The sequence below is a fragment of the Nonomuraea terrae genome (genome assembly GCF_044465245.1).
Lineage (GTDB): Bacteria > Actinomycetota > Actinomycetes > Streptosporangiales > Streptosporangiaceae > Nonomuraea > Nonomuraea terrae.
In genome coordinates, this window is the sequence record NZ_JBITLL010000006.1 from 897,134 (window position 1) to 952,946 (window position 55,813).

54 protein-coding genes (2 of these 54 cut by a window edge) are annotated in these 55,813 nt (G+C 70.3%); 23 read left to right on the forward strand and 31 right to left on the reverse strand.

The genetic code is table 11. The features are described 5' to 3' along the window. Together ACIBP6_RS33600 and ACIBP6_RS33605 are read right to left on the reverse strand one after the other, a co-directional pair. Nucleotides 1-397, reverse strand: partial view of an SDR family NAD(P)-dependent oxidoreductase gene (locus ACIBP6_RS33600; protein ID WP_397057839.1) — the beginning only. 530 nt of this gene lie to the left of the window's left edge; 397 of the gene's 927 nt are visible here — the first part of the coding sequence; it begins with the start codon at nucleotides 395-397; the stop codon falls past the left edge of the window. A 445-nt stretch (nucleotides 398-842) separates the two neighbouring features. Then, on the reverse strand, nucleotides 843-1,745 hold the full coding sequence (locus ACIBP6_RS33605; protein WP_397057840.1) for a LysR family transcriptional regulator: 903 nt from the start codon (nucleotides 1,743-1,745) through the stop codon (nucleotides 843-845). A gap of 99 nt (nucleotides 1,746-1,844) precedes the next feature. Between ACIBP6_RS33605 and ACIBP6_RS33610 the strand changes: the two genes are divergently transcribed. Both ACIBP6_RS33610 and ACIBP6_RS33615 read left to right on the forward strand, forming a co-directional pair. After that, nucleotides 1,845-2,684, forward strand: a complete 840-nt coding sequence (locus ACIBP6_RS33610) for an oxidoreductase (RefSeq protein ID WP_397057841.1) — start codon at nucleotides 1,845-1,847, stop codon at nucleotides 2,682-2,684. Between the two features lie 158 nt (nucleotides 2,685-2,842). After that, nucleotides 2,843-3,844 (forward strand): SDR family NAD(P)-dependent oxidoreductase, encoded by a 1,002-nt coding sequence (locus tag ACIBP6_RS33615; protein WP_397057842.1) that lies wholly within the window; start codon nucleotides 2,843-2,845, stop codon nucleotides 3,842-3,844. Nucleotides 3,845-3,991: 147 nt separating this feature from the next. On the opposite strand, the gene ACIBP6_RS33620 is transcribed toward ACIBP6_RS33615, so the two are convergent. Next, nucleotides 3,992-4,366: an STAS domain-containing protein gene (locus tag ACIBP6_RS33620; protein ID WP_397057843.1), complete on the reverse strand. Its 375-nt coding sequence runs from the start codon at nucleotides 4,364-4,366 to the stop codon at nucleotides 3,992-3,994. Nucleotides 4,367-4,844: 478 nt separating this feature from the next. On the opposite strand from ACIBP6_RS33620, the gene ACIBP6_RS33625 reads away from it, so the two are divergent. Beyond that, entirely contained in the window at nucleotides 4,845-5,762 is a 918-nt protein-coding gene (locus ACIBP6_RS33625) for an AraC family transcriptional regulator (protein WP_397057844.1), read from the forward strand. A gap of 280 nt (nucleotides 5,763-6,042) precedes the next feature. Here ACIBP6_RS33625 and hemE read toward each other — a convergent pair whose 3' ends face one another. From hemE to ACIBP6_RS33640, 3 genes are all read right to left on the reverse strand, one after another. Continuing rightward, entirely contained in the window at nucleotides 6,043-7,167 is a 1,125-nt protein-coding gene (gene hemE / locus ACIBP6_RS33630) for a uroporphyrinogen decarboxylase (RefSeq protein WP_397057845.1), read from the reverse strand. 263 nt (nucleotides 7,168-7,430) lie between these two features. Continuing rightward, nucleotides 7,431-8,651 (reverse strand): riboflavin synthase, encoded by a 1,221-nt coding sequence (locus tag ACIBP6_RS33635; RefSeq protein WP_397057846.1) that lies wholly within the window; start codon nucleotides 8,649-8,651, stop codon nucleotides 7,431-7,433. 338 nt (nucleotides 8,652-8,989) lie between these two features. Then, nucleotides 8,990-9,853 (reverse strand): LLM class flavin-dependent oxidoreductase, encoded by an 864-nt coding sequence (locus tag ACIBP6_RS33640; protein ID WP_397057847.1) that lies wholly within the window; start codon nucleotides 9,851-9,853, stop codon nucleotides 8,990-8,992. A 342-nt stretch (nucleotides 9,854-10,195) separates the two neighbouring features. Between ACIBP6_RS33640 and ACIBP6_RS33645 the strand changes: the two genes are divergently transcribed. Beyond that, nucleotides 10,196-11,188, forward strand: coding sequence for a serine hydrolase (locus tag ACIBP6_RS33645; protein WP_397057848.1), 993 nt, complete (start codon nucleotides 10,196-10,198; stop codon nucleotides 11,186-11,188). A gap of 85 nt (nucleotides 11,189-11,273) precedes the next feature. Here the strand turns inward: ACIBP6_RS33645 and ACIBP6_RS33650 are convergent, their stop codons facing one another. The 4 genes from ACIBP6_RS33650 to ACIBP6_RS33665 all read right to left on the reverse strand — a co-directional run bounded on the left by ACIBP6_RS33650 (nucleotide 11,274) and on the right by ACIBP6_RS33665 (nucleotide 14,829). Continuing rightward, a complete protein-coding gene (locus tag ACIBP6_RS33650) occupies nucleotides 11,274-12,239 on the reverse strand; it encodes a hypothetical protein (protein ID WP_397057849.1) in 966 nt (321 codons plus the stop codon). A 230-nt stretch (nucleotides 12,240-12,469) separates the two neighbouring features. Further along, nucleotides 12,470-13,207, reverse strand: coding sequence for a UMP kinase (pyrH, locus tag ACIBP6_RS33655; protein WP_397057850.1), 738 nt, complete (start codon nucleotides 13,205-13,207; stop codon nucleotides 12,470-12,472). 98 nt (nucleotides 13,208-13,305) lie between these two features. Continuing rightward, nucleotides 13,306-13,431, reverse strand: coding sequence for a hypothetical protein (locus ACIBP6_RS33660; protein ID WP_397057851.1), 126 nt, complete (start codon nucleotides 13,429-13,431; stop codon nucleotides 13,306-13,308). 177 nt (nucleotides 13,432-13,608) lie between these two features. Next, nucleotides 13,609-14,829, reverse strand: a complete 1,221-nt coding sequence (locus tag ACIBP6_RS33665; RefSeq protein WP_397057852.1) for an acetamidase/formamidase family protein — start codon at nucleotides 14,827-14,829, stop codon at nucleotides 13,609-13,611. Nucleotides 14,830-15,241: 412 nt separating this feature from the next. Between ACIBP6_RS33665 and ACIBP6_RS33670 the strand changes: the two genes are divergently transcribed. Genes ACIBP6_RS33670 through ACIBP6_RS33685 form a run of 4 tightly spaced genes read left to right on the forward strand, consistent with a single transcriptional unit; the run spans nucleotide 15,242 to nucleotide 18,871 of the window. Beyond that, nucleotides 15,242-16,156, forward strand: coding sequence for an ABC transporter ATP-binding protein (locus ACIBP6_RS33670; protein WP_397057853.1), 915 nt, complete (start codon nucleotides 15,242-15,244; stop codon nucleotides 16,154-16,156). Between the two features lie 30 nt (nucleotides 16,157-16,186). Further along, entirely contained in the window at nucleotides 16,187-16,936 is a 750-nt protein-coding gene (locus tag ACIBP6_RS33675; RefSeq protein WP_397057854.1) for an ABC transporter permease, read from the forward strand. A 22-nt stretch (nucleotides 16,937-16,958) separates the two neighbouring features. Then, nucleotides 16,959-18,227, forward strand: a complete 1,269-nt coding sequence (locus ACIBP6_RS33680) for a sensor histidine kinase (protein WP_397057855.1) — start codon at nucleotides 16,959-16,961, stop codon at nucleotides 18,225-18,227. Then, nucleotides 18,224-18,871, forward strand: a complete 648-nt coding sequence (locus tag ACIBP6_RS33685; protein ID WP_397057856.1) for a response regulator — start codon at nucleotides 18,224-18,226, stop codon at nucleotides 18,869-18,871. The genes ACIBP6_RS33680 and ACIBP6_RS33685 overlap by 4 nt, the downstream gene beginning before the upstream one ends. A 10-nt stretch (nucleotides 18,872-18,881) precedes the next feature. On the opposite strand, the gene ACIBP6_RS33690 is transcribed toward ACIBP6_RS33685, so the two are convergent. From ACIBP6_RS33690 to ACIBP6_RS33715, 6 genes are all read right to left on the reverse strand, one after another. Next, nucleotides 18,882-19,148, reverse strand: a complete 267-nt coding sequence (locus ACIBP6_RS33690) for a hypothetical protein (RefSeq protein WP_397057857.1) — start codon at nucleotides 19,146-19,148, stop codon at nucleotides 18,882-18,884. Next, nucleotides 19,085-19,810 carry a sigma-70 family RNA polymerase sigma factor gene (locus tag ACIBP6_RS33695; protein ID WP_397057858.1) on the reverse strand — a complete coding sequence of 242 codons (726 nt, stop codon included), beginning with the start codon at nucleotides 19,808-19,810 and terminating at the stop codon, nucleotides 19,085-19,087. Before ACIBP6_RS33695 ends, ACIBP6_RS33690 begins: the two co-directional genes overlap by 64 nt. Beyond that, on the reverse strand, nucleotides 19,807-20,742 hold the full coding sequence (locus ACIBP6_RS33700) for an NAD-dependent epimerase/dehydratase family protein (protein WP_397057859.1): 936 nt from the start codon (nucleotides 20,740-20,742) through the stop codon (nucleotides 19,807-19,809). The genes ACIBP6_RS33695 and ACIBP6_RS33700 overlap by 4 nt, the downstream gene beginning before the upstream one ends. 73 nt (nucleotides 20,743-20,815) lie before the next feature. After that, nucleotides 20,816-21,172: a hypothetical protein gene (locus tag ACIBP6_RS33705; RefSeq protein ID WP_397057860.1), complete on the reverse strand. Its 357-nt coding sequence runs from the start codon at nucleotides 21,170-21,172 to the stop codon at nucleotides 20,816-20,818. Between the two features lie 175 nt (nucleotides 21,173-21,347). Further along, nucleotides 21,348-21,602 (reverse strand): DUF3817 domain-containing protein, encoded by a 255-nt coding sequence (locus tag ACIBP6_RS33710; protein WP_397057861.1) that lies wholly within the window; start codon nucleotides 21,600-21,602, stop codon nucleotides 21,348-21,350. Next, nucleotides 21,602-22,060 carry a hypothetical protein gene (locus ACIBP6_RS33715; RefSeq protein WP_397057862.1) on the reverse strand — a complete coding sequence of 153 codons (459 nt, stop codon included), beginning with the start codon at nucleotides 22,058-22,060 and terminating at the stop codon, nucleotides 21,602-21,604. Before ACIBP6_RS33715 ends, ACIBP6_RS33710 begins: the two co-directional genes overlap by 1 nt. Before the next feature lie 194 nt (nucleotides 22,061-22,254). Between ACIBP6_RS33715 and ACIBP6_RS33720 the strand changes: the two genes are divergently transcribed. Together ACIBP6_RS33720 and ACIBP6_RS33725 are read left to right on the forward strand one after the other, a co-directional pair. Further along, nucleotides 22,255-23,874, forward strand: a complete 1,620-nt coding sequence (locus tag ACIBP6_RS33720) for an alpha/beta fold hydrolase (protein WP_397057863.1) — start codon at nucleotides 22,255-22,257, stop codon at nucleotides 23,872-23,874. 76 nt (nucleotides 23,875-23,950) lie between these two features. Further along, on the forward strand, nucleotides 23,951-25,447 hold the full coding sequence (locus tag ACIBP6_RS33725; protein WP_397057864.1) for a hypothetical protein: 1,497 nt from the start codon (nucleotides 23,951-23,953) through the stop codon (nucleotides 25,445-25,447). Here ACIBP6_RS33725 and ACIBP6_RS33730 read toward each other — a convergent pair whose 3' ends face one another. Together ACIBP6_RS33730 and ACIBP6_RS33735 are read right to left on the reverse strand one after the other, a co-directional pair. Further along, entirely contained in the window at nucleotides 25,448-26,551 is a 1,104-nt protein-coding gene (locus ACIBP6_RS33730; RefSeq protein WP_397057865.1) for a winged helix DNA-binding domain-containing protein, read from the reverse strand. A 1-nt stretch (nucleotide 26,552) separates the two neighbouring features. Then, on the reverse strand, nucleotides 26,553-27,689 hold the full coding sequence (locus tag ACIBP6_RS33735; protein WP_397057866.1) for an epoxide hydrolase family protein: 1,137 nt from the start codon (nucleotides 27,687-27,689) through the stop codon (nucleotides 26,553-26,555). Nucleotides 27,690-27,752: 63 nt separating this feature from the next. Here ACIBP6_RS33735 and ACIBP6_RS33740 point away from each other — a divergent pair, with 63 nt between their 5' ends. Continuing rightward, a complete protein-coding gene (locus ACIBP6_RS33740; protein WP_397057867.1) occupies nucleotides 27,753-28,715 on the forward strand; it encodes a helix-turn-helix transcriptional regulator in 963 nt (320 codons plus the stop codon). Between the two features lie 38 nt (nucleotides 28,716-28,753). Here ACIBP6_RS33740 and ACIBP6_RS33745 read toward each other — a convergent pair whose 3' ends face one another. Then, entirely contained in the window at nucleotides 28,754-28,885 is a 132-nt protein-coding gene (locus ACIBP6_RS33745) for an MFS transporter small subunit (RefSeq protein ID WP_397057868.1), read from the reverse strand. Beyond that, nucleotides 28,885-30,231 carry an L-lactate MFS transporter gene (locus ACIBP6_RS33750; protein ID WP_449595586.1) on the reverse strand — a complete coding sequence of 449 codons (1,347 nt, stop codon included), beginning with the start codon at nucleotides 30,229-30,231 and terminating at the stop codon, nucleotides 28,885-28,887. Before ACIBP6_RS33750 ends, ACIBP6_RS33745 begins: the two co-directional genes overlap by 1 nt. 240 nt (nucleotides 30,232-30,471) lie before the next feature. Here ACIBP6_RS33750 and ACIBP6_RS33755 point away from each other — a divergent pair, with 240 nt between their 5' ends. Next, on the forward strand, nucleotides 30,472-32,760 hold the full coding sequence (locus ACIBP6_RS33755) for an FdhF/YdeP family oxidoreductase (RefSeq protein WP_397057870.1): 2,289 nt from the start codon (nucleotides 30,472-30,474) through the stop codon (nucleotides 32,758-32,760). Between the two features lie 61 nt (nucleotides 32,761-32,821). Next, the gene (locus ACIBP6_RS33760) at nucleotides 32,822-33,964 is read left to right on the forward strand and encodes an SMI1/KNR4 family protein (RefSeq protein ID WP_397057871.1); all 1,143 of its coding nucleotides are present in this window, start codon (nucleotides 32,822-32,824) and stop codon (nucleotides 33,962-33,964) included. A 1-nt stretch (nucleotide 33,965) separates the two neighbouring features. Here the strand turns inward: ACIBP6_RS33760 and ACIBP6_RS33765 are convergent, their stop codons facing one another. Continuing rightward, nucleotides 33,966-35,450, reverse strand: a complete 1,485-nt coding sequence (locus ACIBP6_RS33765) for a flavin-containing monooxygenase (protein ID WP_397057872.1) — start codon at nucleotides 35,448-35,450, stop codon at nucleotides 33,966-33,968. Further along, entirely contained in the window at nucleotides 35,434-36,939 is a 1,506-nt protein-coding gene (locus tag ACIBP6_RS33770; RefSeq protein WP_397057873.1) for a class I adenylate-forming enzyme family protein, read from the reverse strand. Before ACIBP6_RS33770 ends, ACIBP6_RS33765 begins: the two co-directional genes overlap by 17 nt. 179 nt (nucleotides 36,940-37,118) lie before the next feature. Here ACIBP6_RS33770 and ACIBP6_RS33775 point away from each other — a divergent pair, with 179 nt between their 5' ends. From ACIBP6_RS33775 to ACIBP6_RS33785, 3 genes are all read left to right on the forward strand, one after another. After that, nucleotides 37,119-37,715: a TetR/AcrR family transcriptional regulator gene (locus ACIBP6_RS33775; protein WP_397057874.1), complete on the forward strand. Its 597-nt coding sequence runs from the start codon at nucleotides 37,119-37,121 to the stop codon at nucleotides 37,713-37,715. A 291-nt stretch (nucleotides 37,716-38,006) separates the two neighbouring features. After that, nucleotides 38,007-38,675 (forward strand): DUF4232 domain-containing protein, encoded by a 669-nt coding sequence (locus tag ACIBP6_RS33780; protein ID WP_397057875.1) that lies wholly within the window; start codon nucleotides 38,007-38,009, stop codon nucleotides 38,673-38,675. A gap of 68 nt (nucleotides 38,676-38,743) precedes the next feature. Further along, nucleotides 38,744-39,034 carry a YiaA/YiaB family inner membrane protein gene (locus ACIBP6_RS33785; RefSeq protein WP_132608293.1) on the forward strand — a complete coding sequence of 97 codons (291 nt, stop codon included), beginning with the start codon at nucleotides 38,744-38,746 and terminating at the stop codon, nucleotides 39,032-39,034. 5 nt (nucleotides 39,035-39,039) lie between these two features. Here ACIBP6_RS33785 and ACIBP6_RS33790 read toward each other — a convergent pair whose 3' ends face one another. Genes ACIBP6_RS33790 through ACIBP6_RS33800 form a run of 3 tightly spaced genes read right to left on the reverse strand, consistent with a single transcriptional unit; the run spans nucleotide 39,040 to nucleotide 41,497 of the window. Further along, nucleotides 39,040-39,690, reverse strand: coding sequence for a response regulator (locus ACIBP6_RS33790; RefSeq protein ID WP_397057876.1), 651 nt, complete (start codon nucleotides 39,688-39,690; stop codon nucleotides 39,040-39,042). Nucleotides 39,691-39,695: 5 nt separating this feature from the next. Continuing rightward, nucleotides 39,696-40,799, reverse strand: coding sequence for a MacS family sensor histidine kinase (macS, locus tag ACIBP6_RS33795; protein WP_397057877.1), 1,104 nt, complete (start codon nucleotides 40,797-40,799; stop codon nucleotides 39,696-39,698). Between the two features lie 23 nt (nucleotides 40,800-40,822). Further along, nucleotides 40,823-41,497, reverse strand: coding sequence for a hypothetical protein (locus ACIBP6_RS33800; protein ID WP_397057878.1), 675 nt, complete (start codon nucleotides 41,495-41,497; stop codon nucleotides 40,823-40,825). A gap of 205 nt (nucleotides 41,498-41,702) precedes the next feature. On the opposite strand from ACIBP6_RS33800, the gene ACIBP6_RS33805 reads away from it, so the two are divergent. The 4 genes from ACIBP6_RS33805 to ACIBP6_RS33820 all read left to right on the forward strand — a co-directional run bounded on the left by ACIBP6_RS33805 (nucleotide 41,703) and on the right by ACIBP6_RS33820 (nucleotide 46,311). After that, nucleotides 41,703-42,911: a HupE/UreJ family protein gene (locus tag ACIBP6_RS33805; protein ID WP_397057879.1), complete on the forward strand. Its 1,209-nt coding sequence runs from the start codon at nucleotides 41,703-41,705 to the stop codon at nucleotides 42,909-42,911. 126 nt (nucleotides 42,912-43,037) lie between these two features. Then, nucleotides 43,038-44,666, forward strand: a complete 1,629-nt coding sequence (locus ACIBP6_RS33810) for a fibronectin type III domain-containing protein (RefSeq protein WP_397057880.1) — start codon at nucleotides 43,038-43,040, stop codon at nucleotides 44,664-44,666. A 117-nt stretch (nucleotides 44,667-44,783) separates the two neighbouring features. Beyond that, on the forward strand, nucleotides 44,784-45,716 hold the full coding sequence (locus tag ACIBP6_RS33815; protein WP_397057881.1) for a WxL protein peptidoglycan domain-containing protein: 933 nt from the start codon (nucleotides 44,784-44,786) through the stop codon (nucleotides 45,714-45,716). A 43-nt stretch (nucleotides 45,717-45,759) separates the two neighbouring features. Further along, a complete protein-coding gene (locus ACIBP6_RS33820; RefSeq protein ID WP_397057882.1) occupies nucleotides 45,760-46,311 on the forward strand; it encodes a histidine phosphatase family protein in 552 nt (183 codons plus the stop codon). 171 nt (nucleotides 46,312-46,482) lie between these two features. Here the strand turns inward: ACIBP6_RS33820 and ACIBP6_RS33825 are convergent, their stop codons facing one another. The 4 genes from ACIBP6_RS33825 to ACIBP6_RS33840 form a co-directional block, all read right to left on the reverse strand. Continuing rightward, nucleotides 46,483-47,352 (reverse strand): carbohydrate ABC transporter permease, encoded by an 870-nt coding sequence (locus tag ACIBP6_RS33825; protein WP_397057883.1) that lies wholly within the window; start codon nucleotides 47,350-47,352, stop codon nucleotides 46,483-46,485. Beyond that, complete coding sequence (locus ACIBP6_RS33830; RefSeq protein WP_397057884.1) at nucleotides 47,349-48,299, reverse strand: carbohydrate ABC transporter permease; 951 nt, start codon at nucleotides 48,297-48,299, stop codon at nucleotides 47,349-47,351. The genes ACIBP6_RS33825 and ACIBP6_RS33830 overlap by 4 nt, the downstream gene beginning before the upstream one ends. Nucleotides 48,300-48,306: 7 nt before the next feature. Next, on the reverse strand, nucleotides 48,307-49,560 hold the full coding sequence (locus tag ACIBP6_RS33835) for an extracellular solute-binding protein (RefSeq protein ID WP_397057885.1): 1,254 nt from the start codon (nucleotides 49,558-49,560) through the stop codon (nucleotides 48,307-48,309). 100 nt (nucleotides 49,561-49,660) lie between these two features. After that, nucleotides 49,661-50,704, reverse strand: a complete 1,044-nt coding sequence (locus tag ACIBP6_RS33840) for an alpha/beta hydrolase family protein (RefSeq protein WP_397057886.1) — start codon at nucleotides 50,702-50,704, stop codon at nucleotides 49,661-49,663. A gap of 83 nt (nucleotides 50,705-50,787) precedes the next feature. Between ACIBP6_RS33840 and ACIBP6_RS33845 the strand changes: the two genes are divergently transcribed. Further along, nucleotides 50,788-51,288 (forward strand): AAA family ATPase, encoded by a 501-nt coding sequence (locus ACIBP6_RS33845; protein ID WP_397057887.1) that lies wholly within the window; start codon nucleotides 50,788-50,790, stop codon nucleotides 51,286-51,288. 35 nt (nucleotides 51,289-51,323) lie between these two features. Here the strand turns inward: ACIBP6_RS33845 and ACIBP6_RS33850 are convergent, their stop codons facing one another. After that, a complete protein-coding gene (locus tag ACIBP6_RS33850) occupies nucleotides 51,324-51,653 on the reverse strand; it encodes a hypothetical protein (protein ID WP_397057888.1) in 330 nt (109 codons plus the stop codon). A 195-nt stretch (nucleotides 51,654-51,848) separates the two neighbouring features. Here ACIBP6_RS33850 and ACIBP6_RS33855 point away from each other — a divergent pair, with 195 nt between their 5' ends. Together ACIBP6_RS33855 and ACIBP6_RS33860 are read left to right on the forward strand one after the other, a co-directional pair. Beyond that, nucleotides 51,849-52,109, forward strand: a complete 261-nt coding sequence (locus ACIBP6_RS33855; RefSeq protein ID WP_397057889.1) for a hypothetical protein — start codon at nucleotides 51,849-51,851, stop codon at nucleotides 52,107-52,109. A gap of 226 nt (nucleotides 52,110-52,335) precedes the next feature. Further along, a complete protein-coding gene (locus ACIBP6_RS33860; RefSeq protein WP_397057890.1) occupies nucleotides 52,336-53,325 on the forward strand; it encodes a helix-turn-helix domain-containing protein in 990 nt (329 codons plus the stop codon). On the opposite strand, the gene ACIBP6_RS33865 is transcribed toward ACIBP6_RS33860, so the two are convergent. After that, nucleotides 53,326-55,813, reverse strand: partial view of a S8 family serine peptidase gene (locus ACIBP6_RS33865; protein ID WP_397057891.1) — the 3' portion only. Its footprint extends 1,130 nt past the window's final position; the window shows 2,488 of its 3,618 coding nt (coding positions 1,131-3,618); its start codon lies off the right edge, out of view; it ends in the stop codon at nucleotides 53,326-53,328.

Consider the following 55,813-nt stretch of genomic DNA (forward strand, 5'->3'; position numbering starts at 1 on the left):
GGTGGTTGACGGCGAACTGTGTCTCCAGGCCCTGGGCATTGTGCGTCTCGGGCGGGAAGCACACGCCGGCGTTGTTGACCAGGATGTGCAGGGGGCCGCTCCAGGCCGCGACCAACGCGCCCACCGATCCGAGGTCGGACAGGTCCAGGCGCGCGACGCGGACCGTCGCGTTGCCGGTGCTCGCCGCGATGTCCCGGGCGACCTGATCGCCGGCACCGGTATCGCGCACAGCCAAGGTCACCTCCGCTCCGGCTGAGGCCAGTGCCCGGGCGATTTCGATGCCGATCCCCGAGGACGCTCCGGTGACGATGGCTCGCTGCCCGGACAGGTCTCGGCCGGCGACAACGTCGGCAGCGGTGCTGTCAGCGTTGAACGGTGTGGTGATGAGCACGGTCATGAAAAAGTTCCTTGTCGGATGGCGCCGAGTCGCAGAAAGCCGCTATCGGCGGCACAGTGGGGCGGGGCCGCATCCACCTGCGCAGTCGCGGTAGTGCGAGCCCTGTGGCAGCTCGTGGGCGGGCGGCCAGGGCGGCACCCGGGGTCGAGCGTGTTCGATGCCCGTCCGCTGCGGCCGGGTAGTCGCTACGGAGCAGCCGCGCTCGTCCCGTTGTCGGGGTCGGTGATGCGGAAGGCGAACGTGGCCCGGCCGCCGCCGGCAGCGCATCTCGTCAGCACAGTGGTTGACAAGGGCAATTGTGTCGGGGCACGGCTTGCTCCGTCCAACATGAGTTGCCTGCAACGGTCACAGCCCGATCCTGTGAGCTATTGCCGCGCTCGGAGCACCTCACCCTTTGCGCCTGTCGCCGGCTCCGCCCCTGGTTCGGGCAGGTGCGGCGTGGGGGTCAGCCGAACTCGGTGAGGTCGGTGGAAGCGGCCAGTTCGGTGACCACGTCCAGCAGACCGCGCAACGCGGGTGAGGTGTCGCCGGACAACCAGACCATCGCGGTGGGCACGAACTCACCGGTCAGCGGTACGAACACCACACCGGTGCGCCGGAGACTGCTCGCGGACCTGGCGAGCCGGGTTATCCCGACACCGGCCGCCACAAGGCCGAGAAGCCCTTGCACGCTCGTGTCCCGCTGGACCACGTCAGGGGTGAATCCCGCCGTACGGAAGGAATGGTCGAACGCCTGGTGCCAAGGCTCCCATGAGCTCCGCGGGGTCAGCACCCACCGTTCGCCGGCCAGCTCACCCAGCGTCAGCTCGGATCGTCCGGCGAGCGGATGCTCCTCGGGCAGGACGGCGCATACCGGCTCGCTGATCAGCGTCCTGGTCTCCAGACCGGCCACCAGCGGAGGCCGGGTGAACGCGACGTCGTAGCGGCCTTTGAGTACGCCTTCGACCAGAGGTGCGATCGTTGTCTCCTCCGTCGTCAGCCTGATTCCCGGCAGTCGTTGCCGGACGGCACGAACCACCGGGGGAAGCAGGTAGTTCGTGGTGGTGGCGAGGAAGGCGAGGCGGAGGCTGCCGACCTCGCCACGCACGGCTCGTGCCACGACGTCGATGGCTTCGTCGGCTCGCTTCAGCACCGCACGGGCCTCGGGGAGGAACAGCACACCGACAGCGGTCAGGCTGGTGCCGCGGGTGTCGCGGTCGAACAGCTTCGCACCGAGCATGCGTTCCAGCAGGGCGATCTGCTGGGACAGGGACTGCTGGCTGATCATGAGTCGCTCGGCAGCACGTGTGTAACTGGATTCCTCGGCGACGGCGACGAAATACCTCAGCTGCCGAAGATCAGGGGTCACAAGAAAATCCTACAACCGCGACAGGTAGTAGGTGTTGGACGGCTTTGGCGTTCCCAACCACCATTGACCTCGGCAAACACCACGTTGAAGGGCATGGGGATGACGAACGAAACGCAGGGCCGCGTCTGGTTGATCACGGGCTGCTCGACCGGGTTCGGCCGGGAGGTCGCGCTGGCCGCGCTGGCCGCCGGCGACCGGGTCATGGCCACCGCACGCCGCCCGGAGACGCTCGCCGACCTTGCGGAGATCGGCGGCGACCGGGTCAGCACGGCGGCACTGGACGTCACGGACCCGGCATCCGTCCAGGCCGCGGCACAGGCGACGCTGGCTGTGTTCGGTCGCATCGACGTCCTGGTGAACAACGCCGGGTTCACCATGATCGGGGCCGTCGAGGAAACCTCGATGGAGCAGCTGCGCTCGCTGATGGAGGTCAATTTCTTCGGTGCCGCGGAGGTCACCAAGGCGATCGTCCCCCTGATGCGCGAGCAGGGCAGCGGGACGATCGTGCAGATGAGCTCGCTGGGCGGCCGGATGACCTACCCGGGGCTGGCCGGCTACGACGCCGCGAAGCACGCGCTCGAGGCTTTCAGCGAGGCGCTGTCGAGTGAACTGGCACCCCTGGGCGTTCGGGTACTGCTGGTGGAGCCGGGCATGTTCCGCACCAAGATCACCGACAACATGGTTCTGGCCCCCGAGAACCCGGCCTACCAGGCGACCTCGGGGGGTCTCCGGCAGATGGTCGCGGCTACCGCGGGCAAAGAACCAGGTGACCCCGCGAAGGCCGCCGCTGCCATCATCAAGGTGCTCGACGCCGAGAACCCGCCGCTCCGCCTCGTACTCGGCGGCGACGCGGTCGATGCGCTGCGGGCCCACCACGAGTCCCTGCTGGCCGACATGGTCACGTGGGAGACGCTCAGCCGCTCGACAGCGATGTCGTGACGTCTGCACCGTCTCTCCGTGACCGGGGCCGTGTGGTGGCGTGAACGCGACCATGACGGCGACCCGCGCCGAACAGAAACGTGACGAGCGCGCATGCATCGCCCGAGAGGCGCGAGGCAGACGCGGTCCGCAGCAGCTTTTTCAAGGAGAAATCTGACATGCCCAGTCCACAACAACCGATCGGCTCGGGTTTCGACGCCGCGTCCACCGCTGCCGACGTCATCAAGGGGATGGACCTCTCGGGCAGAACCGCAATCGTCACCGGCGGCCACTCCGGCCTCGGTCTGGAGACCACCCGTGCCCTGCGCTCTGCCGGCGCCACCGTCGTCGTTCCGGTACGCTCCCCAGGCCGGGCCCGCGACATGCTCGCGGGGATCGACGGCGTCGAGATCGACCAGTTGGACCTGATGGATCCGGCCTCGATCGACGCGTTCGCCGATAGGTTCCTCGCCACCGGGCGGCCGCTGCACATCCTGGTCAACAACGCGGGGATCCAGAACGTACCGCTGACCCGGGACGCCCGAGGGTACGAGGCGCAGTTCGCCACGAACCACCTGGGACACTTCCAACTCACCACGCGGCTTTGGCCCGCCCTGCGCCGGGCCAAGGGCGCGCGGGTGGTCACGGTCTCGGCCTGGGCACACCACCTCTCGCCCGTGGTCTTCGACGACCCGAACTTCGAACGACGCGAGTACGACGGCTGGCTGGGCTACGGCCAGTCGAAGACGGCCAACATCCTGTTCGCGGTCGGGCTGGACCAGCGCGGCGAGGCCGACGACATCCGCGGCTTCTCCCTGCACCCGGGCCTCATCATCGGCACCAACCTCAGCCCGTGGACCACGCCGGAGTATCTGCGAGCGAATGGCCTCGTCGACGAGCACGGCAACCGCGTCATCGACCCGCAGTCGGGCCGCAAGACCGCCGAGCAGGGGGCGTCGACCACCCTCTGGTGCGCCACCGCGCCGCAACTCGACGGCATGGGCGGCGTCTACTGCGAGAACAACGAGATCTCCCCGCTGCTCACGTCACACGACGAGAGCATCGACGTGATGACGGGTCGGGTGGAGACACCCGTCGGGGTGATGTCCTACGCCGTCGACCCGCAACTCGCCGACCGCCTGTGGAACCTGAGCGAACAGTTGACCGGCAGCAAGGTGTAATGCCCCAGTGGGCCTGGGCCTCTGATCTCCCTCACGGCTGTTCAGGGCTCCGGGCCCGTTGCGTGCTCGATGACGTCGCCGCGCCGTCCGGGCGTGCCGCCCATCAGGGACATCGGCAGGGACGCATGGATCTGCCTTCTGCCGTCGTCACCGTCTCGCAGACAGTGCGGCATCGGCCTCCGCCAACGTGGGGTACTGCGCGAAGATCTGGTGGAGGCCCGTCCGTTGCAGGGCCCGTCCGCACAGTCCATGAGCACCGGCCAAAGCCAGGTGGCGGCCATCCCTGCGCATCCGCTTCCACGCTATCGCCAGCGCGCCTATACCGGAAGAGTCGCAGAACTCGAGCTCCGACAGATCCAGTACAACAGTGGACAGATCGTGCTCTCCGAGCATCCGCTCAAGCGCCACCCCTAGCCGTGCCGAAGTTTCGTAGTCCAAACTTCCCCGCAAGGCCAGCACGGCGCCCCAAGCTGCGGAGTGCGTCGCAAGCTGCAGCGACTGCGGCTGATCATGCTTGTCCATGCCCCAGTCTCCCCATTCTGATCTACTCGGCCATATCTGACACATTCGTCAAATATGGCTCTGAGTCACTCGCGTGAGCTTTGTGCGCCATGGGGAAGCTGGGGAAAGACCAGCTTGACGGTGGATGCCACTACGCCGTCCCGAACGCCGGCGGGCACGCCCGGACGGAAGGCTCGGCGCCCCCAGACGAGCGCCGCACCCGCGATGTGTTCGCGGGGAAGCGGCAGCGCTTGAGGTGCGCGGCTGTCGTCCAAGCTGCCTGCCGAGAACGGCGGCTTGCTTTGTCGATGCTAGGCGGCCAAGCACCGCGCGTCCTAGCAAGATGCTCCGAGAATCATGCACGATCCTGCAGACGGGACCCGTGGAACGGGCAGCCCGGCCGAGTGCCTGCCGAATCCAGCGCCTAGGCTGGTGTTTACAACGCCCTTTGGAAATCCTGCACACGTGACACCCGCTGTCGGGATACACCATGACGCCAATGCCGCTACCGCCCAGCGCACGGCTGGAACATGCCCGCGATGAGCTCACCACCCTGATCGGCAAGCTGACCTCTTCCAACGGCAAGCTGCACACGACCATCCCGGGAATGTCGCTGTACCGGTACTCCTCACCCACAGAGCCGGAGTGCGACGTCGCCAAGGCCCAATTGGTGCTGCCGACTCAGGGGAGCAAGCAGGTCGTCCTGGGTGAGCGCACCTACTCCTACGGCGGTACCCACGGCCTGATCACCGCCATGGACCTGCCTCTCATCAGTACGGTCACCGAAGCCACTCCCGACCGGCCGTACCTGAGCATCGCGTACGAGCTCCACCTGCAGCGCATGGCCGACCTGATGGCCGACATGCGGCTCCCTCCGCCCAGGTCGATCCCCGGGGGTGCGGCCATCTCCGTCTGCGCCTTGTCCGCTCCGCTCTTCGACGTGGTCCTGCGGCTCGTGCGCCTGCTCGACACCCCCGCCGACATCCCGTTCCTCGCCCCGCTGATCGAACAAGAGCTCCTGTACCGGCTACTGACCAGTGAACAGGGCATGCGGCTCCGTCATCTCGTCCTCGCCGAGAGCCAGACACACAAGATCGCCCAGGCGATCACGTGGATCCGTGAGCACTACACCGAACCCCTGCGGATCGCCGAACTCGCCCGGCACGTCCACATGAGCCCGTCCTCGCTGCACCACCATTTCAAGACCATCGCCTCGATGACCCCGCTGCAGTACCAGAAGCAAATCCGGCTCTACGCAGCACGACGGCTCATGATCAGCCACGACTACGATGCTGCCACGGCCGCCTACACCGTCGGCTACAGCAGTCCCTCACAGTTCAGCCGCGAGTATCGCAGGATCTTCGGCGTTGCCCCCAGCCACGACGTGGACCGGATGCACCGTAACCAAGATCGGTAGCGCCTGGAGTCGGCGGGTTACCTCGACGTCGGCCGCTGCCTGCCGCTGCGTTCACGGCCGACGAGATCCACACCGTTGCCAGAGCGGAAGCGAAAGTGAGAAGCGCGCCGTGGCGGCTCTGGTCGGCCTTGTCAGTCTCAGCCTGCCCAGGGTTGTCGCTCTGACGGTGCCGAGGTGGGCCATCCGACGGTGCGGGTCTACGTGCGGGCACGACGTGCGGAGATCTCAGCCCCGGGCTAGGCCTCCGGTAGGCGGAGCGCACGAGCCGACGCCGACGCGTTCAGGCTCTCTGTTGCGTCAAAGCTGCGGACCAGGACCGTACCTGCTGGGCGAGAGCGGCCACATGCTCGGGGGGTGTGGTCTTGACGATTCCGTGTCCGAGATTGAACACGAACGGGCCGCCACCGAGCGCGTTCAGGATGCGGTCTGTTTCCGCGTGGAGTGCGGGCCCGCCCGCGACCAGGAGCTGGGGGTCGAGGTTGCCCTGCACGCACCGGCCGAGCTCGTGCTGCACCTTCTGCGCGGCCCACTCCACAGGTACTGTCGAGTCGAGCCCGACGCAGTCCACGCCGGTCGCCTCGGCGAAGCCGTTGTAGGCAAGCCCCGCGCCGCGCGGAAAGGCGATGATGGGAACACTCGGATGCTTCGCCTTCAGCGCCGCGACGATGGTGGCAACCGGCGTGACGCACCAACGCTGGAACAGCGGGTCGGGGAGTATTCCGGCCCAGCTCTCGAAGAGCTGGATCGCTTCGGCACCCGCCCGAATCTGACGGTCCAAGAACTCGATGATGGCCGCTGTGAGCAGGTCGATCAGGGGTTGGAAACCCGCCGGATCGCTCAGCGCCCACTGCTTGACGATGGAGTGCTCTGAGCCGCCGCCGCGCCCTTCGACCATGTAAGTCGCGACCGTCCACGGCGCACCGGCATAGCCGATCAACGTGACCTCGTCAGGCAATGCGCGAGTGAGTTGTCTGACGGTCTCATAGATCGGGGCCAGTTCTTCGTGCAAGCGGGACGCGCTCAAGAACTCGGTGATGTCCGAAGTCGAACGGATCGGGGGTGTGAGGACGGGACCGTCACCGACCCGGTACTCCAAGGTCTGCCCCAACGCCGCCGCGATCTGGGGAAGATCCGCGAACAGGATCGCGGCGTCGAGCGTGAAGCGGCGGAGCGGCTGCAAGGTGACCTCGACCGCATGCTCGGGTGAATTGCACAGCCCTACCATCCCGCCCGCAGCCTCGCGGACGTCGTGGTACTCCGGCAGATAGCGTCCGGCCTGCCGCATGAGCCAGATCGGTGGTCGCTCGGTGCGCTCGCCCGCAAGCGCACGCAACAGCAGCTTCTTCGGCCGCGCCTCACCCGCCACGTGGTCGACGTCCGACTCTTCCCGCATATCGACGCCCACGCTCTTCCGTCCTGCCCAGACACGCGAGCCTCAACAGCCCGATCAGCACACGCACCCCTACCCGTGAAGGGTGCGCTACCAGCCTACCTACGCCCACCACCTAGAACGATCAGAGCGCGGTCGACAGACCAGTGATCGACACCACAGCGACTTGACGCACACCGCCACCGTCACGACCACGCCGGCCTCAGCCGTTGGGCCAGGACGCTTCGTGATCTCGTGTCAGGAGTGGGACCTCTCGTGGAGGTCGCGGCCCGCTCTGATCACAGGTGCTTCCTGAGGTCGTCGACGTCGAGGAGCGGCAGGCCCCAGCGCAGGGCGGCGACCTCCAGGTCGGCGGCCCTCGCCATGGTCCCGTCGGGGTTCATGACCTCGCAGCACACCCCGACGGGCGCCAACCCCGCGGCCACGCACATGGCGACGGTGGCCTCGGTATGACCGGCGCGCTCGGAGAGACCTCCAGGGCGTGCCGCCAGTGGGAAGACATGTCCGGGCCGGAGGAAGTCGGCGGGTCTGGAGTCCGGGTGGGCCAGGCGGCGTACGGTCGCGGCGCGTTCGGCCGCCGACACCCCGGTGCCGGCCCCGGCCGCCAGGTCCACCGGGACGTGCGGCCGGGTGCCATGCCGATCACCGGGTCCGGGGATGGGCCCGATCTCCAGACGGTCGAGCACCTCGGGCGCGCACGGCACCGTCGGATGGCCGCAGACCTGGGTGAGCAGGAAGGTGAACGCCTCCGGGCGCAACCGCGCTCCCGCGAACACCACGTCGCCCTCGCCCTCCCGGTCGGGATCCCAGATCACCACGGCTCCTCCGGACGCGAGCTGCGTCACCGCCTTCTGCACGCCTTGCCCGCCCGAGACCCGTCCCGCCCACGGCAGCGCCGCGACCACCTCGCTCACTGCCCGCCCCGGGTCGGACGGCCGGCGCCGCACCAGCCGGGTGAGCAGATCGGGCTCCAGGTTGACCCGATCGCCGGCCGACAGCTCCGACAGCGCGGTGGCCTGCAACGTCGCGGGGATCAGGGCTACGGAGAACCGGTCGCGGGACACCTCGGCGATGGTCAGGCTGACGCCGTCGACCGCGATCCGGCCCTTGGGGACGACCAGGGGGAGAAACCGCTCCGGCGGCTTGATCCACAACCGCCGTGCGGTGCCGTCGTCGTCGACTCGCATGACCTTGCCCACGGCGTCCACGTTGCCCTGGACCAGGTGACCGCCCAGCGGGTCGCCCAGGGTCAGCGGCGCTTCCACGTTGACCCGCGTGCCGGGCTGGATCTCGTCGAGGGTCGATCGGCGACGGGTCTCGGCGGAAAGCCCGGCTTCCAGGACGTCCGTCTCGTGCTCGGCTCGAACGACCGTCAGCCCGACGCCGTTCAGGCAGATCGAGCTCAGTGCGCTCGCGGCGGCCTTGGGCGCTCTGACCGCGATCCATGCCTGGTCGACGGCCACCACCGTTCCGACTTCCTGGATGTGTCCGGTGAACATGCGACACCACCTCTCGAAAGCGGGAGGACGGTCCTCTCCGCACGAACGAGTCAGGGGCCGTGAGTGGGCCCGAGAGGTGGCGGGGTGTCACCGCGTGGCCCGGAATCACACCGAGTCGTCCCGCCACGATCAGCGGAACCGGCGGGCTTTCACCGCCGCACCTTGGAATCGCACCAATCCACCTATATCACCCATCAGCCGGCAAGATCAACGGTCGGCCGTCATTCCGGAGCCTGCCCGGCGGCAACGCTCCGGAGCATAGGAGCTCACGGGAGTCGCGGCGGTGTGACGGGTGAGCGGAGGCGGCTGGCTCGCCGTTCAGGTGCGACGCGCCGTGGCTACACGGTCGGTGGGCCTTGTTCGATACGGCGTAGTACCGGCGCGAGCTTGTCGAGGTCTTCACCGCGGATGTGCTGCCGTTCGTCCCACCAGGTCGCGCCGGCGTCGGCCAGCGGGCCGATCACGTCGCGCGCCCCGGCGGGGTCGGCGGGGCTCGCGCCGCCGACGACGATCTCGAAGGGGGTGTCTCGGCTGGGATCGCGATGCCGGTGGACGAAGGCGGCCAGGTCGCGGACCTCGTCGGCGGGCGGGGCCTCCCCGTGTGTGGCGGAGGCGAACAGCGGCACCGCGCCGTCCCAGCGGGCGGCTCGGCGCATCGGACGTTGACGCGGCCAGTACCCCGCGATCCAGACCGGCGGGTGGGGGCGTTGCACCGTGGCGGGCAGCAGGGTCACGTCACGCACCTGGAAGTGCGGGCCCTCATGGTTCACCGGCTCGCCCGACCAGTAGCGCCGCAGCAGGTCCAGCCCCTCGTCCAGGCGTTCGGCGATCACGACCGGGTCGGTCGGCTCTCCGAAACTGCCGAACTCGTCGTCGATCGGCGCGCCCAGACCCGCCCCGAAGATCACCCTCCCACCGCTGAGCGCGTCGAGGGTGGCCACCTGGCGGGCCAGTTGCTGAGGACGGCGACGGGCGACCGGGGTGATCAGCGTGCCCAGCCGGATCCGCGAGGTGGCCAGCGCCGCGGCGGTCAGCAGCATCCATGGATCGCCGAAGGTGCGGCGGAACTGCTTGCGATGCACGAGGTGGTCCCACACGAACAACGCGTCCCAGCCCGCACGTTCCGCCGCCACGGCCACCGATGCCACGGTCCTGGCGTCCGCGAAGTCCCCGAAGTTCGGGATGTTGATCGAAAAACGCATCTTCGCATACTCCCTCAGGTCGTCCTCACGCTCGGGAGCAGGTCCCCATCCGGCGTTACAGCACGTCCGGCGGCAGCGCGGGTCGTGACCAGCGACCGGTCGCCGGGTGCTCGCCGCAGGCCGAGGTCGAGGGCCAGGACGTAACGGGCGTGGAGCCGGTGGTTCCGCGGCGCCTTGAGGAGCCACGCGGTTTTTTCTTGTACGGCACCCCGAAAACCAGACATTTACATTTCGGAAAAAATGCTGAAATGCCGTGATCATAGCGTCTGATTCGGCATTTTAGGACATGCCACTTCCGTGCTTTCTGTTGCCTTCAATCCAGATGTTCGAAGGACGGTTTTCGTGCAGCGCAGGTCCAGACACACAGACGTTCGCCATCAAGAGGCCGGAAAGACATTTATGGGCCTGCGTCTACGTCGCGCGGCGATCGTCGCCGCCGTGCTGACGGTCTGCGTGGGTCTGTTCGTCTCCCCGGCGACCGCTGATCCGCGGAAGACGGACCTCAAGCAGCTGACCGGCATCGTGCGGCCGCTCGTCGACGATGCCGCGGAACATGGCGTCCAGGTCTCGGTCGGTCTGGCGGACCTGAGCCGTCCCAACGGCCAGAGCGCGATCCTCGGCTCGGTGGCCTCCTACAACCCGGCCAGCGTCATCAAGCTTTCCCTGCTGGCCACCCTGATGCGACAGGTCGACCGCGGCCTCATCTCGCTCGACGCCCCGGTGACGGTCTCGCCGTACATGGTCGTGGGGGGAAGCGGCACCATCCAGAACGAGCAGATGCCGTTCAACACCACAGTGCGTGAACTCGCGCGCCGGATGGTGGTCGTCAGCGACAACACCGCCACGAACGTCCTGCTGTACTACGTCGGGATACCGACGGTTCAGGCGCTGCTGGACGATCTCGGGCTGAAGACGATGAAGTTCAACCGGCAGATGTTCCCAGGCGATCTCATCACCGCTCCGACGAATGTCATCGATGCCGCGGATACCCTCGCACTGCTCAAGGCGACGTACTCCGGCCGGCTCCTTTCGCGCAGGTCCACGGACCAGATCGCGGACTGGATGCTGCACCAGGAGGTCGACAGCAAGTTCGGGGCGGTCCTGGCCGGCAAGCCGATCGCTCACAAGACCGGAGAGACCGGCAACGTCACCCACGATGTGGGCTATTTCCTGGTCCCCGGGCATGAGACCGCCGTCGTCGTGCTCACCGAGGTGACCACGACGACCAGCTACAACGAGGCTCAGCGGATCGGCAACCCGATCGTGCAGAACATCGGACTGGCCGTCTACGACCATCTCGACGGGCTTGATCACCCAGCACCGGCCGCCGGCTGATTCCCGGAGGGGGTGAGCACACCTCATCCCCTCCTTCTTCACACAGGCTCACACAGACAAGCACCCCGCCATGACAGCGAGAGTCCTAACGGGGAAGAGGGAGCTTGAGCTTCTGCAGGGCCTTGCCGAACTCCTCGGCCGGGTCGCCGCGGTAACCCCACGGTGCGGCCTCCCCGACCCGGTTGCCTACCTGGGAGAGATGCCGGGCGGCCAGGTCGTACGTGTCCCTCGTCTGGAAGAAGATCGCGCCGAACAGGTGGTGGGCGTCGACATCTCGTACATGTGATCGCTTGCCGGTCGTCCAGCGGCTCTCCGCCTCCTTCAACTCGCTGAGCACCGTCTCGGAGAAGTAGGCCATGCTGAACTTCATGTAGGCCATCAAGGTGCTCTCCTGCACCAGCCGGGTCTCCTCGGCGAGCAGATACTCCAGATGCGCCAACGCGAGCATGGCCGTGAGCGGGTCGCCCGGTGGAGCCAGCGCCACCGCGCTACGGGCGTGCGCGAACATGTCCTCATGGGACCCGCCCCATTTCGCGCTCACCGCCTGGAGCCTGGCCCAATGGGCGGAGAACAGGGTGTCGCACCGAGAGGTGATCTCGGCCCAGATCGCATCTTCCTCCGACCGGTCGAGTTGCATGCCCAGGCCGTACCAGATCATGGACTCCCACGGCACGGCATCGTCCGGACGCAGTCTGGCCGCCTCCATGAGCGGCTCATGCGCGGTGGACAAAGTGGCGAAGAACATCTTGAATCGATCGCTGCCAACCGTGGAGGCGTAACCACCGCCGCGAATGGCCCACGCTTCATTGATGATCGTACGGCCGAGCCACAGAAGGACGTCCGCCGGATGGTCGGCCTCGTCCAGCAACTCCATGATCTCCCGGCTCCGGCCGATCGCGGCGTCACCGAGCGCTTCCGTCCTCAGCGAACGCAGCTCAGGATCGTCATGAGTCTCCGAGAGCAGGGCGATCCCCGCTTGAAGGTGCCCCTGGCTCACCAGCTCGACACCGGTGTCCAGAGCGGCGTCTGTCCAGGTGCGCCCGACGACCATGTTCTCACTGGCATACCGCGATAACTTCCGGCGGCGAAAGATCCCCATAGACGGTCATTTGTAGCACCAATTGACATGAGGCGATGGCCGGAGCGGGCCCCAGTTCATGGGGTATCCGAGTGTTCTCGGCGATTCTTAATCGGGGCCTGCGGATCGCGGTTCTGGACGGGCTTCATCCGCAGGGCTGCCGCCTCTCGTTGAGGATTTCGTGGATTGCTCGATCACCCGCGTCATGCCCGCGGGGCCACCGCATCGTGGGTGATCCGCGTCCCCACGTCCTCGCCCTCGCAGATCGCCTTCATCGCGCCCTTTGCCGCCACATCGAAGACGTGCATGAGAAGCCGCTGCTCGTTGGCGAGCACGAACGCGCTCTCATCCATGACTTTCACGCCCGCCGCCAGAGCCTCCCGGTAGGTGAGGTTGGTGTACCGCTTCGCTTCTGGGTTGACGTTCGGGTCGCTGTCGTACACGCCGTCGACAGCGCGCTTGGCCACCAGCAGCGCATCCGCGTCGAGCTCCAGAGCCCGCTGGACCGCGGGATAGTCCGTCGTGACGTACGGCTGGCCGATCCCGCCGGCGAGCAGCACGATCAGCCCACGGCGCAGGTGACGGTCGGCGCGGAGCCGGATGAAGGGCTCTGCCACGCTCTGCATGGGCACGGCGGTCATGACTCGCACATCTGTCGTGGAACGTGCGGTGAGCACGCCGCGCATCATCAGCGCGTTCATGACCGTGCCGAGCATGCCGATGTTGTCGGCCTCGGCTCGACCGATGCCCCATCCCTCGGCCATCCTGCCCCGGAAGTAGTTGCCACCGCCGATGACGACCGCGACCTGGACGCCGAGCTCGTGAACCGACAGGATCTCATCCGCCAACTGCGCCAGGCTGGCGGGATCGGTGCCCCAACCGGCGTCTCCCGCGAGCGCCTCGCCGCTCAACTTGACCACGACACGTGAATAACGACGCACGACGTTCCCTTCACGGCCGCACGGTCGGCGACCCGGTCAAGAATACGAGGTCCGCCGCGGACACCTGCGAGCACGGTCCAGCGCTGTCCGTCGACGGTTTACTGGTCGATGGCCTCCACCGGCCGTTGCGGACACTCCAGGCAGATGAAGAGGGACATGCCGTTGGAGCCGCGGTTGCCGACGGCGAGATCTGCCGGGTAGAGGGCTGCCGGTACACCGGACACCGGAGCACCTGGCAGAGGTCCGTGCCCGGGGGGACGGCAACTCAGGGACGTCGCGCGAGCTGTCTTCGACGCGGGGAGTCCCTCGGCGAGGATGAGGTCGCCGATGGGCAGCCGCCGCCCGTCTCCTCGATCGCTGCCCCGGCCTGCCGACCCCACTGCGGGTTGCCTGGCGGTGGGTCAGCGGCGGCGTTTGAAGACATTCTTCGGGATGTAGCCGGTGACGACCTGGGTGCGGTCGACGACCTCGGCGTTGTGGTAGTTCACCGCGATCGAGGCGAACGAGTAGGCCTTCGGGACGGTCAGGTCCTGGGTGGTGACGAGGAAGTCGACGGTTTTCTCGACCGCGATCCGCATGGCGCGGTCGAGGTCCCAGTGGATGCCCATCATGATCCAGTGGTCGTCGGTCTCGGCCCACGGGAGCTCGGTTGCCACGTTCTTGATCAGGGTGATGCGGAACGTGCCGGCGAGGGAGTGTTCGACGGCGGTGCCGCTGACCTCGCCGTCGCCCTGGCAGCTGTGCGGGTCGCCGACGAAGATCTGCGCGCCGGGCTGGAAGACCGGCAGGTAGAGCTTCGTGCCGACGCAGAGGTCGCGGACGTCCATGTTGCCGCCGAACTTGCCCGGGGGCGTGGAGTTCTGCACGCCGGTGGCCGGCGGCGGCTCGCCCTCGGTGTTGCCGATGAACTCGCCCGTCGGCGAGGCGACCGCGATGATCCCCATGAACTTCTGGGTCGGGATGATGATGTCGTCGGAGAAGAAGACGACCTCCTCACCGCGGTGCATGCCGGTCCGGTAGAGGTGGGTGCGGACGTCGGGCCAGACGCCGGCCGGAAGGTCGGGCGGGATCTCGGCGGGTATGTCGAGGCCCTCGTCGCCCTCGCGCCAACCGGGGTAGAACGTGGCCATGACCCCGCCGGTGGGAGCGGTGTTGTTGAAGCCGTACGGCACCCGGGTGTCGATGTCGAGGATGTCGACCACGATGGTGTCGCCCGGTTCGGCGCCCTCGACGTAGATGGGGCCGGTCAGGACGTGACCGCCGTACCGTCTGCCCGTGGCCTGGCGCTCGGGCAGCGTCTCCCAGAACGCCAGCCCGTCGGGCAGGATCTCGTCCGGCTCGACCCCGAAGGCGCCGAAGTAGTCGCGCGGGTGAATGTCAGGGTTGGTGAAGCCCTGGTGGGAGAGGGTGTCGACGTGGACGGTCTGACCCGACCTCATCGTGAGGCCGGGCTCCCAGCCGATCGGGAAGCCGCCCCAGTGGAGTTTGTCCGGGGTGGATCTGAGGTGGTGGTCCCACTTCGCGGGCTTGGAACCGCGGCGGCTGCCCTTGTCGCCGGGCGACGCCTGGGCGGGGGCGGCGACGCCGGCCCCGATCGTTGCGGCCAGACCGGCGGCCAGCACGCTTCTCCGACTCGCCGAGCTCCAGTGGTTGGTGGAAATGGCCGGGCTCCCATCACTGAAGGGGCACCCAAGGAGATCCCGGGTGCGTGGACAGGCCCCTCCCGATGATCTTGGGGGGGTCGCTCCACGGTGACCGTCCGGTGTTTCAGGCGCATGACGGTCGTGGAAAATCCGGGGAGTTCTGCGATCCGGAGGTCCGAGAAGACCAGGGTGGGGTCCTGCGCGTGACGAACGCATCGTCGTGCCGGGAAAGGGAGTGCGATCCACCGATCGGTGGATCGCCGGCGCCTTCCGGTGGGGTCGAGGGGTCCGCCGGGTGGTACGGCAGGTCCCGTCTGCCGGTCGGTGCCGGGATGAGGGCCGTCGTACCAGGGTGGACGCAGTAAGTCGCCGAGCCCGGGAGGACGCGCGCATGCCACCAGTGATCGAGGTACGGAACCTCCACAAGCGTTATGGGAACAACGTCGCGGTCGACGATGTCTCGCTCACCGTTCGGGAGGGCGAGATCCTCGGGATCCTCGGCCCGAACGGCGCCGGCAAGACGACGACCGTGGAGTGCGTCGAGGGTCTGCGTGCGCCGGACCGGGGCGAGATCAAGGTGTTCGGGCTGGATCCGCTCCGGGACCGCGCCGAGGTGACCCGGCTGCTCGGCGTTCAGTTGCAGTCCGGTCAGATCCCGGAGCGGCTGCAGGTCGCCGAGGCGCTGGAACTCTACAGCTCCTTCTACCCGGAGCCGGCCGACTGGCGCGGGCTGATGGACGGTCTCGGCCTGGCGGACAAGGCGAAGACCGCGTACGCCAAGCTGTCCGGTGGCCAGAAGCAGCGCCTTTCGATCGCGCTGGCGCTCGTCGGCAGCCCTCGGGCGGCGATACTCGACGAGCTCACCACGGGTCTCGACCCGCAGGCCCGGCGCGACACCTGGAGCCTGATCGAGGACGTACGCGCCCGAGGGGTCACGATCGTGCTGGTCACCCACTTCATGGAGGAGGCCGAGCGGCTGTGTGACCGGGTGGCGTTGATCGACGCGGGCCGCGTCGTCATGGTGGACACCCCGGCCGGCCTGACCGAACGGGCCCGCATCGAGCAGCGGATCCAGTTCCGGCCGTCCACGCCGTTGGACGACCGGATGCTGGCGAGCCTGCCCGACGTCTCCGGCGTCACCCGCCGGGGCGAGCTGGTCATCGTCACAGGCAACAGCAACGCGCTCAACGCCGTCACCGCCGTCCTGGCCCGCAACCAGATCGTGGCCGAACGGCTGCGCGTCGAGCAGGCGAGCCTGGAGGACGCGTTCGTCGAGCTGACCGGAAAGCGCCTGGACCCGAAGTAGCCCCACCCACTGAGAGAGGAAGTCGTCATCGTGTCAGCCCTGAACGCCACCGGGCGGCTGGTCAGAACCGAGACCAAGCTCTATGTCCGCGACAGAAGCACACCCGTCTGGGGCGTCGGCTTCCCGCTGATCGTCCTGGTCATCCTCGGCAGCGTCCCCGCCCTGAGGGAGCCCCGCGAGATCTACGGCGGCCTGATGGCCTTCGACATCTACGTGCCGATCATGATCTTGTTCAACCTGACCATCCTGGCACTGACCGCCATGCCGACCACGCTGGCGGGATACCGCGAGACCGGCGTGCTGCGGCGCATGCAGACCACGCCGGTCGGTCCGGCCCGCATGCTCGTCGCCCAGCTCGCGGCCAACCTGGCCGTCGCGCTCGTCGCGGTGATCCTGTTCCTCGCGGTGGCCGGGCTGGGGTTCGGCGTCCGGCCGCCGCAGAACGCCACCGGCTTCGTCGTCTCCTGGGTGCTCTCTGCCGTCGCGCTGCTCTCGATGGGCCTGCTGGTCAGCGCACTGGCCTCCGGGCGTAACGTCGCCATGGCGATCGGGATGGTGTTGTTCTTCCCCATGATGTTCCTGGCCGGGCTGTGGGTGCCGATCGCGGAAATGCCCCCGCTGCTGCGGGACATCAGCCAGTACTCCCCACTCGGCGCGGGCATGCAGGCGTTCCAGGACGCGTACCAGGGCCATTTCCCGTCCGCCTTGCCCCTGGTCGTCCTGGCGGGGTACGCGGTCGTGTGCGCGGTCGGCGCGGTCCGCTGGTTCCGCTGGCAATAGGCTCGGGACGGAGGGAGCGGGGATGGTGAGCGGGCAGACTCCATGGCGCTGGATCCGGGCGCAGGTCCGGCGACCCGTCGTGCTGGTGACCGTGGTGCCGTACACGTTGCTGGGCGCCCTCGTCGTCCTCATGCTGATCGTGCAGCCGGTGGACGACTCCGTGCTCATCGATCTCGGCCTGTGCGGGCTGGCCGCGGCGTGGATGCTCTTCATGTTCACGCTGCGTCCCGCCTGGTGGGAGCGGTCACGGATCATGGGGGTGTTCTTCACCGGACTGGTGCTGATCACCGCGGTCCTGGTGGCCCGGAATCCCGCGTTCGGGCTGTTCACCCCCGCCCCTTACATCTACGCCTTCACGATCCTGCCGTGGCCGTGGCGGCTGCCGGGCGTGGCCGTCGTCGCGGTCGTGGCCGGCAGCGCGCAGGCGTCCGACGTGCCCAAGACGACCGCCATCGGCCTGACGATCTACGCGGCCATCGTCGTCGCCAACATCGTCATGATGTGCGGCACCGCCTGGTTCCTCCAGCTGGCAGAGAAGGAGGAACAGCAGCGCGTCCAGGCCCTCGCCGAGCTGAGCCGGGCCAACCGGATGCTGGAGGCGACCCTCGCCGAGAACGCCGGCCTGCACGCCCAGCTGCTCGCCCAGGCCAGGGAGGCGGGCGTCCTCGACGAACGCCAGCGGATGGCCCGCGAGATCCACGACACCCTGGCGCAGGGGCTCACCGGGATCATCACGCAGCTCCAGGCCGCCGAGCAGATGCACGAGGTGCCGCCGCAGTGGCGCCGGCCGTTCGAGGCCGTGAAGGGGCTGGCCAGGGACAGCCTGGCCGAGGCGCGGCGCTCGGTCGACGCGCTGCGGCCCGAGCCGCTGGAGAACGGGCGCCTGAGCGGCGCGCTCGCCGACGTCGCCGACCGGTGGTCGAAGTTGCACGGGCTTCCCGTCCAGGTCACGACGACCGGCACGGTACGGCCGATGCCGCCGGAGGCGGAGTTCGCGCTGCTGCGCACGGCGCAGGAGGCGCTGGCCAACGTGGCCAAGCACGCGGACGCGACCAGGGTCGGCGTGACGGTGTCGTACCTGGAGAACGAGGTGGCGTTGGACGTGCGTGACGACGGCGCGGGCTTCGATCCTTCGGGGTTCGAGGCCGGCACGGGCGGCGGGTTCGGCCTGACCATCATGCGGCAGCGGATCGAAGGGCTGTCCGGGAGCCTGCGGATCGAGTCCGAGCCCGGCGCCGGCACCGGGATCTCGGCCTGCATCCCCGCTCTGCCGGCCGGGAGCCACGTATGACACCGATCAGGTTGCTGATCGTGGACGACCATCCCGTGGTGCGGGACGGGCTGAGCAGCATGTTCGCCTCCGCGCCCGGGTTCGAGGTGGTGGGCGAGGCCGCGGACGGCGCCGTGGCCGTGCGGCTGGCCCAGGAACTCCGGCCCGACGTGATCCTGATGGACCTGCGCATGCCGGGCATGGACGGGCTGAGCGCGATCACCGAGCTGGCCAGGCGCGGCGTCAGCGCGCGCGTCCTGGTTCTGACCACGTACGACAACGACATCCACGTGCTGCCGGCGATCGAGGCGGGCGCGACCGGCTACCTGCTCAAGGACTCGCCCCGGGAGGAGCTGCTGCGCGGTGCGCGGGCCGCCGCCAAGGGCGAGAGCGTCCTGTCACCGTCGGTGGCGGCAAGGCTGATGAAGCGGGTCAAGACCCCCGCCCCGCAACTGCTGAGCCAGCGAGAGCTCGAGGTCCTCGAACTCGTGGCGGCCGGGAACACCAACCGTGAGGCGGCCGCCCGGCTGTTCATCACGGAGGCCACGGTCAAGAGCCATCTGCTGAACATCTACGCCAAACTCGGCGTGAGCGACCGCGCCGCCGCCGTGGCCGAGGCCTTCAACCGGCGACTGCTCATCCCCGAAACACCCGAGTCGCCCTGACGGATCGGAATCACCGGACAGAGCCGGGGTCGATGCGCGACCGGGCCGCGGCGCGGATCACGGCTCGGGCGTCGGCCACCGGGCCGAGGCGGGCCAGCTCGTCGGGGTCGGTCACGGCGCGGATCGTGTGGATCCGGCCGTCGAGCATGTCGAGCGCCAGCGTGTTGACGACCTTGCCGTCGCGGTCGCGGAAGATCGCGCCTGGGCGGCCGTTCACCTCGTGCGGCTCCACCACGCCGCCGATCCGGACGAACGGCGGGACGATCGCGGCGAGCACCCGGGCCACGTTCTCGGCGCCGAGGACGGGCTTCCACTGCGGGCCCCTGCCGCCGCCGTCGCCGACCATGTGAACGTCGGCGGCGAGGAGCTCCCGCAGCCCGCGACGTCCCCTTCCTTGAAGGCGTCGAAGAATCGTGCGGCGAGCTTCTCGCGTGCCTGCCGGTCGGCCTCGAAGCGGGGGCGGCCCTCGTCCATGTGGCGGCGGGCCCGCACCGCGAGCTGGCGGCAGGCCGCCTCCGAGCGTCCCACCGCCGAGGCGATCTCCGGGAAGCCGAACCCGAACACCTCGCGCAACACGAAGACCGCCCGCTCCAGCGGGCTGAGCCGTTCGAGCAGCAACAGGGCCGCCATCGACACCGAGTCGGCCAGCTCCGCCGAGCGCTCCGGGTCCTCGTACGGGTCGGTGAGCGGCGGCTCGGGCAGCCACGGCCCGGCGTACTCCTCCCGGCGGAAGCGGGCCGAGCGCAGCACGTCGATCGAGATCCGGGTCACCGCGGCCGACAGGAACGCCTTGGTCGAGGTGGGCTGTGTCGGCGAGGCCTCGTAACGCAGCCAGGTCTCCTGGACCGCGTCCTCGGCCTCGCTCGCGTTGCCCAGGATCCGGTAGCCGATCGAGAACAGCAGCGGCCGCAGCCCCTGGAACTCCTCAGCCCTGCTCACGCCAGCCCTTCCCGGAACCCCTGCCGCCACGTGGGGTAGCGCGGCCGCCAGCCGAGCTCCCGCTTGGCCTTGGCGTTGGAGAAGCCGCGGCCCTCGGTCATCATCAGCACCGCCACTTCCCCGGCCACCATCCGGGCCAGCCACTTCGGGACCCGCATCGGCGGCTTTCCGCCCACGACCTCGGCCAGGTACGGCAGCCACTCGCGGGCCGGGGCCGGTTCGTCGTCGACGATGTTGAACACGCCCTTCGCCCGCCGCTCCACGGCCAGGACGGTCGCGCTCGCCGCGTCGTCGAGATGCAGCCACGAGGCGTATCCTGCGCCGTCCCCGACGAGCGGGAACTTACGCCTGCGCACGAGCTCGGCCTGGTCGTCGGTGGCGCCCGGGCCGTAGAGCCCGCCGAATCGCAGGACCGCGCCGCCGGCCTGGAGGACCGCTGCTTCGAGATGGCGGATCGCCGCCGACACCGGGTACTGCGACGTGCCCGCGTGCGTGTCGAGCGGGTCTTCCTCGGTCTTCACCCATCCGCCTTCGCGGACGCCGTTCCAGCTGGCGTAGCTCTGCGCGACGAAGGTGGAGACGCCGGTGGCCTCGGCCGCGGCCAGCAGGTGGTCCGTCCCCTCGGTACGCAGCCGGTTGGTCATGGCGAACCACCGGTCCATGTGCTTGAAGTCGGGCTCTCCGCCGGCGTTGGCCGGGGAGATGGCGGTCATCTGGTGCACGATCGCGTCCGGCCGGGCCGCGGCCACCGCTTCGCCGACCGAGACCGCGTCCAGCCCGTCCATCACGACCGCCTCGGCGCCGAGCCGCTCCAGCAGGCGCGATCTGCCCGGGTCCCTCGTCGTCGCCGTCACCCGGTGGCCACGGGCCACGAGTTGCGGCACCAGCCGCCGCCCCACGACCCCGGTCCCGCCCGCCACGAAAACTCGCACAACCATCACCCTCGCCGATTCCGGAGTCCGTCTTCCTGAGCGTGAGACGAGACAGCCCGGGTCGGTTGTGACATCAGGCTGAGGGCTGGTGGCCGGCGTAGTCGTTCCACGGGGAGGTCTCCATCAACTGGCGCCAGGTGGGCCAGCTTCCGTGGGTGACCTGGCGGACGAGCTCCCCGGGCATGCTGTACGGCGGCGCCTTGTGGGGCTTGTCCAGCGCCTGGCCGACGATGGAGTCGTGCAGGACGGCGGCGGCGTGCAGGCGGGGGAGCACGGCGTGGACGCGGTCCGCGTAGCCGGGCGGCAGGGCGGGGCCCTCGGGGCCGAGGTCGTAGCCGGCGCCGGCGCTGACCAGGGCGATCTCGGGGCGCTTGCGGGCGGCGACCTCGACACACAGGTGGAGGGCGATCGCGTCCCAGACGATCTCCACCTTCTCCGGCGGCAGCCCCTGGCCGGTGAGCCACTCGGCGGCCAGGTCGGCGCCGTCGAGGTCGAAGCGCTGGTCGCCGTCGCCCTGGTCGCTGAGGCCGGCGTCGTCGCGTTCAGCGTCAGTGTGGTCCAGGGGAACGGCAGGCTTCCGTAGGCGTCCATGACGGTGTCCTTTCTCAGTCGCCGGGGGAGTGGCGGCGCAGGCGGCGTACGGCGAGCAGGCCGCCGATGCCCGGGACGGCGGCGCGCCGGCGGGTGCCGGCGGCCGGGGTCAGCAGCAGCGTGGTCACGATGACGGTGAGGTAGGCCGAGCCGTGCAGGGGGCCGCCGAGTGAGGTGATCGCCTCGTTGTGCACGGTGAACACGTTGACCAGGAGGATCACCAGGGAGACGGCCTCGACGGCGGCCGCGGCCCGGAGGGTGCGTTCCATCAGAGGCCCTCGGGAGCGCCGGGGCGGACGATCATCAGGACGACCACGATCGCCCACAGGAGGTTGTAGAAGCCGGCGATCATGGAGAGCGGGCGCAGCCGGTCGCGGTCGACGAGGGTGTCGAGCGCCTGGCGTTGCCGGGGATGGACCTGCAGGGCCAGCAGGACGCCTGCGGCGGCGGTGAGGATCATGGCGAGGGTGATCCAGATCTCGCCGGTGCGCCCCTGGACGAAGGCGAGGATCAGACCGGCGGCGGGCACGACGACGCCGAAGAGGCTGTAGCCGCGGGTGATGCGGTGCAGCGCGACGGCCACGGCGCGGCTGCGCTCGTCCGGCTGCGAGGCGCCTTCCGGTACGGCGACGGGCACGTAGCGCGGGAACAGGCTGGTCGCGACCGCCGAGCCTCCGATGAACACGATGCCGGCGAGCACGTGCACCGACAGCAGGAAATCTTCCATGGGTTTCTCCCAATGACCTTCAGGGTGCCTGAAACCTAACACATGACCTTCAGGCTTCCTGAAGCAGCCCCCGCCCGGTGAGTTCACCGAACTCGCATGACAGATGTCATGTGTGTTGATGACATCGGCGACTGCCGTCGCGTCACGTGTCTCGGAAAAATCAACGGCGGGAAACGGAGACGGGAGAAGCGAGCATGAAATGGCGTTTTGCCGGAACACTGCTGGCGTCGCTGGCGATGGTCGTGGCCACCGCGCCGCCGATGGCCGCCGTGGCGCAGGCCCGCGAAATCCCCGCCGGGGGAGTGCCCGGGGTACGGGTGCCGGAGCTGACGTGGACGGCGTGCGCCGACGCGCCGCGGTTACAGTGCGCCACCGCTGAGGTGCCGTTGGACTACACACGCCCGCGCGGCCGGACGGTGACGCTGGCGCTGGCCAGGATCCCCGCCGCGGATCGGGGCAAGCGAGCGGGCTCCCTGGTGGTGAACCGGGGCGGCCCCGGATATTCGGCCGTCGACTACCTGCAGGGCATCGTCACCGGCGCCCTGCCCGGCCCGGTGAACGCCGACGTGCTGTCCAGGTACGACATCGTCGGCGTCGACCCGCGCGGCTCCGGGCGGAGCGTGCCGGCCGTACGGTGCTTCGCGGACGCGGCGGAGGCCGAGGCGCTGGCCCGCGGCGTGTCCAACGCGCCGGTGACGGCCGAGGAACGCAGGCAGCGGGCGAAGGCCGACGCCCGGTACGCGAGCCTGTGCCGCGAGCGCGGCGGCGACCTGCTCGACCACGTCAGCACCGTCGCGATCGCCCGTGACCTCGACGTGGTGCGCGCGGCCCTCGGCGAGGACCGGCTGAACTACCTGGGCCAGTCGTACGGCACCTACCTCGGCATGGTCTACGCGAACATGTTCACGAACAGGACAGGGCGGTTCGTCTTCGACAGCGTCCTCGACCCCACCCGGCGGGACGCGGGCGCGCCGGGCACCACGCCGTCGGCCCGCACCGGCAGCGACGTGGCCACCAGGCGCACGCTGGAGGAGTTCTTCCGGCTGTGCGAGGAGGCCGGTGAGCGTTGCGCGTTCGGCGGCGGGGACCCGGAGGCGGCGTTCGAGCGCGTTCTCGACGTGCTGCGCCGGGGGCCGGTGCGGCTCAAGGCGAGCGACGGCACGACCGTCCCGCTCACCTACTCCTTCGTGGTGACGTGGACCGGGAGCTGGCTGTACCAGCCGATGTTCTGGAACGAGCAGGGCGGTGGGGCGCCGTTCCTGAAGGCGGTCGCCGAGGCGATCGAGGATCCGTCCGGCCCGGCGGGCGCCGCCCTCGCGGCCGACGTGGTGCTGCTGCAGCAGGCCGGCATCGGCGGCACGCCGTACACCAGCCCGATCATCGCCGCCTACCACGCGGTGACCTGCGGTGAGACGGACGGGCCGCGAAGTGCCCGGGCGCTGGAGCGGCTCGCGGCGGAACGCGACCGGGACGCGGCGCCGTTCGGGACGCTGCGGGCGTACGAGAACAGCCCCTGCGTGCCCTGGCACAGCGAGAACAAGCTCCGGCACCGGGGGCCGTGGGACGCCCGCACCCGAGAGCCCGTGCTCATCCTGAGCAGCAGGTTCGATCCGGCGACCCCGGTGTGGTCGGCGCAGCGCGTGCACGACATGCTGCCCGGCAGCCGCCTGCTGATCAACGAGGGGTGGGGGCACGTGGCGGCCCAGCAGTCCGGCTGCGTGGTGACCGCGACGTCCCGCTACCTCGTCGACGGCACACTGCCCGCCAAGGGCGCCACGTGCCGGCCGGACACGATCCCGTTCGCCGCCTCATAGGTCCAACGTGACCTATTGACGGATTGTTGAACGATTCGTAAAGTCTGATCATCTGCGGGCAGGAGGTAAGGGCGCCATGACGTACCTACGACGCGGGGCGGCGTTGGCCCTGGCGGCCGTGACCCTGCTCGCCACGGCGGGGCCGGTCTCGGCGCGGAGCGAGCGCGGATGCCTCGACTCCGGGGCGGCCCTGTCGGTGGAGGAGGAACGGCTGGGGCTCACCCTGCCCGACGCCGACGACCCGGCGGTGCCGCAGTCGCGCACGTTCGCCCGTCAGATGATCGAGGGCGGCGGCTTCCAGGGCTTCACCCCGGCGCTGACTCGTGACCTCTGCCGGACGACGAGCCTCAAGGCCGCCACGGCGCTCGTCCTGCGCGCGGGCGAGGAGCTCTGGCGCGACGCCGTACGGCGGGCCCAGCAGCGGGAGCCTGTCCGAGGCGACCTGCCCTACAGCGACGACCGGCCGCTCTACTGGACCCGGCTGGAGTCGACCGCCGTCCTGCGGCAGTGGACGCCGAAGTTCCGGCTGTCCGCCGCCGGGCGGAGCGAGCTGATCACCCGGTTCGACCGCGCCTCCCGCGGCATGTTCGACATCGACCTCCCCAGCGGGAAGGGCGTCAGGCGGGTCATCGCCAGCGGCTTCGACCCGTACACGCTCGACGGCGGAACGACCGGCCCCGCGCCGGGGACGGTCGGCAACAACATCCGGCACGGCAACCCGTCGGGGGCGACCGCACTCGCCCTGGACGGCACCACGTACCGGACGAAGAGCGGCGGGATCGCGCGGATCGAGGCCTACACGCTGCCGGTCAACTATCCCGAGTTCGAGCGCGGCTATCTGGAGGACACCGTCGGGCCGTTCATGCGCCCGGGGCCGAAGCGGGTGGACGCCTCCATCACGATCAGCCAGGCGGGCGGCGCGGCGTTCAACCTGGAGCAGTGGAACGCGCGCTACCACGGCGTCTCACCGGGCAACGACAAGGTCCGGCCGTGCGCGCCGGCCGGCGGCGTGCCGCAGCTGGCCGTGGACAACAACGCGTGCAACAGCTCCGTGGTGGAACGCTGGGGCGGGCCGGCCGATTTCAGCCTGACCGAGCCGCCCCAGTGGACCTCCGCCACCCTGCCCATCGCCGAGATGATCAAGGCGAACACGGGGGCCTCCATCCCCCGGCCGCCGGGCGACACGTGGCCGGACCCGTCCGTCGCCTTCGGCGTGGTCTGGCACACGAACTACACGCAGTTCGCCGACTGCGCCGCCATCGCCCGGCAGACGCGGAACGACCCGCCGCCGGTCGAGTACCCGCCGCCGACCGCCCCGACCCCGCCCGACCCCGGATCGTGCTCCTACAGCGGTGGCGGCGGCAACTACCTGTCGAACGAGAGCGCCTACCGGAACACGCTGCTGCGCGACCGCATGGGCCTCGACATCCCGGCCGGCCACATCCACACGCCGGACATGCAGCACTTCGAGACAGATTTCCGGCCCAGCGACCCGACCTTCGACGCGTGGCGGCTGGCCATCGTCGGGCAGACGCGCAACCTCGTCCACGTCGTCGCCGACACCGTCTCCTGATCAGCCGGCCAGCCGTACGTCATGCCCGCCGGCGTCCGGGTGGGTGACGGCGAGCAGCCGGGCGGCCTCGGCCGCGACGCCGTCCCGGTCGGCGGGTGACCACGACCGCAGCGGCCGCAGCGGCCGCACGGTCAGGACGGCGGCGCCGTTGTCGTGCGAGGTCGTCCACGTCGCCGCCACAGTGCCGTCCACGAGGACCGTGGCGGCGATGGCGTCGCCGACGCAGACCTGACGGCGGATCTCGTCGGTCATGATCCGGCCGCGGTCGGCGTGGGCGAGCAGGGTCGCGTCGAACTCCGGGAGGAACCGCGCCGGCGCCGGGAGATCCGCCGCCGGAATCTGCCGGTCGGGCAGGTCGAACAGCTCCCGGCCGGACTCGTCGGTGTACACCCGCAGCTCCGGGCGCAACTGCTCGAACACCTCACGCAGCCCGCTGACGCCGGACCAGACGCGGGCGTCGGAGACGCTCGCCGGGCCGAACGCCGCCAGATAGCGGCGGACCATCCGGCGTACGTCCTCCGCCGTCGCCTCAGGCCGCACCCCGGTCCAGTCGGCGCGGGCGAAGGGGGTCGGGCCGTAGACGTTCCAGGTGCCGCTGGGCGCCGGGTGGACCAGCGGTTCCAGGTACTGGACGCTCCAGCCGAGCGCGCTCGGGTCGGCGGCCGGCCGGCGCCGCGCGAGCAGCCTGCCCAGCTGGGGCCGGGTCACGACACGGCCGTCGAGGAGTTCGCGCGCCTCCTTGACCAGCGCGTCGAGGTCGACGCCGGCGATGCGGCGGCCGAACACGTTGCGCTGCACGCGGCGCAGCAGCGGCGCGAGCACCGGCCGGACGAACCGGAAGTCCGGCACCGACATCAGATGCTGGGTGGCCCGCATCATCGTCGAGCGCACCAGCGACCGGTCCTCGATGGCCGCGGTCAGGCCGGCGATCGTGAACGGTTCGAGCCTGCTCCACAACGCCAGGTACGGCGGGTTCGGGCTCTGCGCGTTGAGCCCGAAGACCCGCTCGACGGCCGTGACCACCGGCAGGTCCGCGCGCCGCAGCAGCGACTGGCGGTCGAGCAGCGCACGGCCCAGCGCCCGTGTGCTCAGCCTGGCGGCCATGTCAGCGCAGCTTCCCGAAGAACAGGCGGACGTCGCCGACGAGTTCCTGGGGCGCCTCCATGGCGAGGAAGTGGCCGCCGGAGGTGAGCTCGGTCCAGTGCACGACGTGGTGGTCGCGTTCGGCCCAGCGCCGTACGGTCACGTCGTGGGCGGAGACCAGCACGCCGGTCGGCACGGTCCCGCGCTGCGGCTCGCCCCAGCCGGCGGCGCCCATCTCCTCGTAGTAGACCTGCGCCGAGGACGCCGCCGTGCCGGTCAGCCAGTACAGGGAGACGGTGGTGAGCATGCGGTCGCGGGAGACGCTCTCCTCGGGCAGCCCGTCCACCGGGTCGGTGAGCTCCTTGTACTTCTCGACGATCCAGGCGAGCTGGCCGACGGGGGAGTCGTGCAGCCCGTACGCCACGGTCTGCGGGCGCTTGGAGTTGCACTGCAGGTAGCCGTCGTTGAAGTCCTGCATCGCCTGCCAGCGCCGCTGCTCGGCCTCGCTGAGACCGTCCATCTCGCCTGCCACGCCGGCCGGGAAAGTGATCATGGCGTTGACGTGGACGCCGGCGACCCGGTCGGGCGCCTGCTTGCCGATCTCGGGGGCGACCCACGAGCCGGTGTCGTAACCCTGCACGCCGTACCTGTCGTAGCCGAGCCGGGACATCAGCTCGACCAGGACGCCGGCCATCCTGGCGGCGCCCATGCCGGGCCCGGCCAGCGGCGTGGAGCAGCCGAACCCGGGCAGCGACGGGATCACCAGGTGGAAGGCGTCGGCGGGGTCGCCGCCGTGGGCCCGGGGGTCCGACAGCGGGCCGATGACGTCGAGGAAGTCCGCGAACGTGCCCGGCCAGCCGTGCAGCAGGAGCAGCGGCAGGGCGTCCGGTTCGGGGGAGCGGACGTGCAGGAAATGCACGTTCTGGCCGTCGACGGCGGTGGTGAACTGGGGGTGCCCGTTCAGCGCGGCCTCGTGCGCGCGCCAGTCGTAACCGGTGCGCCAGTGGTCGGCGAGCTCCCGCAGGTATCCGACCGGGACGCCCCGGCTCCAGCCGACCCCGGGCAGCTCGTCCGGCCAGCGGGCGGCGGCCAGCCTCGCGTGGAGATCGTCGATCTGGTCCTGCGGGACGTCGATGCGGAAGGGGTGAATGCCTGTCATGCCCATGACGCTAGGCAGCGCTTAGGACAAGCGCGGTCCTAAGTGTGCGGCAGACTGGTCGACGTGGTGGAGACCTCGGCGAGACTGCTGAAACTGCTGTCGCTCCTGCAGACCCCGCGCGACTGGTCGGCCACCGAGATCGCCGGCCGTCTCGGCGTCAGCACCCGCACGGTCCGCAGGGACGTCGAACGGCTGCGCGGCCTCGGATACCCGGTGGACGCCACCCAGGGCACCGCCGGCTACCGGCTCGGCGCGGGCGCGGCGCTGCCGCCGCTGCTGCTCGACGACGACGAGGCGGTCGCCGTGGTGGTGGGTCTGCGCACGGCGGCGGGCGGCTCGGTCGCCGGGATCGAGGAGACCTCGCTGCGCGCGCTCACGAAGATCGAGCAGGTCCTGCCGTCGCGGCTGCGGTATCGGGTCAGCACCCTGCACACCGCCACGGTCAGAGCCGGTACGGCGCCCGGGCCGCAGGTGTCGACGGACACCCTCATGATCATCGCGGACGCCTGCCGGCGGCGCGAGCGGCTGCGCTTCGACTACACCAGCCCGCGTGGCGGCGACTCCGTGCGGTCGGTGGAGCCGTACCACCTGGTCAGCTTCGGGCGGCACTGGTATCTCGTCGGCTTCGACACCGGCCGCGGCGACTGGCGTACGTTCCGGGTGGACCGGCTCACTCCGCGCACGCCGAACGGGCCGCGCTTCGCGCCGAGGCGGCCGCCGTACGACGACGTGGCGGCCTATCTGGCGTACCAGCTGTCGTCGCGGACGTGGCCGTGCCGGGCCACCGTCACCCTCCACGAGTCCGCCGAAGCCGTCGCCGACCGGGTCTGGCCGGGGATGGGCGTCGTCGAGGCCGTGGACGACCACAGCTGCCTGCTCCACGTTGGCGCCGAGACCCCGTCGGACCTGGTCTGGATGATCACCTCGGTCGACGCCGGCTTCACGCTCACCAGCGGTCCGCCCGAGCTGGCCGACGCCCTGCGCGCACAGGCCGAGCGCTGCCTGCGCGCCGTACGGGAACAGTGAGGGCCGGCCTCCGCGCGGAGGCCGGCCGGGGTGTCGTGTCAGCCGCCGAAGAGGGGGCCGAGCTTGAGCAGCAGCTCGTAGACGCCGTAGGCGAAGGGCACGCCCACCCACGCCCAGGTGACGACCATCAGGGCGGTACGCCGCGGCGCCGCCGTGTTCTGCTCCGCCATCATGATCCTCCTTGCGGTACGGCCGCGATGTTCTTCTCGGGCGCCTCGGTGGCCGGCGGCTCGTGGTACTTCGGGTTCACCGGACGGATCAGCTCGTTGGCCACGAAGCCGACCGCCAGCAGCGCGATCATGATGTAGAGCGACGTCGTGTAGAGCGCCGGGCCCGTCTTGCCGGCCGCCTCCTGGGAGTCGGCGATGGCGTTGACGATCAGCGGGCCGAGGACGCCCGCGGTGGACCACGCCGTCAGCAGGCGGCCGTGGATCGCGCCCACCTGGTACGTGCCGAACAGGTCCTTCAGGTACGCCGGAGCGGTCGCGAAACCGCCGCCGTAGAAGGACAGGATGCCCATCGCGCACAGGATGAACACGAAGCTGGCCGAGTCGCCGGCGATCGTGATCACCAGGTACAGCAGCGCGCCGACACCGAGGTAGACGCGGTACATGTTCTTGCGCCCGATGGCGTCGGACGCCGACGACCACGCGAGCCGGCCCGCCATGTTCGCCAGCGAGAGCAGGGCCACGAAGCCCGCCGCCGCGCTGACCGAGACCGGCGTGGACGTGTTGGCGAAGAAGTTCGTGATCATGGGCGCGGCCTTCTCCAGGATGCCGATGCCCGCGGTCACGTTGAAGCAGAGGACGATCCACAGGCACCAGAACTGCGGCGTGCGGATCGCGTTGCGTGCCGAGACGTTCGCGGTCGTGATGAGCGCGCGCCCGGTCGTCTCCGGCGGTGTCCAGCCCGCGGGGCGCCAGCCTTCCTTGGGGACCCTGATCAGGAAGACGCCGAGGGACATGAAGATCGCGTAGACGACGCCGTGCACGACGAACGCCGTCGCGATCCCGCTGGTCGTCGAGCCGAAGGAGCTGAGCATCTGCGCCGACCACGGCGAGGCGATGAGCGCGCCGCCGCCGAAGCCCATGATCGCGATGCCCGTCGCCATGCCGGGACGGTCGGGGAACCACTTCATCAGCGTGGACACCGGCGAGATGTAACCGATGCCGAGACCGATGCCGCCGACGATGCCGTACCCGAAGACGACCAGCCAGTACTGCCCGGTCGCGACGCCGAGCGCGGCGATCAGGAAGCCGAGCGAGAAGCAGACGGTCGAGACGAACATCGCCCAGCGCGGGCCGTTGCGCTCCACCAGCGGTCCGCCGAACGCGGCGGACAGGCCCAGCATGACGATGCCGAGCTGGAAGGGGAGGGCGCTCTGGGTGCCCGAGAGGTGGAGGGCGTCTTCAAGCGCGGGCTTGAAGACGCTCCATGCGTACGCCTGCCCGATGGAGAGGTGCACGGACAGCGCGGCCGGGGGAACCAGCCACCGGCTCCAGGTGGGTGGCGCCACCGAACGGGCGCGACTCAGAAACCCACCAGAGGTGGAATATTTCAACGTTTGACCATCTTCCGGCATGAATGAGTAGTATGTCGGCATTGATACTGTTTGTCTAGATTATCTGACAGTAGTCATGCCACTGCGTCATGGAGTCGCTGCCGCGGCCCGGGGGCTGTCACGACCGCCCCAGCGGCTCGAGGAACAGTGTGCAGTATTTTGGACAACGCTGGATAGCCGGAAATGGAGTATCGGGTGGCTAAAAAGGCTCCACGGCAGGACGTCGGCGACGAAGCCCTCCACGTCGGATCACCGAAGCAGTGGGCGGCCGGCGTGCCCGGCGTGGCCCACTCCCTGGAGATCTCGTACGCCCAGATGGGGGTCAAGCGCGCATTCCTGACGTTGACTCAGGTCAACCAGAAGAACGGCTTCGACTGCCCCGGCTGCGCGTGGCCGGAAGGCGATCATCGCAGCTTCGCCGAGTTCTGCGAGAACGGCGCGAAAGCGGTCGCCGAGGAGGCCACCCTGCGCAGGGTGACGCGCGAGTTCTTCGCCGAGCACCCGGTCAGCGAGCTGGCGAAGCGTACGGACTACTGGCTCGGGCAGCAGGGCCGGCTCACCGAGCCGATGCTCAAGGCGGCCAGCTCCGACCACTACGTGCCGGTGTCGTGGGACGACGCGTTCTCGCTCATCGCCGACGAGCTGCGGGGCCTCGACAGCCCGGACGAGGCGCTCTTCTACACCTCCGGCCGCACGTCGAACGAGGCCGCGTACGTCTACCAGCTCCTGGTGCGCCGGTTCGGCACCAACAACCTGCCCGACTGCTCCAACATGTGCCACGAGTCCAGCGGCTCGGCGCTCACCGAGACGCTCGGCATCGGCAAGGGCACGGTCCTGCTGGACGACCTCTACAAGTCCGACCTGATCTTCGTCGTCGGCCAGAACCCCGGCACCAACCACCCGCGCATGCTGACGGCCCTGGAGAAGGCCAAGAAGAACGGCGCCCGCATCATCGCGGTGAACCCGCTGCCCGAGGCCGGCCTGATGCGGTTCAAGAACCCGCAGCGACCGGTGGGCGTCGTCGGCAACGGCACCCAGATGGCCGACCGGTTCCTGCAGATCCGCATCAACGGCGACCTCGCGCTCTTCCAGGCCCTGTCGCAGCGGCTGCTGGAGGCCGATGACGCGGCTCCTGGCACGGTGATCGACCGCCGCTTCGTCGAGGAGCACACGCACGGCTTCGACGACTGGGAGAAGCACCTCCGCGACCTCGACTGGGCGGACGTCGAGGAGGCGACGGGGCTGTCCCGCGCGGAGATCGACGACACGGTCAAGGAGGTCCTCGGCGCGAAGTCGGTCATCGTCTGCTGGGCGATGGGCCTCACCCAGCACAAGAACTCCGTGCCGACCATCCGCGAGGTCGTCAACTTCCTGCTGCTGCGCGGCAACGTCGGTCGTCCCGGCGCCGGTGTCTGCCCGGTGCGCGGGCACTCCAACGTCCAGGGTGACCGCACGATGGGCATCTACGAGAAGCCCCCGGCGGCCTTCCTCGACGCGCTGCGCGCCGAGTTCGGCTTCGAGCCGCCGCGCGAGCACGGCCACGACGTCGTCGACTCGATCAGGGCGCTGCGCGACGGCGAGGCCAAGGTGTTCTTCGCCATGGGCGGCAACTTCGTCTCCGCGACTCCCGACACCGAGGTGACCGAGGCGGCGCTGCGCAAGGCCCGGCTCACCGTCCAGGTGTCGACCAAGCTCAACCGCTCGCACGCGGTCTGCGGCGAGCAGGCGCTCATCCTGCCCACGCTGGGCCGTACGGAGCGCGACGGCGACCGGTTCGTCACCGTCGAGGACTCCATGGGCATGGTGCACGCCTCCAGGGGACGCCTGCGCCCGGCCTCCCCGGACCTGCTGCCCGAGGTCGCCATCGTCTGCCGGCTCGCCAGGAAGTTGTTCGGCCAGGACGGCATCCCGTGGGAGCGCTTCGAGGCGGACTACGACGCCATCCGCGACAGCATCGAGCGCGTGGTGCCCGGCTTCGACGACTTCAACGCCCGCGTACGCGAGCCGGGCGGGTTCGTGCTGCCGAACGCGCCGCGTGACGAACGGCGTTTCGCCACCGTCACGGGCAAGGCGAACTTCACCGTCAACGAGCTGCGGGTGCTGCGAGTCCCCGAGGGGCGGCTGCTGCTGCAGACGCTGCGCAGCCACGACCAGTACAACACCACCATCTACGGCCTGGACGACCGCTACCGCGGCGTCCACCAGGGCCGCAGGGTCGTGTTCGTCAACCCCGACGACCTGGCCCGGCTCGGCATCGCCGACGGCGAGATGGTCGACCTGGTCAGCGAGTGGCCCGACGGGGAGCGCACGGCCGAAGGGTTCCGGGTGATCGCGTACGCCACCGCGCGCGGCTGCTGCGCGGCGTACTACCCGGAGACCAACGTGCTCGTGCCGCTGGACTCAGTCGCGGAGACGTCCAACACGCCGACCTCGAAGAGCATCGTGGTGCGCCTCGCCCGCCGGGTGATGTCGGTCTCCGGGTAGGCCGATTCGGGATACTCTGCCGGGCGTGCGGCGAGTGATCAGGTCTCGAGGGTTATGGTGCGTGCTGTCCGCTGCCGTGCTGGCGGCGGTCGCCGTGCTGGTCGTACGCTCCCGCCGCCGCCCGGCGGGAGCACCACCTGCGGCCGAGCGCCGGGCGGAGCCGCCGGTCGCGGCTGAGAGCCCGGCGGGGCCGGCACCCGCGGCCGAGAGCCCGGTGGCGCAGTGGCCCCCGGCGCCGATCCTCGGCACCCCGACCGAGAAGGACGCCGACCGGTACGCCGCCAAGCCGTCCGTCCTGGATCGCCCCTCCCGGCCCGTCCCACCCCGGCAGCCGCTGGACGGGGCCACCCGGCGCCGCCTGACCCGCTGGGCCGTGGCCGGGCTCGCGCTCGTCGTGCTGGCCGGGGGCGTGCAGGCGCTGGAATCGGCCGTCTTCTCCGGCGGAACGGAGGAGGCGACGGTGGCCGAGACGGAGCAGGGCGGCTCAGCTGTCTTCGTAGGCACAGGCGGCCGGCCGGAGCCGGTCCCCGACTACGCGTCGAGCCCCGACTCCGCATCAGTCCCCGACTACGCATCAGTCCCCGACGCGGACTGCCGCCCTCAGAAGGCCGCCCCGCGCGTACGGAAGATCGACGCGAAGGTCACCCGGGCGGTGAACCGGCAGTGGCGGCGGATCGAGGCGTGGCTGAAGAAGAACGCGCCGCGCAGCCGTCGCACGCTGGCCGGGCCCGCCAAGCCCCAGGCCATCGCGGCTGCGGAGGCGGAGCTGGGCCTGCGCTTCCCCGACGACCTGCGGGCGTCGTTGCTGCGGCACGACGGGACCACGTACGTGGCGGAGACCTGGGGCTTCGGCTTGCTGGGCCACGGGAACATGAGCGTCCGTGAGATCCGGGAGAACTGGCGGCAGCTCTGCGAGATCGACGGCGAGGACATGGGCGGCGATCCGCGCGAGGAGTGGTGGGACGCGCGCATGCTGCCCGTCGGCGCCGACGGAGGCGGTGACCATCTCGTGGTCGACACGGTGCGGCGCGACGTCGGCGAGACCGATCACGAGGGCAGTATGAGCTTCACGCCCGGAGGGGTGCGCATTCGCTCCTATCACGCCCTGCTCAAGGCCACCGCCGACGCCCTGGAGCGGGGCGGCTCCATCGGCTACTGGCGGCCGAGGGCGGTGGGCGGCGAGCTCGAATGGGACGTGCGCTGACTCAGGCGCCGTCGAGCAGGTAGTCGGACATGCGCACCCGGCGCAGCCGCCGCCAGAACGCGACCGCGGTGTCCGGCCAGAGCACCGTGATCCGGCCGCTGCGCGGGTCCTGGTACCAGCTGCGGCAGCCGCCCGTCTGCCACACCGTGTGGGCCATCCGGCCCCGCAGCCACTCGTTGAAGGCGCGCTGCACCTCGGCGCGCACTTCGAGGGAACCCCGGCGCCGCATCCGGCGCACGCAGGCCACGACGTAGCGGGCCTGCGCCTCGATCATGAAGATCTGGGAGTTGTGGCCGAGCGCGGTGTTCGGGCCGACCATGACGAACAGGTTGGGGAAACCGGCGACCGTTGTGCCCAGGTAAGCCTGGTCGCCGTCCCGCCACGCCTCCGCCAGCGAGAGGCCGTCACGGCCGGTGATCGACATGCGGGTCACGGTGTGATGAGCGTCGAAGCCGGTCGCGTAGATCAGCACGTCGGCCGGCACCTCGACGCCGTCCGTCCCCACCACCGAACCGGGCCGGACCTCCTTGACGCCGCCGTCGCGCACCTCGACGTCCGGGCGGGTGAGGGCCGGATACCAGTCGCTGGAGATGAGCAGGCGTTTGCAGCCGATCGCGTAGTCCGGGGTCAGCCTGGCCCGCAGCTCGGGGTCGGTGACCTGCCGTTCCAGCAGCCTCCTGGCGTACCGGGCGGTCGTGGCCATGGCGGCCGGGTCGCCGACGAAGCCGCGGGCCCGCTTCTCGTGGGTCCAGAACAGCCGGGCCCGCACGTACCACCGGTACGGCGGGAGACGCCGGGCGAGCCACCGCTGCCGCTCGGTGAACGCGCGGTCCGCCTTGGGCAGGATCCAAGGCGGCGTGCGCTGGTACACCGTCACCGCGGCGGCTCGCCCGGCGATGGCCGGGACGAACTGGATCGCGCTGGCCCCCGTGCCAAGCACCGCGATCCGCTTCCCGGTCAGATCGACCCCGTGATCCCACGTGGCCGAGTGGAACACCGCCCCCCGGAACTGCGCGACGCCCGGCAGGTCCGGAATGGCGGGGTGGTGCAGCGGCCCGACCGCGGAGACCACGAACCGGGCCGTGTACCGCTCTCCCGCCGCCGTGGTCACCTCCCAGTGCCGGCCCGACCAGCGTGCCTCGACGACCTTCGCGCCGTACCGGATCCGGTCGAGCAGGCCGCGCCTGCGGGCGACGTCGCGCAGGTAGTCCAGGATCTCCGCCTGGCCGGCGAAGAGCCGGGTCCAGCCGGCCCGCTGGTCGAAGGAGAAGGAGTACAGCGGCGACGGGATGTCGCAGCCGCAGCCCGGATAGGTGTTGTCCCGCCAGGTGCCGCCGAGGTCGTCGGCGGCCTCCAGGACGAGGAACGAGCGCAGGCCGGCCCGGTCGAGCAGCGCGGCCACCCCCAGGCCGCTGAACCCGGCGCCGATGATCAGCACGTCGAGCTCGGCGCTGCCGGGCCGGCCCCGCTCAGCCTGTCGCGGCATCGGGCTCCTCGCTCAGCCGCCGCTTGAGCACCTTGCCTGCCGGGTTGCGGGGCAGCTCGGTGACGAACCGGAACTCGGCCGGGATCTTGTAGTCGGCCAGCCGGGCGGCGGCGTACGCGCGCAGTTCCTCGGCGGTGGGCGAGGTGCCGGGCCGCGGGACGACGATCGCGCGGACCCGCTCGTCGAAGAGGGGGTCGGGCACGCCGACCACGGCGATGTCGGCGACGTCCGGGTGCTCGGCGATGACGCTCTCGACCTCCAGGCTGTAGATGTTCTCGCCACCCCGGATGATCATGTCGTTGAGCCGGTCGAGCACGCGGACGTAGCCGTCGGCGTCGACGGACCCGACGTCGCCGGTGCGCAGCCAGCCGCCGGCGAAGGTCTTCGCGGTGGCGCCGGGCCGTTCCCAGTACCCGGCCGCGACCACCGGGCCGCGTACGCACAGCTCCCCGACCTGCCCCCGCAGGTCACGAGGCGGTGCGCCGTCGATCGAGATGCCCAGCTCGACGCCGGACACGGCCCGGCCGACGCTCCAGGGCCGCGTCGTGTACTCCTCGCCGTCGACGTACGTGACGATCGAGGTCGCCTCGGTCAGCCCCCAGACGTTGGCCAGCCGCAGCTTGGGCAGCCGCTCCGCCACCTGCGCGGGGAAGGTCTCGGGCACCGGCGAGCCGCCCATGACGAACAGCCGCAGCGCCGACAGGTCCGCGGAGTCGACGTCGTCCAGCATCAGCAGCAGCCGCAGCATCGCCGCGACCCCCGCGAACACCGTGATCCGCTCGCGGACGAAGAGGTCGAGCACGGTGGCCGCGTGGAACGACGGCGTCATCACGCAGCAGCCGCCGGCCGAGACGAAACCGACGAATAACGACACCAGGCCGGTGGCGTGGAACATCGGCGCCGCGATCAGCGTGCGCTCGCCCGGCGCCGCGCCGAGCCGCTCCCGGACGGTGCCCGCGTTGAACAGCAGGTTCGCGTGCGTCTGCATCGCGCCCTTCGGTCTGCCGGTCGTGCCCGAGGTGTACAGCAGGTGGGCGACGTCGCCGGGCCTGCGGGCGACGCCGGGCGGCGTGGCGGGGGCCGGCGGGGCGCCGGTGCAGGCGACGATCTCGGCCACCCGCAGCGGCTCGGCCACCGAGTCCGGCGCCAGCCGGGCGGCGAGGTCATCGTCGGTCAGGACGTACCGGGCGCCGCTGTCGCGTAAGACGTACTCGATCTCCGGGGTGGTGAACCGGGTGTTCACCAGCACGGCGATCGCTCCGGCCAGCTGGATGCCGAGGTAGCCGGTGGCGTGGTGCCAGCCGTTCGGCAGCAGGACGGCCACCCGGTCGCCGGGCCGGACGCCCAGCGCGGCCAGCCTGGCGGCGGCCGCCCGCGCGCGTCGCGACACGGCCGCGTAGTCGAGCCGCCGCGGCCCGTCGACCAGCGCCTCGCGCGAGCCGTGCTCCTTCGCGACCGCGAGCAACATCGAGGCGATCGTGTCAGTCAAGGGTTTCTCCGGGGTCGGGGTCGCGGCTCGTGTCGATCAAACGATCGGCATGCTAGGGCGGGGCCTGCTCGACCGTCAAGGCGAGGCAGGTTCGGGCGCGGGGCCGCCCTGCTAGGCTCGCCGCACTCATCGGCCACTGACCTGGGCCGACGGGAGGCGAAGCGGAAAGGCGGACTCGATTGGCCAGGAAGCGCAGCCTGGACGAAGGCCCGGTGCTGCGAGAGCGGATCATGGGTCAGGCCAGCGCGCTCTTCCAGGAGCGCGGCTACGCGGCGACCTCGATCCGGGACATCGCCGAGGCGGCGGGCATCTCGTCCTCGACGATGTACCACTACTTCCAGAACAAACAGGAAGTGCTGTACGCGATCATCGCGAAGTTCATGGCGGACTTCCTCGCGGCGACCGTGCCGGTGCTGCAGGACCGGACCATGACGCCCACCGCGCGGATACGGGAGATCGTCCGCGTCCACCTGGAGATGAGCGACGACCGGCGGCCCGAGCTGCTGATCGGCAACCCGATCCGCTACGCGCTCAGCCCTGATCAGCGGCGCGAGGGCATCCATCTGCAGAAGGCGTACCACGACGCGGTGCGCGACGTGATCGCCGAGGGGTGCGCGACCGGTGAGTTCCAGGTCGACGACGTCGGCATGGCCACGATGGCGGTGCTCGACATGCTCAACGGCGTGCGCGAATGGTTCCGGCGGTCGGGCCCGTTGAGCCGGGACGAGGTCGTCCACCACTACACCACCTTCGTCTGCAAGATCCTCCGCGCCTGATCGCGGCTCCGGGAGACGAACGTCGTGGACGAACGGCTTTCGTTCTGTGGCGAATTACGCATTCGAGGCGAGGAATCCTGCCTTGCCGGTGATCACACGGGCAGGTCAGCGCGTCCGCCACGGGTTCCGGCCCCGGGGGGTTGATGATCCGGCGCGCGGCGTTCGCATAGAGTTGCGGCTCGTGACAGGGACGCCTGTCGCGCAGCGCCGCCTTTTCCGGCGCCGGAACCGGGCCCGACGCAGACCGGGCGTTCCGCGACCGCAGCCATTGATGTGAGATGAGGACGAACTGTGTCACGACTTCGTACGGTCCCGAAAGCGGTCCTGCTGCTCGCCGTGATGGCGGGGTTGTCGGCTTGCGGGAGCTCTTCGGCGCAGGCCCCCGCCGCGGACCCGCCGTCGGCGGCGTCGAGCTCGGCCGCCGCCGCGCCCAGCTCCGCCGTTGAGACGCCGAGCTCCGCCGTTGACACGCCGAGTGAGAGCGGCACGCCGACCGCTCCGGCGGCTGCGGTGCCCGCCTGTGCGGCCGACGACGTCGAGGTGACGCTCACCGAGCAGCCGCAGCGGCGCGAGGGAGACACCCGGATGGCGCTCCTGCACGTCACGAACACCTCTGACGGCACCTGCGGCGTGGCGGGCCGGCCGGTGGTCACCCTGGTGAACGCGGCCGACGAGGCCGTGGACGTGCCCACGGAGAACGTCGCCCAGCCGGGCGAGTCGGTCCCGGCCGACCTGACCGCGGGCGGCGGCGCGTTCGCCGGGATCAAGTGGACGGTCTGCGACAAGAGCGACTCCGACTGCCCGACCGGCAACGGCTTCAAGGTGGGGCTCGCCAAGGGCGGGCCGCAGGTGGCGGCGACCCTGGAGGGCTTCCCCGCCCCCGAGCAGTCCGGCATCACCGTCAAGTCGCTCCAGGTCGGCACGTTCCAGCCCAGCAACCAGGGCGTCGTCGCCTGGTAGCGCGTACTCAGCAGGATTTAGGTACCTCTACTCAGGCGGCCGGCGCGTCCAGGCCGGACCCTGGGGGCATGAGCAAACCCGTCCAGCCCAGCATGACCGCCGCTTACTTCGCGCAGTGCGTCATCTCGTTCGGTGTGGCGCTCGGGAGCGTGACGCTCGGCGTCCTCTACCTCCCCATCGACGCCTGGATCCGGGCGTTCCTGGCGATCGCCGTGCTCTACACGGTGACGTCGGCCTTCGTCCTGGCCAAGTGCATCCGGGACCGGCACGAGGTGGCCAACATGGCGAGCCGCATCGACCAGGCGCGCCTGGACAAGCTGCTCGCCGAGCACGACCCGTTCAAGGTCGACGCTTCCTGAGCCCGCTACGCCTGGTCGAGCCCGCGCTCGATGGCGTAGCGGACGAGCTCGACCCGGTTGTGGAGGTGGAGCTTGCTCAGGGTGTTCTGCACGTGGTTCTGCACGGTGCGGTGGCTGAGCGCCAGCCGTTCGGCGATCTGCTTGTAGGACAGGCCCTTGGCGACGAGGCGCAGCACCTCGGTCTCGCGGTCGGTGAGGCGGGGGCCTCCGACTGCGGGCCGCTGCGTGGCCAGGCGGCGGTACTCGCCGAGCACCAGACCGGCCAGGCCGGGGGTGAAGACCGGTTCGCCCTCGGCGGTGCGCCGGACGGCGTCGAGGAACTCCTCCCGGCTCGCGGACTTGACCAGGTAGCCGGAGGCGCCCGCCTTGACGGCCTCCAGCACGTCGTCCTGCTCGCCGCTGGCCGACAGCACCAGCACGCGCGGCGGCCGCTCGGACGCCGCCAGCCCTCGGGCCACCTCCACCCCGGCCAGGTCGGGGAGCCGCAGGTCGAGCACGACCACGTCGGGGCGTACGGCGCCGGCGACGCGCAACGCCTGGCGGCCGTCGCCGACGGTCGCCACCACCTCGTAACCGGCCTGCTCCAGGTCACGGGCGACCGCGTCCCGCCACATCGGGTGGTCGTCCACCACCATCACCCGCAGAGCGCTGGTCATGCCCGTCACTCTAGAAGCAGAGGGACGGTCAGTTCGACCTCGGTGCCCTGGCCGGGGGCGGACGTGATCTCGACGGTGCCGCCCACTCCCGCGATCCGGCCCCGGACGGACTGCGCGATGCCGAGCCTGCCCTCGGCCGCGGCCTCATCGAGGCGTCCCGCGGGGATGCCGGGGCCGTCGTCGCGTACGGTGACCGTCATCCGGACGCCGTCGTCCTCGGCGAAGACCCAGGCACCGGCATCCTTGCCGCAGTGGCGCCGGACGTTGTCGAGCGCCGCGCCCACGGCCGCCACGACCTCCCGGGCCTGGTGGGCGGGGAGCGGCAGCGGGGTCGCGGGGGTCGACACGGTGACCGTCGCGGAGGCGAAGCGGCGTAATCGGGCGCCCACGTCGACCGTCTCCGCGCTGTCCTGGTCCGGTGGCCCGCTGCGGACCATCTCGCGCAGCGCCGCCTCCTGCTCACCGGCCAGCCGTCCCAGCTCGGCGGCCTCCCCGCCGATCTCCAGGCCGCGGCGCTGCACCAGCGCCAGCACCTGCAGGACGGAGTCGTGGATGCCGCGGGCGAGCCGTTCGCGCTCGCGGACGGCGGCCTCCGCCTCGACGGCGCGCTGGAGCCGTTCCTCCGCCTGTTTGGTGAGCCGGGCCACGTGGCCGACGACGCTGCCGGCGAGGATGAGCAGCACGGCCCCGTTGACGGGGGCGGACAGGCTCCATTCGCGCAGGCCGCGCAGCCACAGGTCGCCGAGCGACAGGATGACCGCCGAGACCGCGCCGGCCCGCCGCCCGCCGTACACGCCCCAGGCCAGGACCGGCCCGCCGACCCAGGTCGCCGTGAGCGGCATCAGCCCGGAGGCCCTGGCGTCGGGGCCCTGGACGTACGGCGAGCTCAGCAGGCAGGCGAGCGTGACGACGACGTCGAGCGCCAGGAGCCGCGCGTTCGGGCGGGCGACGGTGACGACCGCCGTCCAGACCGCCATCACGCCGATGACCAGCCAGCCCGCGACGGGACGCTGGTAGCCGCCGGCGCTCACCAGCAGCAGCACGGCGTACCCCAGGGAGGCGACGCGGTAGACCGCGATCGCCCGCCAGAACGACCCCTCGATCCCCATATGACCTGACTTTAGGGGGCGGATCAGTCGAGCCAGATGACGATTCCGGTCAGGCCGTTGAGGACGGCGGCGACGCCCGCCCGGATGGCCCGGCCGGCGCGTTCGGGGGTGAAGCTCGCCGGGTCGTACGTCGAGGACATGCCGAGACCTTCGCCGCGGAACGACGCGCCGGTCCAGTCCGCGGCGGTGACGTTCTCCGTGGGCTCGGCCAGCTCCGCGCCGACCACGAGGAACTGCTGGTCGAGGTGGTTGGGGCTGACCATGGCCAGGGGGTCGACGAGGTCGTTGCCGGCGCTGACGATGAGGTCGGGCTTCAGCTGGATCGCCTGGCTGATGCTCGCGACGTACTGGTGCGGGTCCGTGGGCGCGATGGTCCGCAGGTCGACGTCGTTCTCCTCGGCCCACGTCAGCACGGCGTCCACCAGGGTCCGCGTCTGGGGGTCCTGGCCGGTCGTGAGCAGCACCACGCGGTAGTCCTCCGACGGGCGCACGTCGTTCCAGGAGCCGGCGCGCGGCGTGATCGTCGACTCGGGGGCCGGCGTCGCGACCGGATCGGAGAACCCCGGGGCGAGCGAGCCGACGGCGGTGGGCTCGGCGTGCGGTCGCGACCAGTCGTCGCCCGCGCCGCATCCGCCGGCCAGTGCGGCGAGCGCGACCACCGCGGCGAGCGTTCGGGCGGGCAGGAGCCGGGAGCGCATGGGATGGAGTCCTCCGGGACGGCGGGAAGAAGGCGCCGGTCGGGTGCCGGCACCAGCGCGCCTAATTCCTACCTCATTGCCCCTGATTCTTCGAGATAGGGATGGTTTCTGCCTAGTTGGGTTCATTGTCGGTTCGCGGATGCGACGCCGTTCGTTCATTTCGGCCGAGGAGATTGCGTACGTCCGAAACTCCTAGAGGAGTCACATGTTCCACGTCGCTCGGCGTCGTGCCTGTGCCGTCGCCGCCGTAGCCGTGGCCGTTCTGCTCAGCGCCGCACCCGCGTTCGCCCATGGATTCACCTCGACCGTCTACGTCGAGCTCACCTCGCCCGGGAGCGGGCACGTGCGGTCGGAGATCGGGCTGGAGTACGACCTGCTCGTCGTCTCGGCCGCCGACGCGCAGGGCGACGATCCGCTGTTCCGGCAGGGCAACACCGCCTGGGAGAACGGCGACACGCCAGGCCAGAAGGCCGCGCTCGACGCCCACGCCGACTCGGTCGTGGCGTATGTGACCAAGCGCTTCGGCGTCACGGCCGGGGGCGAGGCGTGCACCCCGGCGCGCGACGGGGACTTCTCGATCGAGCAGCGCGAGGGCGTGCCGTACGCGCTGCTGGTGCTCGACTACCGCTGTCCCGTGGCCGCGCAGGCGCACGAGGTGCGCAGCGGGCTGTTCCCCGACGCCGAGGGCTACGTGAAGGACACCAAGACGGTGATCACGTACGACCTGGACCTGGTCTCCGGCAGCGCGGCCCTCGACGCCGAGCATCCGGCGTTCTCCACCCAGCAGTCCTTCGCCGAGCGGTTCTGGAACTTCTTCCGGCTCGGCGCCGAACACCTGCTCACCGGGCTCGACCACATCCTGTTCCTGCTGGCGCTCATCGCCGGGTCGCGCCGGCTTCGCGAGATCGTGCTGGCGGCGACGACGTTCACGCTGGCCCATTCGGTGACCTTCATCCTCGCCGCGCTCGGGCTGGTCGAGGTGCCGGCCGCGTTCGTCGAGCCGGTCATCGCGCTGTCGATCGCGGTCGTCGCGGGCTGGCACCTGTGGCGGCTCTGGAGCCGCCGGTCGCACGCCACGGAGCTGGAGAGCCTCGGCGACGGTCACTTCAGCCTGGACCGCGCGGGCTGGACCAGGCTCGCGGTGGTCTTCTGCTTCGGCCTGGTGCACGGGCTCGGTTTCGCCTCGGCCCTCGGCATCGACCAGCCTCTGTCGTGGACGCTGCTGTGGTCGTTGCTGGTCTTCAACGTGGGCATCGAGGCCGTCCAGCTGGCCGTCATCGCCGTCGTCTTCCCGCTGCTCGCCGTGCTGCGCCATCGTCGGCCGGCGGCGGGCCTGTGGGCGACGGGGGCGATCGCCGCGGGGGTGTCGGTCATGGGGCTGGTGTGGTTCGTGCAGCGTGTGATCGGAATATGAGAAATCTTCGCATCTTCCGGCAAGCGCCAGCGTGAGACTGCCCGAAGTTAACCCTTTGGTCACCGATGCCCGAAATGGTTAATCGGCTTTTCAGTACCCTCTCAGTGCTTGAACGGACAAAATCTGATGAAGCTTGACAATGGCACGCAGCGGCGTGGGCAGTTCCTTCGCCGGGCCGCTGTGGCCGCCACTGCGGCGGTCATGGGCCTCAGCGCTGTGATCGGCAGCGGCCTGACGGCCGCCGCCCAGGCCGCCGACGGCACGGCGCCCACCGGCATCGTGCTCGGCGTGGGCGCCAACGAGGCCCAGCGCGTCGTGTCCTGGTACGCCGCGGACGGCACCGCCAAGGTCGTCCAGGTGGCCCCCACCCACAAGGTCCACAAGGGCCAGTTCCCCAAGGACGCCGTCACCATCCCGGCCACCGTCACCGCGAACGTCGTCAGCGGCGGTTACAACGGCCACGCCACGATCAACGGCCTGAAGGAGCACACCTCGTACTCCTACCGGGTCGGCACCGGCGGCACCTGGTCCCCGACGTACACCTTCAAGACCCAGAAGTTCGACGGCGACTTCGACTTCCTGTTCTTCGGCGACCCGCAGATCGGCTCGTCGGGCAACTCGACCAGGGACGGCGACGGCTGGGCCGACACCCTGCGGGTGGCCACCGCCGCCAACCCGAACGCCGAACTGCTGGTCTCCGGCGGCGACCAGGTCGAGAGCGCCAACAACGAGACCAACTGGAACGACTTCCTGCGGCCCGACCAGCTGCGCCAGTACCCGTGGGCCGCCACCATCGGCAACCACGACGTCGGCGGCAAGGCGTACGAGCAGCACTTCTGGACGCCGAACACCGACCGTTCCACGCCGTTCTACAACGGCGACACGAACACCCGCTCCGGCGGCGACTACTGGTACACCTACAAGGACGTGCTGTTCATCGACCTGAACAGCAACGCCTACGCCAACGGCTCCGACGCCGCGCACATCGACTACGTCACCAAGGTCATCAAGGAGCACGGCGCCGACGCCAAGCACACCGTGCTGGTCTACCACCACGCGATCTACTCGCCGGCCAACCACGCCAACGACGGCGACAACCAGCTGCGCCGCAAGGACTTCCCGACCGCCTTCTCGAACCTCGGCGTCGACCTGGTCCTGCAGGGTCACGACCACAGCTACTCCCGCAGCTACGTGATCAAGAACGGCCAGAAGGCGAACCCGGCCGAGAAGCCCGGCGACGCCGAGGTCGAGGCCGGTCCGGGCGGCGTCATCTACGTGACGGCCAACTCCGCCTCCGGCTCGAAGTACTACGACCTGAGCAAGCCCGACGTCACCAAGGACCCGAACTACGGTCCCGACCCGCTCAACCCCAAGAACCACTGGGCGAACTCGGTCGAGAACCAGGAGCACGTGCGTACGTACGTGAAGGTCGAGGTGGACGACGACAAGCTCACCGTCGAGAACGTCCGCAGCGGCGACTGCGAAGGCCCCAACTCCGCCGTGGAGCTGGGCCAGGAGTCCTGGTGCGGCCCTGACAGCGGCGCCAGCCCCGCGCAGCCCGTCGGCTCGCTCGTCGACAAGGTGGTCATCAACCCCTCCCGCGACGACGACGGCCACGGCAACGGCCACGGCGATGGCCACGGCCACGGTCACGACGGCAAGGACGACGACCACGGCCAGGGCAACGGCCACGGCAACGGCCACGACGATGAGGACAGCGCGGTCGCGACCACCACGGCGAGCTGGCTCCAGTAGCCGATCGCGGTCGCGCCGGACCTGCTGATCCGGCCTGCTCCTCCTAGTGGGGTGGGCGTCGCCGACGCCCACCCCATCCGCACATCCGCAACTCCCAGACTGCCCGAGGTTCACCAGATGCGTCCGACCACAGCGTTCGCAGCCATCGTGGCGTTGCTCGCCGCGCTCGGCCTCGCCGGACCCGCCGCCGCGGCGGACGGTGACGCCTCATGGGCGGTCGGCACGGCCGCCAACGACTTCGGCCCCGACCGGGACAACTACAGCTACGTGCTGAACCCCGGCGGGAGCCTCACCGACGGCATCGTGATCACCAATGACGGCACCACGCCGCTCCACCTGGCCGTGTACGCCGCCGACGCGTTCACCTCCGGCGAAGGGCGGCTCGACCTGCGTCCCAAGAACGCCGAGTCGGCGGGGGTGGGCGCGTGGGTCCGCCCTGAGCGCCCCGACGTGACGGTCGAGCCCGGCCAGTCGGCCGAGGTGCCGTTCACGCTGACCCTTCCCGGCGATGTGGCGCCCGGCGACTACATGGGCGGCGTCGTCACCGAAGGTGAGGGGAACCAGCGGCTCGGCATCCGCATCCGCCTCCGCGTGGGCGGCGAGCTGAAGCCGCGCCTGTCGGTGGAGGACGTGCGGGTGAGTTACTCGGGGACGTCGAACCCGTTCGGCGCGGGTGACGCCTCCGTCGCGTACACGATCCGCAACACGGGCAACGCCATCCTCGCCGCCCGGCAGGAGGTGTCGCTGTCCGGGCCCTTCGGCAGCCTGGCGGTGGACGCCGGGAAGATCGCGGACACGCCGCAGCTGTTGCCTGGCGACACCTGGAAGGTGTCCGTGCCGGTGCGCGGGGTGGCGCCCGTGCTGCGGGTGACGGGGACGGTCGCGCTCACGCCGCTGCTCACCGACGCGTCCAACTCGATCGCCCCGCTCACCGCCGTCCAGACCACCGCGCACACGTGGACGCTCCCGTGGGCGCTGCTGCTCCTCCTCGCCGTCGTCTGCGTGCTCGCCGTGCTCGGCTACCGGCTCGTGCGCCGGCGTTCCGCCTGAGACGCTCTCGACAGCGCGCCGATCCCGGCCGGATCATGCTGGGGTGCTGATCCCCGACGTCACCCTCGAACTGGTCCCGCACTGCGAGAGCGTGCCTCGGCAGGGCTGGGAGGGAGATCACGACGCCCGTCCGCTGTCCGGCCTCGGCAGGCGGCAGGCCGAGGCCCTGGTGCCGGCCGTGGGCCTGCCGGTGGACGCGATCTTCAGCAGCCCGGCGCGGCGCTGCCGCGAGACCGTCGAGCCGCTGGCCAGGGCGACCGGGCTGCCGGTCGAGTGCCTGGAGACGCTCGCGGAGGCGGACGGGTTCCGCGAGCCTGCCGAGTGGGTCGGAGGTGTCTACGCGCCGGTGGCCGGCGCGATCGGCGGTGCCTGGTCGGCGGGACGAATGGCGTACGCGCTCACGTCCATGGCCCGCCGCCACCCCGGCGGCCGCGTCGTCGCCTCCTCTCACGGCGACGTGATCCCGGCGCTGCTGGCCATGCTCTCCGGGTACGCCGGCACGCCGCTCCCCGATGTGGTGGAACGCGGCGGCCGCTACACGCTCCGCTTCGACGGCGGCACGGTGACGCTCACCTCGCACCAGCCGGTCTCCTAGGAGCGGATCCCCCGTTCCACAGGCATGCCCATCTACCTGCAGACCGGCCCCGGCGCCGGCGTTCTCACCACCGGGCTGCTCATGCTGCCCGGCCCAGCGGGGTGGGCGGCCGGCTGGCGGTCGTCGCCGTGGTGTGCGCTCCGTTGGTCCACTGCCTGTCCGGCCTGAAAGTCAGCCCTTCAGGCCGGACATCATCGCGGCCTGCATGAAGTGCCGCTGCGCCAGCAGGTAGACGATCAGGATCGGCAGGAAGGCCAGCACCGCCCCGGCCATCTCCAGGGGCAGCTGGCTGACCTGCTGGCGCAGGCCGGCGACGCCCACGGTGAGGGTGCGCATGCTCTCGTCCTGGCCGACGACCAGGGGCCAGAGGAAGTCGTTCCAGTGCCACAGGAAGACGAAGAGCGCCGCGGTGGCGAGGATCGGCCTGATCAGCGGGAGCACGATGCTCCAGTAGACGCGCAACTCCCCGGCGCCGTCCATGCGGGCGGCGTCGATGATCTCGTCGGGGATGCCCATGACGAACTGCCGGATCAGGAACAGGGCGTGCACGTTGGCCAGCGTCGGCAGGATCATCCCCCAGAGCGTGTTGATGCCTCCCACCTGGGCGACCAGGATGAACAGCGGGATCAGCGTGACGTGGTACGGGATCATCAGCATCGACAGGATCCCCCAGAAGATCGCGTTCCGGCCGGGGAAGCGCTTCTTGGCGAAGGCGTATCCGGCCAGCGACGCCAGCACGACGACCGCCACCGTCGAGCCCACCGAATAGACCACGCTGTTCAGCGTCCAGCGCAGCACGTCGCCGCCGGCCAGCGCCGCCTGGATGCTGTCGAGGGTCAGCGGCCACGGCGCGAGCGAGCCGGGCAGCCGGATCGGGGCGGTCGGCGGCTTCAGCGCGATGATCAGCATCGCGTAGAAGGGGAAGCCGGTGAGCACCGCCGCGATCGTCATGACGAGGTAGCGCAGCATCCGCGGCAGGCGGGAGCGGTGGCTCCGGCCTGCCGGCGCGATGTCGGGTGCGATGTCGGCGACCGCGGTCATGCGGTACTCCCTCCGAAGAACCTGCGCTGGACGACGGCCGCGACCAGCGTGATCGCGAACAGGACCACGCCGATCGCCGCGGCGTAGCCGAACTCGAAGAACTCGAAGCCCCGCTTGTAGAGCAGGAAGACGAGGGTCGTGCTGGCCCGTACCGGGCCGCCGCCGGTCATGACGTAGATCACGTCGAACACCTGGACGGCGTTCACCGTCTCGATGACGAGCACGAAGAACAGCGCCGGGCGCAGATGGGGGAGCACGACGTACCGGAAGACGTGCCAGGGGCCGGCGCCGTCGACCCGGGCCGCCTCCTCCAGCTCCGGCGGCACGCTGAGCAGCGCGGCGAGGAGGATCAGCATGTCGAACCCGAACCGGGTCCACGTCGCCACGCTGGACAGCACCGGCAGGACCAGCCGTTCGTCGCCCAGCCAGGGCACCGAGGCGACGCCCACCGACTCCAGCATCGAGTTCAGCGCGCCGGCGTCCGAATAGATCCAGCGCCAGATCACCCCGGCGAGCACCAGGCTCGTCATGACCGGCAGGAAGTAGACCGACCTGAAGAACCGCAGGCCGCGCAGGGGCCGCCGGATCAGCAACGCCATCACCAGCGAGGTGAGCAGGATCATCGGCACCGAGATGACGGCGTACACACTCGTGACCCGCAGGGCCTCCCAGAAGGTGGGGTCGGCGGCCAGGCGTTCGTAGTGCTCGAGCCCGACCCACGACAGGGTGCCGGCCAGCGAGTAGTCGGCGAAGCTCAGCCCGATGCTCGCGATGGCGGGCAGCATGCGGAAGACCAGGAACAGCAGGACGTACGGAAGGATGAGGGCGTACGCGATCCGGGCTTCGCGGCGGCGCAGCACTCTGGCGGCGCGCTCGGCGATGGCGTGGCGTTCCGGCGGGGGAGCCGCGGACGACGGTCGCGGCCGTACAGCGGTGCGGTGGCTCACGGGCCGGTCACCCCCCGGACGAGAGGATGCGGTTGCCCTCCGCCTCGGCGTCGGCCAGGGCCTGCTGCGGCGTCTTCTGACCGCGCAGGGCGGCCTCGATCTCGACCCGCAGCGCGGCGCTGACCTCGGCCGCGTCCTTCGGGTGCGGGCCGAACGTGGACATCATCGGGATCAGTTTCTCGACCTCGCCGAGGACCGGGTCGTCCGCATAAAGGTCGTTCAGCGACTTCCTGGGCGCGAAGAACCCGGAGGCCGCGTCGAATTCGCGCAGTGCCTCGGGGCGGCTGATCCACTTCACCCATTCCGTCGCGGCGGCGGTGTCGTCGGCGGTCTTGAGCACGCCGTACGAGCCCACGGTGCCGTAGCCGACCTGCCGCTCGTCCTTCAGCGGCGGTGCGATGCGGACGTTCTCCGCGCCCCACAGCGTGACCAGGCGCTGCGGTTCGAAGGCGACCTGCGCGACCTTGCCGCGGCTGACGTCGGTCTCCTCGATCTGGGACGGCTCGCTGATCGGTCCCTTCGGGGCGTGGCCCTGGTCGAACAGCCCCTTCAGGTACGTCAGCGCCTTCAGGCCCTGCGGGCTGTTGAACGCCACCTTGGTGCCGTCCTGGGAGTAGACCGATCCGCCCGCCTGGAACAACCACGGGTAGAAGGAGATGTTCATCGCCATGTCGGCGTGCGCGTGGTACTCGGTGAGGTAGTAGCCGGCGCCCTTGACCTGCTCGCCGAGGGCCGCGAACTCCTCCCAGGTCGTCGGGACGTCCTCGACGCCGGCCTCGTCGAGCACGCGCTTGTCGTAGACCTGGGGGAGCGCCGACTGCAGCACGGGGACGGCGTAGACCTGGCCGTCGTAGGTGACGGCGTCGAGCGCGTTGTCGTTGAAGTCGGCGCGGTCGCCGCCCAGCGCGTCGCCCATCGGCACCAGCAGGTCCTGGCTCGCCAGGGTCGGGATGCGGTCCGGGATCAGGTAGACGACGTCGGGGCCCTGGCGGGCGGCCAGGGCGGCGGTGAGCTTCTCCTGGGCGCCCTGCCACGGATTGACGGTGATCTCGATGTCGACGCCCGGGTGGGCCTTCTCGAACGCGGCCGCCTCTGCCTCGTAGTGCTTGCGCATGCCGGCCTCGTCGTAGATCGGGTTCGTCCACATCACGACGGTGCCGGACAGCTCACCTCCTCCTCCGCCGGACTGGCCGCCCGATCCGCAGGACACGATCAGAAGGCCGCATAAGAGCCCTGTGGCCGCCAGCCGGGTCCGTCCCATGGGGGTTCCTCCACTTCGAAGTGGGTGATTACAGTCCAGACCGTAATTCGCCACTCCGAGCCCGTCAATGGGGATTCTTTATTAAGGGCGGGGCCGTTATTTACAACCAGCGTTCGAGCCAGGTGATGGCGCTGTCCGGCTCGACCTCGTGGCCGCCGCCGTGCAGTTCGAGTCGTACGCGGTCGGCGTGGCCGAGGCGGGCCCAGTGCTCCCTGGCCCGCTCGAACTCGGCGGCGACCTCCGCGGGCCAGCCGATGTCGTCCGCCCGCCCGTGCTGCACCATGACGGGCCGCGGGCAGATCAGGCTGAGGAGATCCGCGTCGGCGAACTCGCGCAGGAGCCCGGGGTGGTGGGCGTGGAAGGCGGGTGTGTCGAGGAAGCACGTGTACCTCGGGTCCGGCACGGCCAGCTTGCCCAGGCGCTCGTTGAAGTACGACGAGATCACGCCGGCCCGGAGCCGGGGCTCAAGGGGCATCCAGTACTGCGTGGCCAGCCCGCCCCAGCTCTGCCCCCACATGCCGATCCGGCCGGGGTCGACGGGCGCGAGGTCGGCCACGACGTCCAGCAGGCATCGCGCCCGTGCGAACTCGATGCCCTCCACCAGCCCGCCGCCGATCCAGGCGAGCCGCTGGAGGCGGTTGCGCTCCTCGTAGCCGGCCACGTTGAACGGCGCGAGCACCGTGAATCCCCTGCGGACCAGCTCGACCCCCGCTTCGTGGTACGCCCCCGACTCGTCGCAGACCCCGAACGCGATCTCCGGAACGCTGTCCAGGCCGTGCTGGAACACCACGAGCCGGCCGTCGTGGTCCCCCCGCGGAGTGGCGAGGACGGCTTCGGCGCTGAGGCCGTTGTCGAGCGGGAGCCGTACCCACTTCGTCGTGACGTCGTCGCGAAGCGGGTGGTCCTCGACCTCCACGGGACCGGCCGGCTTGAGCTCGGGCACCCCGAGCAGCCGCGCCCAGCGCCGCCTGTTCGGCTCGACGCTCGCCGCGTAGGCGTCCTCGTCCGTGTGATCGCGCCGCCACGCATCCTCGCGGCGTGTCGCGTACCCGTCCACGAGCGTCCGCCGCAGAAAGTCCTCGAGTTCGACCCGCTGCCGGCGATTACGCTCCCGCCGCCAGCTGTCGTAGGTGACCGAGCGCATGGGGGGCTCCTTAGATAACGGTCTTGACCGAAATTAAGCCGATCTCCGTCTGGCCGTCAAGCACCCCGGGTAGGGGAACCTCCATGCGGATCCTCGCGCTGACCGGCCCACCGGCGGCGGGCAAGAGCACTGTGGGCCGGCGGCTCGCCTCCGCCCGCCCTCGATGCGCCTTCGTCGACGTGGACGACGTCCGCCAACTGGTGATCGCCGGCGCGGCGGCCCCCTGGGAGGGCGCGGAAGGTCGCCGTCAGCGGCGCCTGGGCGCGCTCAACGCGGCGAGTCTCGCCCGGAACTTCGCCGAGGCCGCGATCGACGTCGTCATCGCCGACGTCCTGAACGCCGACACGCTCGGCGTGTACCGCGCGGCCCTGGCCGACCTCCTGGTGGTGCACCTGCACGCGTCGTACGAACGGGCCCGCGAGCGCGCCCTGACCCGTCCGGTTCACCTCACCTGGGACGAGTTCGCGCTGCTGCACCGGGAGCAGGAGGCCATGAGCGGCGCCGACGCGTACCTGGACACCACTGACCTGACCCTGCGCGAGACGGTGGGTCGTGTTCTGGCGCTCTGGGGGGCCTGCGGTTAGAGGGCGAGCCCCGTGCGGGGCTCGCCCGTGCTGGGTCAGCCGACCGCGCGGAAGCTGCGGCCGTCGAAGGTCAGGAAACTGTGGATGTCGGTGGGCGGGTACGCGAGCGCGTGACCCGTGCAGTCGGTCGTCTCGTACACGCGGATGGTCGTGTCGGTGTCGTTGAACTCCGAGTGCGCCGTGAACGGCAGGGTGGTGCACGCGGTGGACGCCGGGAGGGTCACCGACTGGCCGGTGAAATCACCCGACCAGAACGTGACACCCGACCCCGAGTCGGCAGAGGCGGGCACGGCGGATCCGAGCGCGATGCACAGCGACGCGGCGCCCGCGAGGCCCCAAGCGAACGTGAGCTTGGTACTACGCATGACTTCTCCCTTGAACTGACCGTAAAAGAGGACATGACACCGGCCGGGCCAATGCGATCTTTAATGTTCAAACTTCAAAAGTCAACACCGGTATTATTGTTGAGTGGAATGCCATTCGGTATTTCACTAAATCGCAGTATTGGCTCCTTCGAAGGGTGGCACCCTGGAAGGACCGCGATCAGGAGGAGACCATCGATGTCCCAGCACTTCGGCGTCCCGCCCGCCCCCCGGCGCACCCCGCTCACCGCGGAGGAGAAGGTCCGGGGTGAGGCGGCCTTCGCCCCGCTGGTCGCCGAGCATCTCCTCGCCGGCGGCCGCTTCCGGATCACCGCCGACACCCCGGAGATGGTGGAGCTGTTCCAGAACGCCGCCCGCAGGGTGAGCGACTCGCTCCAGCGCCCCGTGGTGAGCTACGCCAACGGCAGGGACATCGTCATCACCTTCGGCGAGGATTGACAGCGCTCAGGGAGATCCCTCGATCGCGCTCGGAACTCCTCCCACCGCACACCCCACAGCCGAGACGGCGACCCAGCCGTCCTCGTCGGGCTGTTAGAGCTCGGTTGCCGAGAGCCGCCCGCGAGGACATCGGAGGACGATGACGCGAAATTTCACCGCATCACCTGGCCATTTGTGATTTAAGCCGATGTAAGTGACCTATGTGGTCAAGTGCCATCATGGGGGCATGCTGGAGGTTGCCGGACTGGGAGAGCTGGAGGAACGGGCGTACCGCTTACTGGTACGAGCGGGCGAGGCGGACGTCGCGGACCTCGCCGACGAACTGGGCGTCGAACAGGAGAGAACGGCCCGGGCGCTGGGATCGATGTGCGACACGGGCCTGACCCGCGAGGTGCCGGGCACCCACGGCCGCAGGTACGCGCCCGTGGCCCCCGAGGTGGCGCTCGGGCCGCGGCTGGTCAGGCAGCAGGAGACGATCGACTGGGCCCGGCAGGCGGTGGAGCAGCTCGCCGAGGAGTACCGGGCGAGCCTGCGCCGCCGTGACGCCGACTGGCTGATCGAGATCCTGCCGAGCCGGGCCGCGCTGCGCGAGCAGGTACGCCACCTGCAGAACACCGCCCGCGAGGAGGTCATGTACTTCTGCCGCGCCGGACATGTCGTGATGCCCTCACAGGACAACACCGAGGAGCTGGAAGCGCTCGGCCGCGGCGTCGGTTACCGCGTCATCTACGAACGGGCCCTGCTGGAGGAGCCCGGCATGGTGGCCAACGTCGCGTACGGGATCAAGCTGGGCGAGCAGGCGCGGGCCGTGCGCTCGCTGCCGGTGCGGATGATGATCGCCGATCGGTCGGCCGCACTGGTGCCGCTGGTGCAGCAGGCGGCCGGGGTGACCGAGCCGACGGCCGCGCTGGTGCGCGGGAGCAGCCTGCTGGAGGCGCTGATCGCGCTGTTCGAGTCGCAGTGGGAGCGGGCGACGCCGATCAGGTTCCTGGAGGACGGGCAGGTCGCCGACCCCGGCGACGCCTGCCCGCTCGACGCGGACGAGCTCTACCTGTTGTCGCTGCTCGTCGCCGGGGTGCCGGAGAAGACGATCGCGAGCCAGCTCGGGCTGAGCCTGCGTACGGTGCAGCGCCGCGTCTACCACCTGATGCGGCTCGCGGGCGCGCAGACCAGGATGCAACTGGCCTGGCATGCGGCCCGCGAGCGCTGGTTGTAGCTACTTCACGCCGTACGCCCGGGTGACGGTCTGCTGGAACCGCTCACCGTTCGCGCCGGTGGCGGTGACCCGCAGGGACACGCCGGTGTCGGTGGACCGGTGCGCCACCAGGGTGGTGAACCGGCCCTTGCCCAGCGGCGCGAGCGGCAGCCTGCGCCAGGTCCGCCCGTCGTCGTACGACAGCTCGGCGGTCAGGGTCCGCGCGTTCGGCGCGGTGAAGCCGAGCGGGACCGGGACGGTCCTGCGGAGGTTCCCCTCCAGGTCGGCGGGGACGTCGTAGTCCACGCCGAGCAGCGCGACCGGCCGGGTGCCCTCGGGACGCGCCGAGCGGAAGGTCCACGACGTCTCGGTGGCCGTGGCGTACCGCCAGTCCTCCGAGGTGCGCGTCGTCGACAGCTCCAGGCGGTACTCGGCGTCCTGCGGCACGGCCGGGAAGGAGCCGTTCAGCGTCTCGCTCTCCTGGACGAGCTCGCCGTCGCGGTAGAAGCGGGCGGAGCCGGTGTCCTCGGCGGCGCTGCCGTGCACGAAGCCGTAGTGACCGTCGGCGTCCACGAACTCGGGGATGTCGAACGACAGCACGTCACCCGTCCGGGAGGCGGCCCGCGCGGCCGGGCGGACGACGGGGGAGAACCAGCTCTCCCTGGCGATCTCCGCAGGCCGGTACGAACGCGGCTCGTCCGTCAGCCCGCCGCGCAGCCGGTTGATCGACTCCCAGGTGAGCTGGTGCTGCACGACGTGCTGCCACTGGGTGTCGCCCGCGCTGACGTACTCCATGCGCCGCAGCGGGGTCGCCACCATGCGCTGGGTCTCCATCTGCAGGTCAAGGCTGTACGTCTGCCATGGCCGCCAGCCGAACCGCTGGTCCTTGCCGTGGTCGCCGCCGCCGACGTCGTGGTAGCCGGCGTCCACCAGGGCGGTGTTGGTCCAGTTCACGTCGTGCACGACCCGTTCCGGCACGCGGCCGGAGGAGACCTGCATGACCTCGTACAGGTACGGCGTCCTGAACGAGCCGGTCACGTGCACCACGCCCCGGCCGGTGCGCGCCCGCTCCAGCAGCGGCTGGCCGCGGTCATGGGTGATCAGGAGCGTGGGCAGCGGGGCGCGGTCGCCGTCCGGCCGCCACGGCTGCCACATGGCGCGCCCGTCCGGGCCGACCGCGATGACCGCGGCCGCGCCGGCCTCGGCGAAGCCCTCCAGCCGCTCCTCCCAGTCGCCGAAGTCCTGGCTGGCGACCACCACGGCCTTGCCCCGCACGTCGACGCCCTTGGCGTCGCCGTCGACGAGCTTCCAGTGCTTGGTGCCCTCGATCTCGGGCGACCTGATCGCCGGCCGGACCACCAGCCTCTCGTTGCCGAGCCGGGCCTGCACCCGGGGCGCGGCCAGCTGCCAGCGCGAGGCGAACTCGAACGTGCCGTTCGCCACCGGCTCGGTCGGGGTGACCATGAGCCCCTCGACCGACGGGAAGTTCATCGAGCCCAGGCTGATCTTCCGCGACCCGTACGTGCGGTGGGTGAAGTAGGTGGAGATGCCCTCCTGCATCACCGGCTGGGACGTCCTGATCTCGACGGGCACGGCGGTCCTGGCGTCGAGCACCACCTCCATGTCGCCGGTCACCGCCATCTCGGGCTTGACGACGAGGGTGTCGACGGGCAGTTCCTCCGGGCTCTCACCCATGATCGCCTGCATGTGGTAGGTGCCCACCGGCACCTCGACGGTCCAGCCGAGGTCCGGGTACAGGATGTAGCCCAAGGCGTCGTCGCGGCCGGCGGCGCCGTACATCATGATCACGGGGACGCGGGCGGGCTCGCCGTCGCGGCCGACGGCGGTGAAGCGCACCTTGTGCGTCTCGGCGCGCCGGGTCAGCGCCAGCGTGGTGTGCGCGACCGCGGAGCCGTCGGAGGCGGTGGCGGTGACGTAGCCGGCGTGCCGGCCGTGGGTCAGCCTGGCGACGTCCACGGCGACCTCGACGGTCGCGCTCGCGCCCGGCTCCACGGTGACCGTCGTGGCCGACAGGGTGACCGCGCCCTCGCCGGGGGCGTCGCCGTCCAGGTTGGACAGCACCGGGGCCGGCGTCAGGGTGACGGGGGCCTGGCCGGAGTTGGTGTAGGTGATGACGCCGCCGGGGGTTCCCTTGTCGCCGTCCTCGTGCACGCCCATGCTGAGGGAGGCGGTGGCGGTGACCGTCTGACGCAGCGCGCGGGCCACGTCCACGCGCCCGCCGCCCTGCTCGTACGGCGTCTGGCCGTCGATCGTGCGGGCGGTGGACACCAGCGCGTCCTTGATCTGCCCGGCCTGCCACTCGGGGTGGCGTTGGGCCAGGATCGCCGCCGCGCCGGCCACGTGCGGCGTGGCCATCGACGTGCCGTTGAGCCGGGTGTGCAGGTCGTCCACCGGCGTGCCCAGGGCGGTGCCGGAGGCTCGGGCCGCGGTGATGCCCACGCCGGGCGCGGTGATGTCCGGCTTGACGGCCTCGTCCAGGCGCGGGCCG

Coding starts and splice junctions, on each gene's coding strand:
- ACIBP6_RS33610 (WP_397057841.1), top strand. CDS start 1,845: ATGACGAACGAAACGCAGGGCCGCGTCTGGTTGATCACGGGCTGCTCG.
- ACIBP6_RS33615 (WP_397057842.1), top strand. CDS start 2,843: ATGCCCAGTCCACAACAACCGATCGGCTCGGGTTTCGACGCCGCGTCC.
- ACIBP6_RS33620 (WP_397057843.1), bottom strand. CDS start 4,366: ATGGACAAGCATGATCAGCCGCAGTCGCTGCAGCTTGCGACGCACTCC.
- ACIBP6_RS33625 (WP_397057844.1), top strand. CDS start 4,845: ATGCCGCTACCGCCCAGCGCACGGCTGGAACATGCCCGCGATGAGCTC.
- ACIBP6_RS33635 (WP_397057846.1), bottom strand. CDS start 8,651: ATGTTCACCGGACACATCCAGGAAGTCGGAACGGTGGTGGCCGTCGAC.
- ACIBP6_RS33640 (WP_397057847.1), bottom strand. CDS start 9,853: ATGCGTTTTTCGATCAACATCCCGAACTTCGGGGACTTCGCGGACGCC.
- ACIBP6_RS33650 (WP_397057849.1), bottom strand. CDS start 12,239: ATGGTCGTCGGGCGCACCTGGACAGACGCCGCTCTGGACACCGGTGTC.
- ACIBP6_RS33670 (WP_397057853.1), top strand. CDS start 15,242: ATGCCACCAGTGATCGAGGTACGGAACCTCCACAAGCGTTATGGGAAC.
- ACIBP6_RS33680 (WP_397057855.1), top strand. CDS start 16,959: ATGGTGAGCGGGCAGACTCCATGGCGCTGGATCCGGGCGCAGGTCCGG.
- ACIBP6_RS33685 (WP_397057856.1), top strand. CDS start 18,224: ATGACACCGATCAGGTTGCTGATCGTGGACGACCATCCCGTGGTGCGG.
- ACIBP6_RS33710 (WP_397057861.1), bottom strand. CDS start 21,602: ATGGAACGCACCCTCCGGGCCGCGGCCGCCGTCGAGGCCGTCTCCCTG.
- ACIBP6_RS33715 (WP_397057862.1), bottom strand. CDS start 22,060: ATGGAAGATTTCCTGCTGTCGGTGCACGTGCTCGCCGGCATCGTGTTC.
- ACIBP6_RS33720 (WP_397057863.1), top strand. CDS start 22,255: ATGAAATGGCGTTTTGCCGGAACACTGCTGGCGTCGCTGGCGATGGTC.
- ACIBP6_RS33725 (WP_397057864.1), top strand. CDS start 23,951: ATGACGTACCTACGACGCGGGGCGGCGTTGGCCCTGGCGGCCGTGACC.
- ACIBP6_RS33730 (WP_397057865.1), bottom strand. CDS start 26,551: ATGGCCGCCAGGCTGAGCACACGGGCGCTGGGCCGTGCGCTGCTCGAC.
- ACIBP6_RS33735 (WP_397057866.1), bottom strand. CDS start 27,689: ATGACAGGCATTCACCCCTTCCGCATCGACGTCCCGCAGGACCAGATC.
- ACIBP6_RS33745 (WP_397057868.1), bottom strand. CDS start 28,885: ATGGCGGAGCAGAACACGGCGGCGCCGCGGCGTACCGCCCTGATGGTC.
- ACIBP6_RS33765 (WP_397057872.1), bottom strand. CDS start 35,450: ATGCCGCGACAGGCTGAGCGGGGCCGGCCCGGCAGCGCCGAGCTCGAC.
- ACIBP6_RS33785 (WP_132608293.1), top strand. CDS start 38,744: ATGAGCAAACCCGTCCAGCCCAGCATGACCGCCGCTTACTTCGCGCAG.
- ACIBP6_RS33790 (WP_397057876.1), bottom strand. CDS start 39,690: ATGACCAGCGCTCTGCGGGTGATGGTGGTGGACGACCACCCGATGTGG.
- macS (WP_397057877.1), bottom strand. CDS start 40,799: ATGGGGATCGAGGGGTCGTTCTGGCGGGCGATCGCGGTCTACCGCGTC.
- ACIBP6_RS33800 (WP_397057878.1), bottom strand. CDS start 41,497: ATGCGCTCCCGGCTCCTGCCCGCCCGAACGCTCGCCGCGGTGGTCGCG.
- ACIBP6_RS33805 (WP_397057879.1), top strand. CDS start 41,703: ATGTTCCACGTCGCTCGGCGTCGTGCCTGTGCCGTCGCCGCCGTAGCC.
- ACIBP6_RS33810 (WP_397057880.1), top strand. CDS start 43,038: ATGAAGCTTGACAATGGCACGCAGCGGCGTGGGCAGTTCCTTCGCCGG.
- ACIBP6_RS33815 (WP_397057881.1), top strand. CDS start 44,784: ATGCGTCCGACCACAGCGTTCGCAGCCATCGTGGCGTTGCTCGCCGCG.
- ACIBP6_RS33825 (WP_397057883.1), bottom strand. CDS start 47,352: ATGACCGCGGTCGCCGACATCGCACCCGACATCGCGCCGGCAGGCCGG.
- ACIBP6_RS33835 (WP_397057885.1), bottom strand. CDS start 49,560: ATGGGACGGACCCGGCTGGCGGCCACAGGGCTCTTATGCGGCCTTCTG.
- ACIBP6_RS33840 (WP_397057886.1), bottom strand. CDS start 50,704: ATGCGCTCGGTCACCTACGACAGCTGGCGGCGGGAGCGTAATCGCCGG.
- ACIBP6_RS33845 (WP_397057887.1), top strand. CDS start 50,788: ATGCGGATCCTCGCGCTGACCGGCCCACCGGCGGCGGGCAAGAGCACT.
- ACIBP6_RS33850 (WP_397057888.1), bottom strand. CDS start 51,653: ATGCGTAGTACCAAGCTCACGTTCGCTTGGGGCCTCGCGGGCGCCGCG.
- ACIBP6_RS33855 (WP_397057889.1), top strand. CDS start 51,849: ATGTCCCAGCACTTCGGCGTCCCGCCCGCCCCCCGGCGCACCCCGCTC.
- ACIBP6_RS33860 (WP_397057890.1), top strand. CDS start 52,336: ATGCTGGAGGTTGCCGGACTGGGAGAGCTGGAGGAACGGGCGTACCGC.